This window comes from Kocuria cellulosilytica, assembly GCF_040981245.1.
GTDB lineage: Bacteria > Actinomycetota > Actinomycetes > Actinomycetales > Micrococcaceae > Kocuria > Kocuria cellulosilytica.
On sequence record NZ_JAVFWZ010000015.1, the window covers coordinates 1 to 57671 of the forward strand.

The following is a 57671-nucleotide window of genomic DNA, read 5'->3' on the forward strand; positions in this document are numbered from 1 at the left end:
CCGAGGCCCAGGAAGAGCACCACCGTGACGACCTTCACGAGGGAGAACCAGAACTCGCTCTCGCCGTAGGCGCGGGCGCTCAGCGCGTTGAGCGCGAACAGGATCGCCAGGAAGGACCCGGACCAGATCCACGAGGGCACGTCCGGGAACCAGTAGCGCATGATCAGCGCGGCGGCCACGAGCTCGGCGGCCACGGTGATCGCCCAGTTGTACCAGTAGTTCCAGCCGATGGCGAAGCCGAAGGACGGGCTCACGAAACGGGTCGAGTACTCCTCGAAGGCGCCCGAGACCGGCAGGTAGGTGGCCATCTCGCCCAGGGACTGCATCAGCAGGAAGACCATGAAGCCGATGACCACGTAGGCCAGCAGCGCCCCGCCGGGGCCGGCGGTGGCGATGGTGTTGCCCGAGGCCACGAACAGGCCGGTGCCGATGGCCCCGCCCATCGCGATCATGGTCAGGTGGCGGGGCTTGAGGCTGCGGCGCAGCCTGTCCTGGGCCGGCGGCTGCTCCTGGATCTCAGGTGCGCTCTGCTCGGCCCGAGGGCGTGCGGTGATGCTCACGCGGAATCTTCTCCTCTGGTGTGGTGGACGGACCACGGAAGGAGGAAGTGGGGGGCGCCGTCCCCCCGAACGGTCCTGGCCGATTATGGGGGAGACGTTGCGAACCCAAAAATCGGGCGCGGGACGCTTCCGGGCGCGCGCCCTAGGATGGACGGGTGAAAACACGGACGGGACCGGGCGAGGCCGCGCCGCACCGCGGTTCCCGCCGGGCCGTCGATGTGGCCATTCTCACCGGCGCCCTGGTGCTCCTGGTCGCCGCGACCCTCGCCGGCCGCTGGGCGTGGCAGCCCGCCCCGGCGCCCGCGGACCGGGTCTCCTGCGCCCCCTACGGCCTCGAGGACGTGCGCGTCGCCCCGCGCGGCGGGATCGCCCCCCTGAACGACGGCCCGGTGCGCTCCGGCGGCCTGCGCTGGCGCGAGGGCCCCTCGGACCGGATGGACGTCGCCTTCGAGCACGACGGCACGACCAGCAGCTACCACGTCTTCGCCGACGGCATCGACTGGAGCGAGCCGGTCGGCGTGGTCTTCCGGCTGCACGGGGACGGGGCCTACGAGTTCCACCACCCCCAGCACAAGGTCTCCTGCCTCGCGGAGGTCGCGCGCTCGCACAACGCGGTGCTCGTGGCGCCCCGCACCCCGGACCGGCAGGGCGAGCCCACCTGGTGGGAGGACCTCGACGGCAACGCCGAGTGGTTCCTGGCCCTGGCCGAGCAGGAGATCTTCGCCGAGTACGACCTCGACCGCTCCCGCACGTGGCTGCACGGCTACTCCGGGGGCGCCGAGTTCATCAGCTACGAGCTGTTGGCCGACCGCGCGGACTTCCTGCGGGGCGGCGGCGCGGTGCTCTCCGGCGGCGGCGGGGCGCCGTCCTCCGGGGACTCGGAGCCGACGGAGGAGCAGCTCGAGCAGCTGGTCCTGCACTGGGACGTGGGCCTCGAGGACGACGGCACCGACCCGTGGGCGCCGTTCGACGCGCTCTCCGCGGCGGCCGCCGGGCACGCCTGGTACGAGGACGCCGGCTACGAGCGCACCAGCGTGCGCTACCGGGAGGGCGTGGACCACTTCGAGCTGCCCGAGGCCCGGGTGCTGGACGCCGCGATGACCGCCGGGGAGTCCCCGGGAGAGCGCTCGGCAGTGCTCTCGCCCGACCCCTCCGCAGAGCCCCAGAAGGGGGCCGCGGCCCGCGGACGTGACTGATCTCTCGTCGTCGTCCCTGGTCAGCGCCCGATCCGCGGAACGACGGGGAACAGCGGGGGAGGCGCGGGCCCGGAACCGGCCCGCCACACCCGTTTCAGCTTGCGAACGCACATAACCGGCCGTACGGTGCAGTAAAGAAGTCGGCAGGGGAGCCGGCTCAGGGGGAAGGCCGATGCGGGGGCATCACGGCCGAACACTCACTCTCGGCACCGCGCTGATCCGGCGCGCGTGCCCCCGGGGTGCCTTCCGTCCGGTCCGTCCGGTCCCTGGGCTCGTCCTTCCTGTCGGCACCGGCCGCTGTGCAGATCCGCAGCGGCAGCGAAGTCGATGGGGGATTCAATGACAGTGCGCCCAAGCACGCGCAGCGGCTCGACCCGCCAGGGAGGCGGGCGGCACCTGCTCGAGGACCGGTACCCGGAGCAGGACCGGCCGGAGGACGGTGACGTCCTCGACCGCGCCCTGCACACGCAGCCCATGCCGCAGGTCCCGGGCCGCGCCGTCTTCCCCGTCTCCTCCGCGCCGGCGCCGCGCACGCTCGTGGACATCGTCATGGACACCGTCTCCCGCCACCCGGACGCCGTGGCCGTCGACGACGGGACCACCGTGCTCAGCTACGCCGAGTTCCTCGAGCGCGTCGAGGCCCAGGCCCAGCGCCTGTGGGACCTCGACGTCGGCCGCGGGGACCGCGTGGGCATCCGCGTGCCCTCCGGGACCGTGGACCTCTACGTGGCCGTCCTCGGCACGATCTTCGCCGGCGCCGCCTACGTCCCCGTCGACTACGACGACCCCGACGAGCGCGCGAGCACGGTCTGGGAGGAGGCCGGGGTGTGCGCCGTCTTCGGCGCGGGCCTGGCCCTCCGGCCGCGCGCCGAGGTCCGCGCCGGCGCGGACTGCCGGCAGCCCGGCACGGGCGACGACGCCTGGATCATCTTCACCTCCGGGTCCACCGGCAAGCCCAAGGGCGTGGCCATCAGCCACCGCTCGGCGGCCGCCCTCGTGGACGCCGAGGCCGAGCTCTACCTGCCCCGGCGCCCGCTGGGCCCCGGCGACCGCGTGATGGCGGGGCTCTCGGTGGCCTTCGACGCCTCGTGCGAGGAGATGTGGCTGGCCTGGCGCTCCGGCGCCGCCCTGGTCCCCGCCCCGCGCGCGGTCGTGCGCTCGGGCACCGACCTCGGCCCGTGGCTCGTCGAGCGGGACATCACCGCCGTCTCCACGGTGCCGACGCTCGCGTCGATGTGGCCGGCCGAGGCGCTGAGCCGCATCCGCCTGCTCATCTTCGGCGGGGAGGCGTGCCCCAACGAGCTCGCCGCCCGCCTGGTGCACCCCGGCCGCGAGGTCTGGAACACCTACGGCCCCACCGAGGCCACGGTCATCGCGACCGGGGCCGTGCTCACCGGCGAACCGCCCGTGCGCATCGGCCTGCCGCTGCCCGGGTGGGAGCTGGCGATCGTCGACACCGCCGGCAATCCCGTGCGCTGGGGCGAGGAGGGCGAGCTGATCATCGGCGGCGTGGGACTGGGCCGCTACCTGGACCCCGCCAAGGACGCCGAGAAGTTCGCCCCCATGGACTCCCTCGGCTGGGAGCGGGCCTACCGCTCCGGCGACCTCGTGCGCGCCGACCCCGAGGGCATCGTCTTCGTGGGCCGCGCCGACGACCAGGTCAAGATCTCCGGCCGGCGCGTGGAGATGGGCGAGATCGACGAGCAGATGACCCGGCTGCCCGGCGTGCAGGCCGGCGCCGCCGCCGTGCACACCACCCCGGCCGGCAACCAGGTCCTCGTGGGCTACCTCGTGGCCGAGGGCCCGGGCTCCGTGGACCTCGCCGAGGCCCGCCGGCTGCTCGCCGACCGCCTGCCGGGCCAGATGGTGCCCGCGCTGACGCTGATGGACGAGCTGCCCCTGAAGACCTCCGGCAAGGTGGACCGCAAGGCCCTGCCCTGGCCGCTGCCCTCCGCCGGCGCCGCCGCGGAGGCCTCGCGGGTCGACGCCGAGCTCGAGTGGCTCGCCGCCCTGTGGGCGGACCAGCTCGGCCCCCTGCCCATCGACGAGGACAGCGACTTCTTCGTCCTCGGCGGCACCTCCGTGGCGGTGGCCAAGCTCGTCTCCGAGCTCCGGCGCACCTACCCGGACGCCGAGATCGCCGAGATCTACCGCAACCCCACGCTCGCCGGGATGCACGAGTACCTGACCACGCTGGCCCGCGTCGACGTCGTCGCCCAGGACGCCGCGCGCGCCCGCACGGTGACCGACGTCCCGCGCTGGAACGGCCTGGTGCAGATCCCCTTCCTCACGGCCCTCTACGCCGTCTCCGGGCTGCGCTACGTGGTGGGCGCGGCGATCGTCGTCTGGCTGCTCGCCAACCTGCTGGGCGCGGCCTGGGTCCCGAACCCGCCGCTGCTGCCGCTGGTGGCCGGCTGGCTCGTGCTCTTCGCCCTGCCCGGACGGCTCGTGCTCACCGCGCTGTTCATCCGGCTCCTGACCTTCCGGCTGCGCCCCGGCGCGCACGCCCGCGGCTCCTGGACCCACCTGCGGGTCTGGATGGCCGAGCGGGTCCTGATCTTCAACAAGTTCGAGCCCCTCATGGGCACCCCCGTGATGGTGCTGTTCTTCCGGCTGCTCGGCAACCGGGTGGGACGCCACACCCACCTCGACACGATGCCTCCCGTCAGCGGCATGGCCCGCATCGGCGACGGCGCGGCCGTGGAGCACGAGGTGGACCTCTCCGGCTACTGGCTCGAGGGCGACGTCCTCCACCTCGGCGGCGTGACCGTCGGCGAGAACGCCCGGATCGGCACCCGCACGCTCCTGAGCCCGGGTGCGGTGATCGGGGCCGGCGCGGAGGTCGACCCCGGCTCCCACGTCACCGGCACCGTCCCCGCCGGCCGCCTGCAGGGCGGCTCCCCGCTCGTGGACCTCGGCCCCGCCGGGGAGTCCTGGCTCGAGTGGGCCCCGGTCCGCGGCAACCGGTTCCTGACCGGGCTGCTGTACGCGCTGGGCCTCGGCACCGTCGGGATCCTGCCCGTGCTGGCCGTGGTCCCCGGCGCGCTGATCGTCTACACCCAGGTCCGGGGGATCGAGCTCTACGAGCTCGTCTTCCCCGTCATGGCCCTGTGGGTGCCCGTCTTCGCCGTGCTCACCGTCCTCGTCTACCTGGCCCTGCTCGTGCTGGTCGTGCGCGCGCTCGCCCTGCTGATCCGTCCGGGCCACCACCCCGCCGACGGGACCGTGGGCTGGGCCGTGTGGCTCACCGGCGTGCTGCTGCAGAAGAGCCTCGTCTCCACCTACCCGGTCTACGCCTCCATCGCCACGCCGTTCTTCCTGCGGCTGCTCGGCGCCCGCGTGGGCGACCAGGTGGAGATCTCCACCGTGGAGACCCTCCCGCACCTCACCACCTTCGAGTCCGGCTCCTTCATGGCCGACCACTCGATGGTCAGCTCCGCCCGGGTCGGCTTCGGCTGGATCCACGTGGGCCCCTCGACCGTGGGGGAGCGCTCCTTCGTGGGCAACTCCGCGATCGTGGGACCGGACCGGGACGTCCCCGAGGACTCCCTGGTCGCCGTGCTCTCCTCCGCCCCGGCCGACGCCGGGCGCGGCACCTCCTGGCTGGGCCGGATGCCCGAGCCGATCAGCCGGGTCACCGACGCCGCCGACGAGGCCGTCACCTACCGGCCGCGCCGCCGGCTGGTCGTGGCCCGCACGCTCGTCGAGTCGCTGCGCGCCGTGCCGTTCATGGTCACCGCGTGGCTGGACCTCGCGATCGTCTTCGTCCTCACCACCATCTACATGGGGGCCGGGGGAGGCCTCGACGGGATCGTCGCGGCGCTGCTGTGGGCCACGCCCGTGGTGCTCGCCGCCGGCGTGCTGGCCGCGCTGGTCCCCGTGCTGGTCAAGTGGGCCCTGATGGGCCGCTTCCGCGAGGGCGAGCGCCCGCTGTTCAGCTCCTTCGTGTGGCGCAACGAGCTCGCCGACACCTTCGCGGAGTCCCTGGCCGTGCCCGGCCTGATCCGGCTGGCCGTCGGCTCCCCGGTGTTCAACGCCTGGGCCCGGCTCATGGGCGCGAAGATCGAGCGCGGCGTGTGGTGCGAGACCTGGTGGCTGCCCGAGTTCGACCTCGTGCACCTGGGCCGGGGCGTGTCCGTCAACCGCGGGACCGTGCTCCAGACCCACCTGTTCCACGACCGGATCATGCGGCTGCAGCCCGTGTCGATGGAGGCGGGCTCCACCCTGGGGCCCAACAGCTTCGTCCTGCCCGGCAGCACCGTGGAGGCCGGCGCCACGGTGGGCCCCGGCTCCCTGGTCATGGCCCAGGAGACCGTGCCCGCCGGCAGCACCTGGGGCGGCAACCCGATCCGCCCGCTGCACACCGACGCCGCCGGCACCACTCCCGCCGCCGGGACCGAACCCGCGACCGGGACGGCGTCCGCTGCCGGGACCGCGTCCGCCGCGGGGCTCGCGTCCGTCGTCGGGAGCGCATCCGCCCTCGGGAGCGCATCCGCCCTCGGGACGACGTCCGCTCTCGGGACGGCGCCCGACCTCGGGGCCGCGTCCGACGTCGGGCCCGAGTCCGCCGGAGGGACGACCCGTGAGCGCTGAGCACGCGGCCGCCACGCGTGGCGGGGGCACGGCGGTGCTCAACGTTCCCGGTGCCTCCGGCAAGCGCACCCGGCGGCGGCTGGTCGGTGTGGACGCGGCGCGGGGCTTCGCCCTGCTCGGGATGGTCGCCGTGCACACCCTGCCCTACTGGGACGCGGAGAACGAGCGCGCCTCCCTGAGCTGGTCCCTGTTCGCGGGGCACTCGGCGGCTCTCTTCGCGACCCTCGCCGGGGTGAGCCTCGCGTTCCTCTCCGGCGGCCGTACCCCGCACAAGGGCCGGCGCCTGGCCGGGGACCGTGCGGGGCTGGTGGGCCGCGCCGCGGTGATCGCCCTCGTCGGGTTCCTCGTGGGCTTCGTGGCCCCGCCGGTGAACAACATCCTCATCTACTACGGGATGTTCTTCCTGCTCGCCATCCCGTTCCTGGGCCTGCGCATCCGGCACCTGCTGATCAGCGCGGCGGCGTTCACCGTGCTGGCCCCGTTCCTGGTGCAGTGGTCCCTCGACGTCCTGCCCGCCCACGTGCACGACAACCCCACCCTGTGGAACCTCGTCACGGAGCCGGTCACCGTGCTCTCCCAGCTGCTGCTGACCGGCACCTACCCGGCCCTGCCGTACATGGCCTACCTGTGCGCGGGCATCGCCCTGGGACGGATGAACCTCACGAGCCGGCGGGTGCAGCTGTGGCTCGTGGGCGCCGGCGCGGCCCTGGCCCTGCTCTCCTGGACGGTGTCCATGGCAGCGCTGCTGGCCTTCGGGGTCTACGACCGGATCTGGGCGGCCACCCCGTGGCTGTCCGAGGAACAGATCGACGAGATCCTGGTCTTCGGCCCGGACCCGTCCCTGCCGACCACCACGCTGTGGTGGCTCATGGTGCCCGCCCCGCACAGCAACACGCCCGTGGCGCTGCTGCTGGGCCTCGGCATGGCCGTGTTCGCGCTGGGGGCGTTCCTGCTCCTGGCCCGGCTGATCGGCAAGGCGCTCACCCCGCTGGCGGCCGCCGGGTCCATGACGTTCACGCTCTACACCCTGCACCTGCTGTTCCTCGCCACGATGGTCCACGAGCTCCACCCGGGCTTCTGGTTCTGGATGCAGGTGGCGGTGTTCGGGCTGATCGTCGTGGCCTGGCAGCGCGCCGTGGGCCAGGGCCCGCTCGAGAAGCTGGTGGCCCGCACCTCGAAGGCCGTCGCCCGGAAGGTGATTGAGCGCTGAGGCCATGACAGGGGCCCGGGTTGTCCTGCTCCCGCCTGCCACTGCCTGCCCCTCTCTGCCCCTGCCGCCGAGTCCCCCATGAGCTCGCACATCCCCCGGATCGATCGGGGGGAACTGCGAACTCGTGGGGGACTCGGCGCATGAGGACACCGGGGACGGGGGACTCGGCGCACCCGGGTGGTGGTGCGGGCGCCGGCAATGGGGGACTCGGCGCGCAGCAGGCGTGGCGAGACCCCCTGGGTTCCCTGGTGCCCCGCCGAGCCCCCAACCCGGTGGCGTTTCCCCATGCGGATTCGTGGGGGATTGCCACCGGGGTGGGGACTCGCCGCGCGGGGGCGCTGGTGAATGGGGACTCGCCGCGCGGGGGCGCGGGTGAATGGGGATTCGCCGCGCGGAGGGCGCTGGTAGTTGGGGGCGAGGCGAGCGGCGGGCTCACGTCCGCCGTGCGGGGGCGTGAGGGGAAGTGCACCGGGGCGTTACCCCGTCCGTCGGGGACGGAAACACGGGGTTCCTAGCGTGGGAGCACCGCACGCCGCAGTCGCCGTGCTCCGCCCCGCTCGCCCAGGAGGTCCCCCGTGAGCTCAGAACTGCATCCCGACCCGGCCACCACCGCGGACCGCACTGCGGCGCCCCTGGCCCTGCGCGAGCGGCCCGGCCGCTGGCTGGACGGCTACCGCCCCGAGGACTCCGCGTTCTGGGAGTCCACCGGCCGGCCCATCGCGCGCACCAACCTCACGTGGTCGATCGTCGCGGAGTTCCTCGGCTTCGCGGTCTGGCAGCTGTGGGCCATCACCGTGATCTACCTGCCGGCGGCGGGCTTCGCCTTCAGCGACTCGCAGATCTTCTGGCTGATCTCCATCCCGTCCCTCGTGGGCGCCACGCTGCGCATCCCCTACACGTTCATGGTGGGACGGTTCGGCGGCCGGAACTGGACGGTCGTCTCCGCCCTGCTGCTGCTGGTCCCCACGGTGGGCCTGGCCCTGGCGGTCGCCGACCCGGGCACCCCGTTCGCGGTCATGCTGCTGTTGGCGGCCACGGCCGGCTTCGGCGGCGGCAACTTCGCCTCCTCGATGGCCAACATCACCTACTTCTACCCGGTGCGGGAGAAGGGGTACGCGCTCGGGCTCAACGCGGCCGGCGGCAACCTCGGCACGGCCGTGGCCCAGCTGCTCGTCCCGATCGCCGTGACGGTCCTCGCCGCCGGGGCCCTGGACCTTCCGCTCGCCGGGTGGATCTGGGTGCCGTTCATCCTGCTCGCCGCGTGGGGCGCCCGGAAGCACATGCACAACCTCTCCCACGCCAAGGGAGACGTCACCGGGTCCCTGGCCACGGTGCGGGAGCCGCACTTCTGGATCATGTCCTTCCTCTACGTGGGCACGTTCGGGTCCTTCATCGGCTTCTCCAGCGTGTTCCCCAAGCTCATCGCGGACACCTTCCCGGAGTTCTCGTCCCTCGGCGTGGGCGCCGCGTCGCTGTCCCTGGCGTTCCTCGGCCCGCTGGTGGGCTCGGTCTCCCGTCCGTGGGGCGGGCGGCTCGCGGACCGCTTCGGCGGCGCGCCGATGACGGTCGCGGTGTTCGCCGTGATGGCGCTGCTCGCGCTCGCCGTGGTGGTCACCCTGCCCCTGGCCGGCTTCTGGCTGTTCCTCAGCCTGTTCCTGCTGCTGTTCACCGCGGCCGGCATGGGCAACGGCTCCACGTACCGGATGATCCCCTCGATCTACCGGGTGCTGGGGCGGCGGCAGCAGCAGGACGCCGCGGTGTCCACCGAGCGCAAGGCCTCGGCGGCGCTGGGCCTGATCGGGGCGGTCGGCGCGTACGGCGGCTTCCTGATCCCGCAGGCCCTGAACCTCTCCAACACCACCACGGGCGCCTACAGCGCGGCGTTCTACGGCTTCGTGGCGTTCTACCTGGTGGCCCTCGTGGTGACCTGGTTCTGCTACCTGCGCCCCGGGACCGAGATGGGCGACAGCCACGTCTGAGCCCGCACCGACCCGCCCGGACGACACCAGGAGACCCCGCATGAGCACCACCGCCACCCACTGCCCGTACTGCGCCCTGCAGTGCGCCATGACCCTGGACCCGGGGTCGGAGACCGCCGCGGAGCAGGGCTTCCCCGAGGTCGCCGCCCGGCAGTTCCCCACCAACCGGGGCGGGATGTGCCGGAAGGGGTGGACGTCGGCGGAGCTGCTCGCCGACCCGGCGCGGCTCACCGCGCCGCTGCTGCGCGGGGCGGACGGGGTGTTCCGGCAGGTGTCCTGGGACGCCGCGCTGGACCGGATGGCCGCGGAAATCCGGGCGGCGCAGGAGCGGCACGGCCCGGACGCGGTGGGGATCTTCGGCGGCGGCTCGCTGACCAACGAGAAGGCCTACCAGCTGGGGAAGTTCGCGCGGGTGGCCCTGGGGACCTCGCGGATCGACTACAACGGCCGGTTCTGCATGTCCTCCGCCGCCGCCGCGGCCAACCGCTCGCTCGGGATGGACCGGGGCCTGCCGTTCCCCGTGACGGACCTCGACGACGCCCACACCGTGCTGCTGCTGGGCTCGAACCCCGCCGAGACCATGCCCCCGTTCGTCCAGCACCTGCGGCACGCGCAGGAGCACGGCGGCCTCGTCGTCGTCGACCCCCGTCGTTCGGCCACGGCCCGGATGACGGACGACGACGGCGGGGTGCACCTGCAGCCCACCCCCGGCTCCGACCTCGTGCTGCTGCTGGGCCTGGCCCACGTGGTGCTGCACGAGGACCTGGCCGACCGGGAGTACCTGCAGCGGCGCACCACCGGGCTCGAGGCCTTCCTGCCGAGCGTGAGCGCGTGGTGGCCCGAGCGGGTCGAGCAGGTCACCGGGGTCCCGGCGCAGCGGCTCCGGGCGGCCGCGCACCTGCTGGCCCGCGAGCGGCGGGGGACCTACGTGCTGACCGGGCGCGGGGTGGAGCAGCACGTGGACGGCACGGACACCGCCACGGCCGCGATCAACCTCGCCCTGCTCCTCGGGCTGCCCGGCCGGCCGGGCTCCGGCTGGGGCACCCTGACCGGGCAGGGCAACGGGCAGGGCGGGCGCGAGCACGGCCAGAAGGCCGACCAGCTGCCCGGCTACCGCAGCATCACGGACCCCGCCGCCCGCGCCCACGTGGCCGGAGTGTGGGGCGTGGACCCGGCCGACCTGCCCGGTCCCGGGATCCCGGCCGTGGAGCTGCTGACCACCCTCGGCACCGAGGGCGGGGTCCGCTGCCTGTGGGTCAACGGCTCCAACGTGGTGATCGGCGCCCCGGACACGGCCGCCGTGGTCCGCGGGCTGCAGGCCCTGGACTTCCTGGTGGTCTGCGACTTCTTCCTCTCCGAGACCGCGGAGCTCGCCGACCTCGTGCTGCCGGTGCTCCAGTGGGCCGAGGAGGAGGGCACCATGACGAACCTCGAGGGCCGGGTGCTGCGCCGCCGCCGTGCGCTCGACCCGCCGCCCGGGGCCCGGGACGAGCTGTGGATCATGGCCGCGCTGGCCCGCCGGCTCGGCGCCCCGGGGACGTTCAGCCCCGAGCCGGAGGAGGTCTTCGAGGAGCTGCGCCGGGCCTCGGCCGGGGGCAGGGCCGACTACTCGGGAATCGGCTGGGCCGCCCTGGACGCCGGCGAGGCCTGCTGGTGGCCGCAGCCGGCCGGCTCCACGGGCACGCCCCGGGTCTTCCTCGACCGCTTCGGCCACCCGGACGGGCGCGCCGTGCTCGTGCCGGTGCGCACGCGCGCCGCCGGCCGGGCCGTGGACCCGAGCCCACCGGCCCACCGCCGGGAGCCGCTGCACCGGCCGGGGACCCTGACCCTGGTCACCGGCCGGTACCTGGAGCACTACCAGTCCGGGAACCAGACCCGCCGCGTGCCCTCGCTGCAGGCGGCGCGGCCCGGGGCGCTGCTGCAGATCCACCCCGCGACCGCGGCCGCCCTCGGCATCGGCGACGGCGCCGCGGTCGAGCTGACCAGCGACCGCGGCCGCGCCGTGGCCCGCGCCGCGCTCAGCGGCGACATCCGCCCGGACACGGTGTTCCTGCCCTTCCACTACGCCGGGGAGCAGACCGCCAACCGGCTCGTGTCCGCCGCGGCCGTGGACCCGGTCTCGGCCATGCCCGAGTTCAAGGCGGCCGCCGTCACCGTCCGGGCCCTCGCCCCCGAGGAGGCCGTCCGATGACCCCGCACCGCTCCTCCCGCTCGGCCGCCGCCCCGATGCGGCCCGGCGAGCACGTGGTGGTGATCGGCTTCGGTCCCGTGGCCGCGCGGTTCGTCGACGACGTCACCGACCTCGCCGCCGAGGGCACGATCCGCCTCACCGTGATCGGCGGGGAGCAGGACCCGGCCTACAACCGCGTGCTCGTGGGCGAGCACGCGGTGGGCCGCGCCGAGCTCGCCACGATGGCCCTGGCCGACCCGGACGCCCTCGCCCGGGCGGGCGTCGACGTGCTGCTGGGCACCCGGGTGACCCGGATCGACCGCTCCCGCCGCGTCCTGCGCCTCACCGACGGGCGGAGCGGTGCCGTCCGGGAGCTCGGCTACGACCGCCTGGTCCTCGCCACCGGGGCCCGCCCCAACCTGCCCGTGCTGCGGGGGATCAACCCGGACCCGGGCGCCTACGAGCACCTGCCCGCCGGGGTCACGGCGCTGCGAGACCTGCGCGACGCCCGGACCGTGCGCGCCGTCGTCGAGCGCCGCGGCCGCGTGGTGGTGCTGGGCGGCGGCGTGCTCGGGCTCGAGGCCGCCCTCGCGGCGAGCGAGGCCGGCTGCCCGGTGACCGTGGTGCACCACGCCCCCTGGGTGCTGACCCGCTCCCTCGACGCCCCCGGCGGGGCGCTGCTGGGCCGGGCCCTCGCGGAGGCCGGCGTGGAGGTGCGCTCCGGGACCCCGGCGCGCGAGGTCCTCCTGGACGAGGACCGGGCCTTCCGCGGGCTCGTCCTCGAGGACGGCCGGACGGTGCCCGGCGAGCTGCTGCTGCTCTCGATCGGGGTCACGGCGCGCACGGAGCTCGCCGAGGGCGCCGGGCTGCGCACGGCCCGTGGCATCGTGGTCGACCACGAGCTCGAGGCGGACGTGGAGCAGCGGGTGTTCGCGATCGGGGACTGCGCCGAGGTGCTGTGCCAGGACCCGTCCTGCCGGGAGTGCCCCGGCCGGGCCGGCGCGGGCCCGTCCGGGCTCGTGGGCCCGGGCTGGCGGCAGGCGGAGTGGCTGGCCGCCCGCGTCCGCGCCGAGCTGGCCGCCGTGGCCGAGGGCGGGACCGCGGTGCTCGCGCCCCTGACCACCGGCCCCGCCGGCGCGGTGCGGCTCAAGGCCCGTCAGGTGGACCTCGCCTGCGCGGGCGAGGTCGGAGGGCCGCCCTGGGAGCCCCGCCCGGACGGCGGGAGCGTGGTGCAGTGGGCGGACGGCGCCGCCGGCAGCTACGCCCAGCTCGTGCTGCGGCCCGACCGCACCCTGGCCGGCTACGTCGTGCTCGGCCTGCCCCGCTCCGCCGCCGGGATCGGGCTGCTCCACGACCGCGGCGAGCCCGTGCCCGAGGACCCGAGCGTCCTGCTGCGCCCCGACGGCCCGGACGCCGGGGCGCAGCAGGAGCCCCGGCCGACGCCGGGGACCACGGTCTGCCACTGCGCCGGCGTCACGCGGGGCCGGATCGCCGAGGCCGTGGAGCAGGGGGCCGCCACCCTCGAGGAGGTCCGCTGCGCCACCCGCGCCGCGACCGGGTGCGGGGGCTGCGGGGACGCCGTGCGCCGGCTCGTCGAGGAGCACGCCGCCGCCGTGTGACGGGCCCGGTGCCGCCTGGGCCGGCGCGCCGCCGGCGTGCTCGCGCAGAAGGGTGGACACGGCGCCGGCCCGTTCCGGTTGGCCGGCACGGCACGGGGTGCGAAGATGGTCGCGCCCGTGGCCCGACCGCACCGTCCGGCTGCAGAGCGTGACGGCATTGCCCGACGGCACCGCCCCACTGCACCGCACCGCCCGACCGCACCGCCCGATCCCGAGGGCCGGACCCGACGAACAGGACGACCATCCATGAGGGAGCGCCCCACCGAGAACCTGCCCGCGGCGACCGGCACCGGCGGTGCCGGTCGGTGGAGGACCAGGCGCTCGGTGGGCATCGACGCCGCCCGCGGGCTGGCGCTGATCGCCATCATGTGCGTGCACATCCTGCCCATGTCCTACGCCGCGACGGGCCGGCCGACCGTCAGCTGGATCCTGTTCCCCGGCGACTCCCCGGCCCTGTTCGCCCTGCTGGCCGGCACGGGGCTGGCGTTCACCTCCGGCGGCCGCCGGCCCTACCGGGGCCGCGAGATGACGGCCGCCCGGGCGGGCATCGTGGTGCGCGCGCTGCTGCTCCTGCTCCTCGGGCTGCTCATCGGCCTGCTCATGCCGCCGGAGCCCCCGGCCTACAACATCCTGATCTACTTCGCCGCCTACTTCCTGCTCGCCCTGCCCTTCCTGGGGCTCGGGCCCCGGGCCCTGTTCATCGGCGCGGCGGTCTTCCTGGTGACCGGTCCGCTGCTGCTGCACCTCCTGGCCGACGTGCTCCCGGAGTGGTCCTCCTACAACCCGACCTTCGCCACCCTGGCCGCCGAACCGCTCGCGGTGCTCGGGCAGCTGCTCCTGACGGGCACCTACCCGGCCCTGCCGTACCTGGCCTACGTGCTGACGGGGATGGCCATCGGCCGGCTCAACCTGCGCCGGCGCGACGTCCAGGTCCGGCTGCTCGTGGTGGGCGCGGCGCTCGCGGTGACCGCGAAGCTCGTCTCACGGCAGCTGCTCTACGCCGGGGACGTCTACACGCGCCTGCTCTTCAGCGACCCGGACCTCACCGCGGCGCAGCTCGAGAGCCTGCTCGTCTACGGCCCCACGGGGACGCTGCCGACCACCACGCCGTGGTGGCTCGTGCTCACCACCCCGGACGTCAACACGCCGTTCTCCGTGGCCTGGAGCCTCGGGGTGAGCCTGGCGGTCGTCGGGACGTGCCTGCTGCTCGCCCGCCGGCACGGGGCGTGGCTGCAGCCGGTGGCCGCCCTCGGCGCGATGACGCTCACCCTGTACGCGGCGCACCTGGTCTTCCTGTCCTTCGAGCTGTTCTACACCGCTCCCGTGCTGTGGCTGATCGCGAGCCTGCTGCTCTCCGTGCTGTTCGCCCTCGCCTGGCAGCGGGCCTTCGGGGCGGGCCCGGTCGAGCGGGCGATGAACGCCGCGGTCCGGCCGGTCCGGAGGGCCGTGGCTCAGCGGTCCAGCCGGTAGCCGCGCTTGATCACGGTCGCGACCAGGGGAGCGGGCAGGACCTTCCGCAGCCGGGAGATCACCATCTCCAGGGCGTGCTCGGTCTCCAGGCCCGGCACCGCGGACAGCAGCCGCCCCCGCGGGACGACCGCCCCGGGGTGCGCCGCGAGCGCGCGCAGCACCGCGACCTGGGCGTCGGAGAGCGGGACGAACACGTCCTCCAGGGCGGCGCCGGTGCTCATCAGCCGCAGCGTCCCGTGCCGGGTGGGCACCGTCAGGGTGCGCTCCTCGACCGCGTGGGTGCACACCGCCCGGACCAGAGCTCCCAGCCGGTAGCGCTCCGGCACGAGCGGCTCCACCCCGGCCTCGCGCAGCGGCCCGGCGCACACGGGCCCCACCGCGGCCGCCGTGACGTCGGTGCGCAGGGCGTCCACGAGGTCCGCGCAGCGGCCCAGCTCCTGGGCGGTGCTGAACAGGGAGTCCACCGCGGGGGCGGCCGTGAAGGTCAGCACGTCCAGGCGCCGCTCGCACACGTCGCGGATCAAGGCGGGCAGGCGCTCGCCGTCGTCGGCGGAGAGCCACCGGTAGGGGGCCACGGTGTCCACCCGCGCCCCGGCGGCCACGAGCCGCTCCAGCTGGAGCTCGTCGGCCATCCCGTGCAGCTGGACGGCCACGCGGGCGCCGGCCACGCCGTCCGCCAGGAGCCGGTCGACCACCGAGGAGGTCCGCTCGTCCTCGGAGGCCTCCGCGTCCTCGAGCTCGAGGGCGAGCACCTGGCCCCGGGCCTTCGCCCCGCGGGTGAGGACCCGGGCGGCCCGGAAGGCGTCCCGCAGGTCCTCGCCGAGGCCCGCGGCGTCGGCGGCCTCGAACCACCGGCGCAGGCCGTAGGCCGTGGTCACCACGACGATCTCCGGCCGGTGGGCGAGCAGGGCCCGGGTGTCCTCGACCACCCGGGTGTCCTCGGCCACGGGGGAGATCCGCAGGGCGGGCGCGTGCACCACCTGCGCACCGCGGCGCTCCAGGGCGGCGATGAAGTCCGTGGCGCGCCGGTGGGCCGTCACGCCGACGCGGAAGCCGGTCAGCTCGCCGAGCGCGCCGGGCGCGCCGGGCTCACCGGTCGCGGGGCAGGTGGGGGCAGCGGTCATGCTCCGAGCGTAGGTCGGCCCTGTGACCGGCGTGTTTCGCCAGGTTTCCGGTTCCGCACCACCCGCTCCGCGCACGGGCCGGAGGACGCGGCGCTCACTGCTCCCCGGGGTGGGCCGGCTCCTCGCCGGGTGCGGCCTCGACGTGCTCGGGACCCGCGGCCACGTCCCGGACGGTGTGGCCGCCGAACTGGTTGCGCATCGCCGCGATCATCCTCATCGCCGGCGACTCGTCCTGCCGGGAGGTGAAGCGGGCGAAGAGGGCGTTGGAGATGTTGGGCACCGGCACCGCGAGGTCCAGGGCGGCCTCCACCGTCCAGCGGCCCTCGCCGGAGTCCTCGGCGTAGCCGGCGAGCCGGTCCAGGTGCTCGTCCTCGTTCAGCGCGTTCACCGCCAGGTCCAGCAGCCAGGACTTGATCACCGACCCCTCGCGCCAGGAGTTGAACGTCTCCCGCACCGAGCGGACGTGGCCGGCGGCCTCGAGCAGCTCCCAGCCCTCGGCGTAGGCCTGCATGATCGCGTACTCGATGCCGTTGTGGACCATCTTCGCGAAGTGGCCCGCACCGTGCTCACCGGCGTGCACGAAGCCGAACTCGCCCGCGGGCTTGAGCGAGTCGAAGATCGGCTGCGCCTTGGCCACGGTGCTCTCGTCCCCGCCGACCATGAGGGCATAGCCCTGGGTGATGCCCCACACGCCGCCGGAGACCCCGCAGTCCAGGTACTCGATGCCCTTCTCGGCCAGCTTCCGCGCCCGGGGGGCGTCGTGGGTCCACCGGGAGTTCCCGCCGTCGATGATCACGTCCCCCTCGCCGAGCAGCCCGGACAGCTCGTCGATCACCGGGTCCACCACCCGGTCCGGGACCATGACCCACACGACCTGCGGCTCGTGGTCGATCCGCTCCACCATCGCCCCGAGGCTCTCGGTGTCGGAGAGCTCCGGGTCGGTGTCGTAGCCGATAACGGTGTGCCCGGCCTCGCGCAGCCGCTCGCGCATGTTGCCGCCCATCTTGCCCAGCCCTACCAGTCCCATCTGCATGATCCGCTCCCTCGTCGATCGAATGCTGCCGTCCGCCGCGGCACGGCGGCACCGGTCCCGGGAGCACCGGCCGTGACCCGCCGGGGTCGTCATCGTGCCCGACGACGGCGGGTCACGGCAATGGGGGAGCGGCGGCGGACACGCTGGGCGGACCGTGGACGGACGGTGCGGGGCCGGCACGGTGCCCTCCGCGGCCGAGGATCCTGTCCGGCCCCGAGCGGCTCTCGACGGAGCGCTCGAGCTCAGGCGCCGGCGGCCGCGGCGCCCTCGCGCACGGGGATGCGCGGGCCGGTCAGCAGCACGGGGCCCTCGCCGGCCTCGGCGGCGGCGCGCTCGGCGTCGGTCGCGGGCCGGCGCTGGCCGCGCTCGAGCACGTAGTCCTGGGAGTCGTCCGGGGCGGCGTCGTTGACGAAGGAGCGGAAGCGGCGCAGCCGCTCGGGGTCCTTCAGCGTGGCGGCCCACTCGTCCTCGTAGCGGTCCACGTGCAGGGCCATCGCGGCCTCGAGCTCCCCGCCGATGCCCAGGGAGTCCTCGACGACGACGGCGCGCACGTGCTCGATCCCGCCGTCGAGCTCCTCCTGCCACCGGGCCGTGCGCTGCATCCGGTCCGCGGTGCGGATGTAGTACATGAGGTACCGGTCCACGTACCGGACCAGGGTCGCGTCGTCCAGTCCCTGGGCCAGCAGCTGGGCGTGGGCGGGGTTCGCCCCGCCGTTGCCGCCGGTGTAGAGGTTCCAGCCGTCGGTGGTGGAGATGACGCCCACGTCCTTGCCGCGGGCCTCGGCGCACTCGCGGGCGCAGCCGGAGACGCCCATCTTGAACTTGTGCGGAGAGCGCAGCCCCCGGTAGCGCAGCTCCAGCCGCACGGCCATGCCCACGGAGTCCTGCACCCCGTAGCGGCACCAGGTGGAGCCCACGCAGGACTTCACGTTGCGCAGGGCCTTGCCGTAGGCCTGCCCGGACTCGAAGCCCGCGTCCACGAGCTCCCGCCAGATCTCGGGCAGCTGCTCGAGCCGGGCCCCGAACATGTCCACCCGCAGGGCCCCGGTGATCTTCGTGTACAGCCCGTGCCGGCGGGCCACCTCGCCGAGCACGATGAGCTTCTCCGGGGTGATCTCCCCGGCCGGCACGCGCGGGACCACGGAGTACGTGCCGTCCTTCTGCATGTTGGCCAGCGCCCGGTCGTTGGTGTCCTGCAGGGCGCCGCGCCCGGCGTCGAGCACGTACTCGTCGCGCTGGGAGGCCAGCACGGAGGCGACCACGGGCTTGCAGATGTCGCAGCCCAGGCCCGTGCCGAAGCGGGCGACGACCTCGTCCCACGAGCCCAGGTCGAGGGCGCGCACGGCCTCGAAGAGCTCGGCGCGGGAGAGCGCGAAGTGCTCGCACAGCGCCTTCGAGACCTCCACGCCGGCCTTGGCCAGCTCCCGGTCCAAGGTCTTCTTGAGCATCGGCAGGCAGGACCCGCACTGCGTGCCGGCCCGCGAGCAGGTCTTGAGCTCGCCGATCTCGTGCACCCCGCAGGAGATCTGCTCCCGCACCGCCCCGGTCGTCACGCTGTTGCAGGAGCACAGGACGGCGTCGTCGGGCAGGTCCCCGGCCGGGGCGTCCCCGCCGGAGGCGGAGAGGTAGGCGCCGGGCTCGCCGGGCAGCTCCCGGCCCAGCAGCGGGCGCAGGGCGTTGTACGGCTCGGCGTCGCCCACGAACACCCCGCCCAGCAGGGTCCGCGCGTCCTGGGTGGTCACGATCTTCTGGTACATCCCGCGGGCGGGGTCCGCGTAGACGACCTCGAGGCAGTCCTCGGTCTCGCCGTAGGCGTCGCCGAAGGAGGCGACGTCCACGCCGGAGAGCTTGAGCTTCGTCGCGGTGTCGAAGCCGTCGAAGCCGGAGCGCCCGCCCGCGAGCCGGTCCGCGACGATCTCGGCCATGGTGTTCGCGGGGGCCACGAGCCCGAGGCACTCGCCGTTCCAGGAGGCGACCTCGCCGATCGCCCACACGTGCTCCGCGGAGGTGCGGCACGCCTCGTCGATCACCACGCCGCCGCGCGGAGCGGTCTCCAGGCCCGCGTTGAACGCCAGCCGGTCCCGGGCCCGGATGCCGGTGGCCACGATCACGAGGTCCGCCTCGAGGGCGGGGGAGTCCCGGAACTCCACGGCGCACACCTCGCCGTCGGACTTGCGCAGCCCCACGCCGGAGGGCCGCTCGCCGAGGTGCAGGCGCACGCCGCGCGCGGAGATGAGGGCGTTGAGGGAGCGGCCGGCGCCCTCGTCGAGCTGCGCGTTCATCAGCCACCTGCGGGAGTGCACCACCGTGGCCTCCGCGCCGAGCTCCTGCAGCCCGCCCGCGGCCTCGAGGCCCAGCAGGCCCCCGCCGATCACCACGCCGCGCGGGGTGCGCCCGTACCGGGCGCGCAGCCGTTCGACCTCGGCGCGGATCGCCGCGACGTCGTCGAGCGTGCGGAAGACGAACGCATGGTGGGCGCCGGGGACGTCCAGCCGGGCGGCGTCGGAGCCGGTGGCCAGGACGAGCTCGTCGTAGCCCGTCACGGTGCCGTCGGCCGCGGTGACCGTGCGTGCCGCGGGGTCGATCTCGCGGGCCTTCACGCCCTGGCGGAGGTCCACCCGCGGGTCCTGCCACACGGTGCCGCCGCCCAGAGTCAGGTCCACCGCGCCGTCGGGGCCGGTCAGCGCCCTGGACAGCTGGACGCGGTCGTAGGGGGCCCACGGCTCGTCGGCGAACACGGTCAGGCGCACGTGGTGGTCCTGCGCGGAGAGCACCGCCTCCGCGAAGCGGTGGGCGGCGGGCCCGCCGCCGACCACGACGACGTGCTGCGGGGACTGCGGTGAGAAGGGGGAGCGCGGCACGGGGACCTCCGGGGATCGGTGAGCGGCTGGGGCGTCGGACTCGACCCTAGGAGCGGGGGATTGCCCTGCCGTTGCCCCGCCGTTCCGGTCGCCTTACGGCTTCCTCACCGGTGCGCCCGCCCCGTGTGAGCGGGCTTTGACCGGAGTGAAACGGTCCCGGCGCGTGCGCGTCATCCGCCGCGCCTAGCGTCGAGCACGACGACCCACCGAGCCGCAGACGATCCGCCGAGCCGCAGGAGGCCCCCATGACCACGACCCTGATCCCGGACCAGGCCCGGACTCCGGCCCTGCTCGAGGCGCCCGCCCGGACCGCCGGGACCGTGTGGCACGACGTGTGCGCCCTGGACGACCTCGAACCCCTGTGGGGGGAGGCCGCCCGGGTGGCGGGCCGCCAGGTGGCCCTGTACCGGCTGGACGCAACGACGGTGCTCGCGGCCGACCACCGCGATCCGCGCACCGGGGCCTGTGTGATGGCCCGCGGCATCCTGGGCTCCCGCGGTCCGGCCGTCACGGTCGCCTCGCCGCTGCACAAGGAGGTCTACGACCTCGCGACGGGCCGGTGCCTCACCGGCGACGGCCCCGACCTGCCGGTGCACCCGGTCGAGGTGCGGGACGGCCGGGTGCACATCGGCCTGCCCGGCTGACGGCACGTCGTCGGCGTTCTCCCAGGCGCGCCTCCGTAAGATGACCGGGTGACACGACAACACCTCTGGCGCGGCCTCCGGTGGCCGCGGCACCAGCACCGCCACCGCGGCGAACGGTCGCGGCGTGCCCGGCGCCGGCTGCGCCTGCTCGCGGCGGGTGCCCTGGCACTGGTGGTCCTGCTCGTCGCGACGGTGGCCCTCCTGGTCGACCGGGGCGCCGAGGAGTCCCCGGAGGCCGAGGCCCCCGAGACCGTCTCGTGCGCCCGCTACGGCCTCGACGGCGTCCGGGTGACGGCCCGCGGGCCCGGCGGGCCCACGGACGGTGCCGTGCTGGACGCCCGGGTGTTCGGCCCCGGGCAGGATCGGCAGGACCGCTTCCAGCTCGAGTTCGAGCAGGAGGGCATCACCAGCTCCTACCACGTCTTCGCCGAGGGCCTGGACTGGGACCGGCCGGTGGGCGTCGTGTACCACTTCCACGGGGACGGGGCCTTCGAGTACGAGAGCCCCGAGTACACCTCCTCCTGCCTGGCCGAGGTCGCCCGGGAGCACAACATGCTGCTGGTGGTCCCGCGGACCCCCGACCGCTCGGGGGACACCACCTGGTGGGAGGAGCGGGACCACAACGGGCAGTGGTTCCGGGCGCTCGTCGAGGAGCGCATCGAGCCGGAGTACGACATCGACCGCTCCCGGACCTGGCTGACCGGGTACTCCGGCGGGGCCCAGTTCATCAGCCAGGAGCTGCTGGCGGACCACGTCGACCTCGTGCCCGGCGGCGGCGCGATCATGATGGGCGGCGGGCAGGCCCCGGACTGGCCCTCCGCGGAGCCCACCCGCGAGCAGCTCGAGGAGCTGCGCCTGCGCTGGGACGTGGGCACGGAGGACGACGGCACCGATCCGCAGGCCCGGTTCGACGCCCTGTCCGCGGCGTGGGACGGGCACCACTGGTACGAGGACCAGGGCTTCGAGCACGTCCGGATCCGGACCCGGGAGGGTGTGGACCACTTCGGCCTGCCGTACGCCCGCATCCTCGAGCGCATGCTCAGTGCCGCCGAGCAGCGTGCGGAGGCCCAGGGCGGTTCCTAGGGCGCGTTCCACTCGGCGTTTGCTCTAGTAAGCTGGGCGGTGCACCTGTGCACCGCGAGCCGTCGATCATGACATCCGGGCGGGCACCGGGCGCCGTGCCGGGGGGCACGGACCGATCGATCCACGGGGGAACCGACATGTCCGCAGAACGCACGCCGCCGTCCGGGGCGGCCGCCGCCACCGGGGTCCTGACCGGCGGGCCCGGGCCGGGCGCCCCCGAGGCCCGCGGGAGGTCCCGGCGCCTCACCGGTGTCGACGCCGCCCGCGGGTTCGCCCTCTTCGGCATGGTCGCCGTGCACACGCTGCCCCTGTACAGCGAGGAGACCGGGGATCCCACGCTCACCTGGACCCTGTTCGCGGGCCACTCGTCCGCCCTGTTCGCCACCCTGGCGGGCGTGAGCCTGGCCTTCACCACGGGCGGCCGCACCCCGCACACCGGCCGCCGGCGCACCGCCTCCCGCTGGGCCCAGGTCGGCCGCGCCGCGATCATCGGCCTGGTCGGATTCCTCCTCGGGTTCCTGGTGCTGCCGTGGGACAACATCCTCGTCTACTACGGGATCTTCTTCCTGCTGGCCATTCCGTTCCTCGGCCTGCGGATCCGCTACCTGCTCCTCAGCGCCGGCCTGTTCGCGCTGTTCTCACCGCTGCTGATGCAGCTGTCCCTCGACCACCTCCCCGCCCACGTCTACGACAACCCCAGCCTGCTGGACCTCGTCCAGGACCCCGGTGGCGTCGTGGCCCACCTCTTCCTCACCGGCTCCTACCCCGCGCTGCCGTGGATGACGTTCGTGTGCACCGGGATCGCCCTGGGCCGGATGGACCTGGGGAACCGCCGGGTCCAGGCCGCTCTGGCCGCCGTGGGGGCCGCACTCGCCGCCGTCACCTGGGCCGGCTCCGCGCTCGCGCTGCGGCTGGGCGGCTACGACGCCATCGCCGGCGCGACCCCGTGGATGACCGAGTCCCAGATCGACGAGGTCATCGTCTTCGGTGCCGACCCGGAGCTGCCGACCACCACGCTGTGGTGGCTGCTCGTGCCCGGCGCGCACTCGAACACCCCGTTCTCCCTGCTCCTGAGCCTGGGCGTCGCGCTGCTCACCCTGGGCGTCTTCCTGCTGCTGCCCCGCACGGTGGACCGGGTGCTCACTCCTCTGACGGCGATGGGAACCATGACCTTCACCCTCTACGTGTCCCACCTGCTCGTCATGTGGCTGGAACTGTTCTGGGACGCCCCCTACCTGTGGTTCTGGGGGCAGATCCTCGCCTTCGCGGTCGTGGCGGTCCTCTGGCAGCGCCGTCTGGGCCAGGGTCCGCTGGAGAAGGTGGTCACCCGGTCCACCCGCGCCATCTCGCGCTGCGTCCTGGCCCGCGGCGGGGACGGGGCACGGCCCCCGGCCTCCCGGTCCGCGACCGGAGGGCCGGACCGGCCCTAGAAGCCGACGACGCCGGAGGCCCGGGCCGCGGGCAACCGACCACCGGGAGGACCACCTCGAGGGAGCAATCGGGCTCCGGGTCCGTCCACTCGTCGGCGCGGCAAGAGCACCAAGGCGCAATGTGGCTCCGACCTGCGTCATCATCTGTTTGTCGGCGCCGAAGCGGGAGTAGATTGACGCCACCTGTCACTGCGTTCCCGGCTCGACCGGACCGATCCAGAACCTGAGCCCTGCAGCACAGGAGAACTCGAGCCGTCCTTCTGCGGAAGAGCCGTGGAGCCGTGCTGATGCATCGGGGGATGCGCCATGACCGAAGACCACCTGCCGCCGGACACCGCTCGTCACAGCTCACGGCCCGGACCTGCCGGCGGGCAGAGATCACCCGTGCCTGCCTTCGGCTCCACCGGAGGCAGGCACAACATCAGCCGCGGTGCGCGACGGGTGGCCGGAGTCGACGCGGCCCGAGGGTTCGCCCTTCTCGGGATGACGGCTGTGCACACGCTGGACCTGTGGAACGACGACGCAGGGCGGGCGACCCTCAACGGTCTCCTCTTCAGCGGAAAGTCCTCCGCCCTGTTCGTGACCCTAGCCGGCGTCAGCCTCGCGTTCGTCTCCGGAGGCCGTGCACCGAGCGCCGGACGCAGGATGGTCGCCGCTCGATGGTCCGTCGCCGCCCGAGCGGTGGTGATCGCCCTGGTGGGTCTGCTCACGGGACTGCTCGATCCCGAGCCGGAGAACATCCTCGTCTACTACGGGATGTTCTTCCTCCTGGCCATCCCGTTTCTGCACCTGCGCATCAGATATCTGCTGCTCGGTTCCGCGCTCTTCGCGCTCCTGGGCCCCTTGCTCGTGTGGTGGGCCAGGACGTCGTTGCCCAGTGCGGACGCGTACGAGGACCCCACGATCGTGGATCTCGTGACGCACCCGTTGGCCGTGGGCTCCAACGTGCTGCTGACCGGTGCCTACCCCGCTCTGGCATGGATGACGTACCTGTGCGCAGGACTCGCGCTGGGGCGGATGGACCTGAGGAGTGTCCGGGTGCAGGTCCGACTCGTGCTCGCAGGCGGCGCGCTGAGCTGTCTGGCGTGGGGATCGTCCCTTCTCGCGCTGCACGTGCTGGGCGGCTACGACGCGATCCGGCGGGCCACTCCGTGGATCTCGGAGCGGACCATCGACCAGATCGTCGTGGTCGAGCCGGACTCGCAGATGCCGACCACCACCCTCTGGTGGCTCGTGGTGCCGGGGCCGCACACGAACACGCCTCCGGCCCTTCTCCTCTGCCTGGGAACAGCCGTGGCGACGCTCGGACTGTTCCTCCTGGTGCCCCGAACGGTGTCCACATGGCTCCTGCCCCTTGCCGCGATGGGCTCGATGACATTCACCCTCTACACCGCACACCTGGCGTTCATGTCGTTCGACGTGTACGAGAACGCGCCCTCGCTGTGGTTCTGGGCCCAGATCGCCTGCTTCGCGCTCTTCGCCGTGCTGTGGCAGCGCACGGTCGGGCAGGGCCCACTGGAAAAGGTCGTCTCAGCGGTGACCCACGACGTTCGCCGGCGCGTGCTCGCCCGGGACACGGCACCCGACACCCCCGCCTGAGGCGGCGCCCGCCGTGGCTGTCCCCGCGGCACACGAGGTGTCCGCGGACCGGGCGTGCTGCCGAGCCGGTGGCTCAGAGCCCCAGCGCGGCCTCGAGCTCGCCGCGGATCCGGCCGAGCCGCTCCTGCGCCTCCGCCCGGGCCGCAGGCAGCCCGGACCGGCCGACCACGGGGGAGACCACCTCGAGGTAGCACTTGAGCTTCGGCTCCGTCCCGGACGGGCGCACGACGACCCGGGCGCCGTCCGCGGTGAGCAGGCGCAGCCCCTCGGTGGGCGGCAGCCCGGTGCCCGGGGAGGCGAGGTCCACGACCTCCACGACGTCGGAGCCGCCCAGCGCGGCCGGCGGGGCGTCCCGCAGGGCGGCCGTCATGGCCGGGATGCGGGCCAGGTCCGCGACCCGGACGCTCAGCTGGTCGGTCGCGTGCACCCCGTGGGCCAGGGCGAGGTCGTCCAGCACGTCCAGCAGGGTCCGGCCCTGCCCGCGCAGCTCGTCGGCGAGCACCGCCACGGCCACGGCCGCGCTGATCCCGTCCTTGTCCCGGACCACGTCCGGGGCCACACAGTAGCCGAGCGCCTCCTCGTAGCCGTACACCAGCCCCGGGACGCGGGCGATCCACTTGAACCCGGTGAGCGTCTCCCGGTGCTCGATCCCGGCCGCCGCCGCGATCCGGCCCAGCAGCCGGGAGGACACGATCGAGTTGGCGAGCACGGCGCCGGCGCGGTCCGCGCACCGCGCCGCGGCGGCCTGGCCGAGCAGCACGCCGACCTCGTCGCCGCGCAGCATCCGCCAGTCCTGCCCCGGGCCGCCGGGCACCGGGACGGCCACGGCCACCCGGTCCGCGTCGGGGTCGTTGGCGAGCACCAGGTCCGCACCCACGGAGCGGGCGGTGGCCAGGGCCAGGTCGAGGGCGCCGGGCTCCTCGGGATTGGGGAAGGCCACGGTGGGGAAGTCCGGGTCCGGCTCGGCCTGTTCGGGGACCAGGTGGACGTCGGCGAGACCGGCCCGCCGCAGGGCCTCCGTCGTCGTGCGCCCGCCCACCCCGTGCATCGGGGTCAGCACGATCCGCAGGGGCCGCCCGGTGCCCGGGTCCCCGGGGACGACGGCGGGGAGCACGGCGTCGAGGTAGTCCCGCTCGACGGCGTCCGGCAGGACGGTCCAGCCGTCCTGCGCCCGGGGGATCTCCGCGACGGGGCCCACGGCCTCGATCCGCTGGGCGATCATCCGGTCGTGCGGGGCCACGATCTGGCAGCCGCGCGCCTCGGGCTCCACGGCCCGGCCGCCGAGGTAGACCTTGTAGCCGTTGTCGGCCGGCGGGTTGTGGCTGGCCGTGACCATCACGCCGACCTCGGCATCGAGGGCCCGCACCGCCCACGCGAGCACGGGGGTGGGCAGCGCCGAGGGCATCAGCAGCGTCTCGATCCCGGCGGCCGTGAACACCGCGGCGGTGTCCCGGGCGAAGACGTCGGAGGAGTGCCGGGCGTCGTAGCCGACCACCGCGCGGGGGCGCCGGGCGGAGCCCGCCACGGCGTCCACGGCCAGCACGTGGGCGGCCAGCCCCGCGGCGGCGCGCAGCACCACCACCCGGTTCATCCGCATCGGCCCGGCGCCCATGGCCGCCCGCAGGCCCGCGGTGCCGAACTGGAGGGTGCCCGAGAAGCGGTCCGCGAGCTCCGCCCGCGCCGCGGCGTCACCGGTCGCGGCGGCCTCGACGAGGCCCGCCAGCTCGGCGCGGGTGACTGGGTCCGGGTCGGCGGCGGCCCACGCGCGCGCGGCGTCGAGGAGCTGCGGCTCGGGGCGGGGATCGGTGGTCATGGCGCGGCCTCCTGGGGACGTCCGGTGCGCCGGGCCGGGATCCCGTCCCGGCCCGGGCCGGTTCAGAGCTGGGCGACGATGCGGGCGAGCAGCCCGGAGATCCGGGCGCCCGCGGCCCGTCCGGCCTCGAGGACCTCCTCGTGGGAGAGCGGGGACGCGGAGATCCCGGCGGCCTGGTTGGTCACCAGGGAGATGCCGAAGACCTCCATCCCCGCGTGCCGGGCGGCGATGGCCTCCAGGGCGGTGGACATCCCGACGAGGTCGGCGCCCAGCACCCCGGCCATCCGGACCTCGGCCGGGGTCTCGTAGTGCGGGCCGGGGAACTGCGCGTAGACCCCTTCGTCGAGGGTGGGGTCGACCCCGCGGGCCAGCTCCCGCAGCCGCGGGGAGTACAGGTCGGTGAGGTCCACGAACGTGGCGCCCTCGAGCGGGGACCGGCCGGTGAGGTTGAGGTGGTCGCTGATGAGCACCGGGGTGCCGGGGCCCCAGGACGGGTTCAGCCCGCCGCAGCCGTTGGTCAGGATCATGGTGCGCGCCCCGGCGGCGGCCGCGGTGCGCACGCCGTGGACCACCGGGCGCACGCCCCGGCCCTCGTAGAAGTGGGTGCGGGCGCCGATCACCAGCGCGTGCCGGCCGGCCGCGGTGCGCACGGAGCGCAGCGTGCCCACGTGGCCCTCGAGGGCGGGCGGGGTGAACCCGGGGATCTCCGCGGCCGGGACCTCCGCGACGGTCTCGCCGATCAGCTCGGCGGCCTGCCCCCAGCCGGAGCCGAGGGTCAGGGCGATCTCGTGCGTGCCGACGCCGGTGGCCCGGCGGAGAGCCTCCGCGGCCTCCTGGGCGAGCTCGAAGGGGTCGGCCGGGTCGGCGCTGTGCTTGGTGTCCACGCGGCCCAAACTACCGCATGGTCGCGGGCCGGCCAGGCGCGGCGGGGCCGGTTCCCGCGGGAGAGCAGCACCTGCAAGAATGGCCGGGTGACTGCACACAGCGAATTCTCCATCCAGAAGCTCGTCATCATCGGAGGCGGTCCCGGCGGCTACGAGGCCGCTCTCGTCGCGGCCAGCCTCGGCGCGGACGTGACCATCGTCGAGCAGCAGGGCCTGGGCGGCTCCGCGGTGCTGACGGACGTGGTGCCCTCCAAGACGCTCATCGCCTCCGCCGACGCGATGACCCGCTTCGCCGAGGCCGCGGACCTGGGGGTGCACGTGCGCGGCGGCAGCATGGACGGCGACGAGATCAACCACCTCGGCGTGGACCTGGAGAAGGTCAACACCCGCCTGCTGCGCCTGGCGGCGTCCCAGTCCCGGGACATCAAGCGCGGGCTCGAACGGGTGGGGGTGAAGGTGATCGCGGGCACCGGCCGGCTGCTCAGCCCCACCAGCGTGCAGGTCACCACCGAGGACGGGCTGGAGTACGCCCTCGACGCACAGGCCGTGCTGCTGGCCGTCGGGTCCCTGCCGCGCGAGCTGCCCTCCGCGAAGCCGGACGGGGAGCGGATCTTCAACTGGAAGCAGGTCTACCACCTCACCGAGGTCCCCGAGCACATGATCGTGGTCGGCTCCGGCGTGACCGGCGCGGAGTTCGCCTCGGCCTACCGGGGCCTCGGGGCCGAGGTCACCCTCGTGTCCTCCCGGGACCAGGTGCTGCCCGGGGAGGACCAGGACGCGGCGGCCGTGCTCGAGAACGTGTTCGAGCGCCGCGGCATGAACGTGCTGAGCCGCACCCGCGCCGACTCCGTGGAGCGCACCGAGAACGGGGTGGTCGCGACCCTCTCCGACGGGCGCAAGGTCGCCGGCTCGCACTGCCTGCTCGCGGTGGGCGCGATCCCCGCGACCGACGACCTCGGCCTGGAGGAGGTCGGCGTGGCCCGCGCTGACTCCGGGCACATCAAGGTGGACGGCGTCTCCCGCACCACCGTGCCGGGCGTCTACGCCGTGGGCGACTGCACGGGCGTGCTCCCGCTCGCCTCCGTGGCGGCCATGCAGGGCCGGATCGCCGTGGCGCACCTCATGGGCGACGCCGTGAAGCCGCTGCGCACGCACCTGGTGGCCTCCAACATCTTCACCTCGCCGGAGATCGCCTCCGTGGGCGTGAGCGAGAAGTCCATCGAGGACGGCACCTACCAGGCGGACACCATCATGCTGAAGCTGTCCACCAACCCCCGCGCCAAGATGATGGCGGTCGAGGACGGCTTCGTGAAGATCTTCTCCCGCAAGGGCTCCGGCACGGTGATCGGCGGCGTGGTGGTGGGCCCCCGCGCCTCCGAGCTGATCTTCCCGATCTCGCTGGCCGTCACCCACAAGCTGCACGTCGACGACCTCGCCGACACCTTCACGATCTACCCGTCCCTCACGGGCTCGATCTCGGAGGCCGCCCGGCGCCTGCACGTGCACGTCTGAGTCCTGCACCGCACGAGAACGGCCGCATCCCCGTCGGGGATGCGGCCGTTCTCGTGCTGCCCTCGGGTCAGCGGCGGGTGACGACGTGCGCCATGTCGACGTCCTTGGTCTCGGGGGAGAACCAGAGCGCCACGAGGGTCAGCACGGCGCCGAACGCGAGGTAGAGGCCGACGGAGCCCACGCCGTAGCTGGCGTTGAGGGAGACGGCGACGTACGGGGTGATGGCCGCGCCGAGGATGGAGGCCACGTTGTACGCGACGCCGGAGCCGGTGTAGCGCACGTTCGTGGGGAACAGCTCGGGCAGGATCGCGGACATCGAGCCGAAGGTCAGGCCCATCAGGGTCATGCCGACCGTGAGGAAGAACAGCACGCGGGCCATGCTGACGTCCTCGCCGGTGCCGACCGCGGCCGGGTTCATGAGCATCCCGAAGCTGAGCCCGAAGAGCAGGATCGCCGAGGTGATGACCAGCTGCGAGCTTCGCCGGCCGAAGCGGTCGGCCACCCACCCGGAGACGGGCACCATCGCGGCGAACAGGAGCACGGAGAGCAGCTGCAGCACGAGGAAGTCCCGGTAGGGGATGCCCAGGCCGCCGTTGTCGGGGCTGCCGATGCCGTAGGAGAGGATCCAGGCGGTCATCAGGTAGAAGAGCATGTAGGTGGCCAGCATGATGAACGTGCCCTGCACGATCTGCAGCCAGGAGCTGCGGAAGGCCTCGACGATCGGGGCCTGCACCTTCTCGCCCTGGTCCAGGGCCTTCTGGAAGACCGGGGTCTCCTCGAGCTTGAACCGCACCCACAGGCCGAGGACCACCATGACCACGGAGGCCAGGAACGGGATGCGCCAGCCCCAGGTGAGGAACGGGTGGTCCGTGCCCTGGTCGGCGACCGAGACGAAGCCCATCACGAGGGTGAGCACCAGGAAGAAACCGTTGGCCAGGATGAAGCCGAACGGGGCGCCGAGCTGCGGCCACATGGCGGCGCGCGCCCGCTTGCCCTCCTCGGCGTACTCGGTGGCCAGCAGGGCCGCACCGGACCACTCGCCGCCCAGGCCCAGGCCCTGGCAGAAGCGCAGGATCGTCAGGATGAGCGGGGCCCAGATGCCGATTGAGTAGTAGGTGGGCAGGAGGCCGATGAGGAAGGTCGCGATGCCCATGGTGAGCAGGGCGCCGATCAGGGTGGCCTTGCGGCCGATCCGGTCGCCGAAGTGCCCGAAGATCACGGAGCCGATCGGGCGGGCCACGAAGGCCGCGGCGAAGGTGGCCATGGAGGCGAGCAGCTTGGCCGTCTCGTCCTCGCCCGCGAAGAACAGGGCGGGGAACACGGCCACGGCCGCGGTGGCGTAGACGTAGAAATCGTAGAACTCGATCGTCGTGCCCACGAGGGACGCGAGGATCACCCGGCTGCGGGGCACGCGGTCGGACAGGGGGAGCGAGGGGGCGGACGCGCCGGTGGCGTCCTGCCCGGTCACCGAAGAGGACATGGGGAAACCTCGGTCGTAGCGGTGGGCGGGGACAAGACCACGATGCTACGCGGCGACGTCCGCATGCCGGAGACTCTGTCTCACATCCTGGTACGCCGGTCGGTCCACGGCTCGTGGACGGTGAGGGCCGCCCTGGCTTCCTCGCCGCCGGGCGCCAGCGGGACGTCGAGGATCCGCCAGCCCGGCAGCGGGTGGCCGGGGAACCGGCCGGCACCCACCCGGTCCACGGAGGGGTCGCGGGAGAGACCGGCGCCCAGGGCCTTGAGCAGGGACTCCTTGCGGGCCCACACCCGCGCGACGGCGGCGGGCCGGCGCCGCCGCCGGGTCCAGGCGAGGCGGCGCCGCTCGGCCGGGTGCAGCACCAGGGACATCTGCTCGGCCCCGGCGGGGTCGGGGACGCGCTCCACGTCCACCCCGAGCTCCCGCGGGCCCGTGGCCAGCAGGACGTGCCCGCCGCTGGAGGACAGGGAGAAGTGCAGTCCGGGCACGGCGGGCTTGCCGTTGCGACCGGCGGCCCCGGGCGCGGGTCCCAGGGGCACCGCGGCTGGGGCGGTCCCCAGCCGCTCGGCCAGCACGGCCCGCAGCAGACAGCGCCGGGCAAGGAACGCCTCGCGGTCCTCCTCGCGCAGGTACCTGTCCCGGCGGGCCCGCTCCGCGGGATCCAGCCAGGAGGCCTGCACGGTGCGCGCCCACGGCATGAGGTCGGGCACGCTCGCCCGGACCAGGACCACGTCGCCCGCCCGGCGTGGCGCGGGGACCGGCACCCAGGGCGGTCCCGGGGGAGCCGTCACGGCGGGGCGCTCACAGGCCGGCCCTCACCGGGACCGGCCGGGCGCGGCGCACGCCTCGAGGTCCGCGAGCAGCCGGTCCCGGTTTCCCGCGAGCGGGTGGTGGCCCCCGGGGTATTCCCGCCGCTGCACGGGCCCGGTGGCGACCGGCGGCCAGGCGTCCATGCCGGCGGCGTCCACGGTGTCGTCCTCCGTGCCGCGCAGCAGCAGCAGGGGCGCCCGGACCGGGGCGGGGAGCCGGTCGTGGGCCATCGAGAGCCGCAGGTCCGCGCGCAGGGCGGGCAGCTGCAGGGCCAGCAGCTCGGGGTTCGCCAGCACCGCCTCGGGAGTGCCGCCCAGCCGCCGCAGCCACCGGGCGAGCGCGTCGTCCGCGACCGGGTCGCTCGGGTCGAGCCCGGCCCGCAGGTCCTCGTCCTCGACGTCCACGGCGCCGGGGGCGGTCTTGGCGGACAGCGCGAGCAGCGCCACCCGGACGCCCTCGCGGTGCTCGAGCCGCGAGGCGAGCTCTGCCGCCACGGAGGCGCCCATGCTGTGGCCCAGGACCACGAGCGGGACGTCCGGGGACGCCGCGGTGGAGGCCCAGGGGGCGGCGGCCACGGCCTCGGCCGCCTCCGCGGCGAGGTCGGCCACCGAGCCGGCCGGCGGCTCCCGGAAGCGGTTCTCCCGGCCGGGGTACTGGACGCCCAGCACGTGCACGTCGTCGCGGACCAGGAACCGCCAGTAGCCGGCGGGCGCGCCGGAGGGCGGGCAGCAGAGCACCCGCAGCCGGGGGGGCCGGGCGGGGGCGCCGCTGCGCAGCCGGTCCTGCGCGGAGAGGTCCACGAGGCAGCGCACGGGGGAGCCGGTCGGTCGGGTGCTCATCGGGGCCGGGCTCGGGCGCGTCAGGAGATGGTGGCCAGGACGGCGCCGGCGGAGACGGTGTCCCCGGGGCTCACGGACAGCCCCGAGACCGTGCCGGACTTGTGGGCCGTGAGCGGCTGCTCCATCTTCATGGCCTCCAGCACCAGCACGAGGTCGCCCTCGGCCACCTCGTCGCCGTTGTCCACCGCGATCTTCACGATGGTGCCCTGCATCGGGGAGCTCAGGCTGTCGCCGCTCGCCGCCGCGGCGCCGCCGCCGCGCGCCGCGCGGGACTTGCGGGGCTTGGCCGCGGTCCCGTTGGGCTTGGCCGCCCCGGGCAGGGCGGGCAGCACGACCTCGAGGCGCTTGCCGGAGACCTCGACGACGATCGACTGGCGCTCCTCGGCCTCCGGCGCGGCCTGCGGGACCCCGTCGAAGGGCGGGATGGTGTTGTCGAACCCGGTCTCGATCCACCGCGTGTGCACCGCGAACGGGGCGCCGTCGGCGGGGGCGAACGCGGGGTCGGCGACCACCGCGCGGTGGAAGGGGACCACGGTGGGCATGCCCTCGATGCGCAGCTCGTCCAGGGCCCGGCGGGAGCGCTCGAGCGCCTGCTGCCGGGTGGCCCCGGTGACGATCAGCTTGGCGAGCATGGAGTCGAAGTTCCCGCCCACGGTCTCGCCGGCCTGGACGCCGGAGTCCACGCGCACGCCGGGCCCGGCGGGCAGCTCGAGGGCGGAGATGGTGCCGGGGGAGGGCATGAAGTGCCGTCCGGGGTCCTCGCCGTTGATCCGGAACTCGATCGAGTGGCCGCGGACCTCCGGGTCGTCGTAGCCGAGGACCTCGCCGCGGGCCAGCCGGAACTGCTCGCGCACCAGGTCGATGCCCGTGACCTCCTCGGAGACGGGGTGCTCGACCTGCAGGCGGGTGTTGACCTCGAGGAACGTGATGGTGCCGTCCTGGCCCACCAGGAACTCGCACGTGCCCGCGCCCTGGTAGCCGGCCTCCCGCAGGATCGCCTTCGAGGACGCGTAGAGCAGCCGGTTCTGCGCCTCGGACAGGAACGGCGCCGGCGCCTCCTCCACGAGCTTCTGGTTGCGCCGCTGCAGGGAGCAGTCGCGGGTGGAGACGACCACCACGTTGCCGTGGGCGTCGGCCAGGCACTGGGTCTCGACGTGCCGCGGGGCGTCCAGGAAGCGCTCGACGAAGCACTCGCCGCGGCCGAACGCCGCGGTGGCCTCGCGGACCGCGGACTCGTAGAGCTCCGGGATGTCCTCGCGGTCGCGGACCACCTTGATGCCGCGGCCGCCGCCGCCGAACGCGGCCTTGATGGCCAGGGGCAGCCCGTGCTCGTCGGCGAACGCCAGGACCTCCTCGGCGGAGCCGACGGGGTCGGTGGTGCCGGGCACCTGTGGGGCGTCGACCTTCTCCGCGATGTGCCGGGCGGCCACCTTGTCGCCGAGCTTCGCGATGGCCGCGGGCGGGGGCCCGATCCAGGTCAGGCCGGCCTCGAGCACGGCCAGCGCGAACTCCGCGTTCTCGGACAGGAAGCCGTAGCCGGGGTGCACGGCGTCGGCGCCCGAGCGGGCGGCGACGTCGAGGATCTTCTCGGCCACCAGGTACGAGTCCGCGGCGGTGGACCCGCCGAGCCCGTACGCCTCGTCCGCCATGCGCGCGTGCAGGGCGTCCCGGTCGGGGTCGGCGTACACGGCCACGGAGGTGATGCCCTCGTCGCGGGCGGCGCGGATCACCCGCACCGCGATCTCTCCGCGGTTGGCGACGAGCACCTTGGTGATGGGGCGGATGGCGCCGTCCGCGGGGTTCTTACCGGTCACGTCTCACTCCTTGTCGAATCCTCCGATGCACTGTATTCCCCGCCGCGAGCAATCGCCCAACCACCCGGCGGCCGACCGGAAATGCGACGCCGTTTCTGTAGGAGTCCTACAACTCCGCACGGGGTCTCCGGGCGGTCCCGGCGGCGCGGAGCCCTCAGCGGCGGGCCGTCCACAGCTGGGGCACGCCCACGCCCGCCCGGGCGAGCAGCGTCCGCAGGGTGCTCAGGCTCAGGCCGACGACGGCGTGCACGTCTCCCTCGACCCGCTCCACGAACGCCGCGCCGAGGGAGTCGATGGTGAAGGACCCGGCCACCTCCAGGGGCTCGCCGGTGGCCACGTAGGCGGCGACCTCGGCGTCGGACATCTGCGCGAAGAACACCTCGGCGCTCGCGGGGGCGCCGCCGCTCCAGCCGGTGCCGCCGTCCGCCGGGCTGCGGGTGTCCACGAGCCAGTGGCCCGTGTGGAGCACGCCCGAGCGCCCGCGCATGGCCTGGATCCGGGCGGTGGCCGTCGCGGCGTCCCGGGGCTTGCCGTGCACCTCGCCGTCGAGCTCGAAGACCGAGTCGCAGCCCACCACGAGGGCGCCGGCCGCCTCGGGCAGCGCGGCCACGGCCTCCGCCTTGGCGCGGGCCAGGACCATCGCGGTCTCCTCGGCGCCGGTCACCCCGCGCTCGCGGACCACGGCGTCCTCGTCCACGTCCGAGACGAGCCGGTCGTGGCCGATCCCGGCGTCGGTCAGCAGCTTGGTGCGGGCGGGGGAGCGGGAGGCGAGGACGAGGCGGGGAGTCACCGTCCCAGGATACGCAGGCGGCACGCGCGCGGGGCCGCGTCCGGCCGGGAGGACGCTCGTCCACCGGCAGGGCGCGGCCCCTCGCGGTCGCCCGGGCCCGGGAAGGGCCGCGGCGGCCTAGAAGAAGCCCTGGGCGTCCTCGGAGTAGGAGACCAGCAGGTTCTTGGTCTGCTGGTAGTGGTCCAGCATCATCAGGTGGTTCTCGCGCCCGATCCCGGAGGACTTGTAGCCGCCGAACGCCGAGTGGGCGGGGTAGTTGTGGTACTGGTTCACCCACACGCGCCCGGCCTGGATGTCCCGGCCGGCGCGGTAGGCGAGGTTGCCGTTGCGCGCCCACACCCCCGCACCCAGGCCGTAGAGGGTGTCGTTGGCGGTGGCCATGGCGTCGGCGTAGTCGGTGAAGCGGGTCACCGACAGGACGGGCCCGAAGATCTCCTCCTGGAAGATCCGCATCGAGTTCTCGCCCTCGAACACGGTGGGGGAGACGTAGAAGCCCTCGGCGAGGTCCCCGTCCAGGACGTTGCGCTCCCCGCCCACGAGCACCTTCGCGCCCTCCTGCCGGCCGATGTCGATGTAGGAGAGGATCTTCTGCAGCTGGTCGTTGGAGGCCTGCGCGCCGACCTGGGTGTCGAGGTCCAGCGGGTTGCCCTGGACCATGCCCTTGACGCGCTCGACGCCGTCCGCGAGCAGCCGGTCGTAGATCGAGCCCTGGATCAGGGCGCGCGAGGGGCAGGTGCAGACCTCGCCCTGGTTGAGGGCGAAGAACGCGAAGCCCTCCAGCGCCTTGTCGTAGAAGGAGTCCTGAGCGGCGGCGACGTCCTCGAAGAAGATGTTCGGGGACTTCCCGCCCAGCTCCAGGGTCACCGGGATGATGTTCTGCGAGGCGTACTGCATGATGAGCCGGCCGGTGGTGGTCTCGCCGGTGAAGGCGATCTTGCGGATCCGCGGGCTCGAGGCCAGCGGCTTGCCGGCCTCCACGCCGAAGCCGTTGACCACGTTGACCACGCCCGGGGGCAGGATGTCCGCGAGCAGCTCCATGAGCACCATGATCGAGGCCGGGGTCTGCTCGGCCGGCTTGAGGACGACGGCGTTGCCCGCGGCGAGGGCCGGCGCCAGCTTCCACACGCCCATGAGGATCGGGAAGTTCCAGGGGATGATCTGGCCGACCACGCCCAGGGGCTCGTGGAAGTGGTAGGACGTGGTGTTGTCGTCGAGCTGGGAGAGGGTGCCCTCCTGGGCGCGGATGGCCCCGGCGAAGTAGCGGAAGTGGTCGATGGCCAGGGCGATGTCCGCGTTGATGGACTCGCGCACGGGCTTGCCGTTGTCCCAGGTCTCGGCCACGGCGAGCATCTCGAGGTTCTGCTCCATCCGGTCCGCGATCCGGTGCAGCACGAGCGCCCGCTCCGCCACGGGGGTCCTGCCCCAGGCCGGGGCGGCGGCCCACGCGGCGTCCAGGGCGGCGTCGATGTCCTCGGCAGTGCCCCGGGCCACCTCGGTGAAGGGCTTGCCGTTGACCGGGGAGATGTTCTCGAAGTACCGGCCCTGCACGGGCGGCACCCACTGCCCGCCGATCCAGTGCTCGTAGCGGGGCTTGAAGCTGACCTTGGAACCCTCGGTGCCGGGCTGGGCGTAGACGGTGGTGAGGGACTGGGTTTCGACGCTCATGGTGACCTGCTCCTTGTGCGGGACGGTGCTGCCGGCACGGGCGCGGACCCCTCGGGTCCGGACCGGCCTGTGATGCAGCTCACGCTACGCAGGGCCACGTTGCACGCACGTTGCACCGGGCGCCGGGGCAGGTCAGCGGCGCAGCCGCTCCAGCTCGAGCACCGCCCGGGCGCGGGCGGGGGAGCGGGCCGGCAGGAGGCGCAGCAGCAGCGCCCACGCCTCGGCGTCGTCGGCGGCCTCCGGCAGCGTCAGGTACTCGCGCACGGCCTCGGCCGAGCCGTCGGCCAGGACGGCCTCGCGCAGCAGCCCGGTGACGCGGTGGCGCAGCGCCACGACGGACGGCGCCTCGGAGTGCGGCAGCAGCGCCCCGGTGTACTCCCGCAGCGCCCGCCGGTGGGAGCCCCGGGCCAGCAGCTCGAGCACCCGGCCCGCGTCCGAGGCCAGCGGCGCCTCGAGCCGGTAGGGCCGCGAGGCGATCGCCGGGCCGCCCCGGGGCTCCAGCAGGCGGCGCAGCCGCAGCACCTCGGCCCGGACCGTGGTCTCCTGCGCCCGGCCGGCCCACAGCTGCACCGACAGCTCCGCGGTGCTCAGCCCGGCCGCGGCGCAGGAGAGCGCGAGGAGGATCTCGGCGTGGCGCTCGGTCAGCTCCAGGGCCCGCCCGTCCAGGAGCAGCGCCGGCGGGGCGTCGCCGAGCACGCGCAGGAACGCGCCGGCGGCCGGGACCGCGGCGCGGCCCGCCGCGGGGGACGGCCCCCGGTCCGGCGCCGCGGAGCGCAGGGCCAGGGCCAGCTCGGCCCGGGCGGCGCGCACCGCCGCGCCGACCAGCGCCCGCGTGGCGGGGTCCGCGGCGGCGTCCCCGCCGGTGAGGTCCACCGCCCCGAGCAGCGCCCCCGTCCCGGGGTGCAGCAGCGGGGCCGCCGTGCAGGACCACGGCCGGGCCTCGGGGTAGAAGTGCTGGTCGCGGTGCACGGTCACCGGCCGGCGCAGGACCAGGGCCGTGCCGGGGGCGTTGGTGCCCACCGCCGGCTCGGACCAGTCGGCGCCCTCGACGAAGCCCATCGCCTCGGCGCGCCGCCGGGTCGCGGCGCTGCCCCGGACCTGCAGGAGCACCCCGCGGGGGTCCGTCACGGCCACGACCAGCCCGGTGTCCTCGGCCAGGGGGGTGAGGAGCTCGTCGAGCACGGGCATCAGCAGCCGCAGCGGGGCCCGGGCCTCCCGGACGTCGGTGCGGTCCAGCACCACCTGCGGGGTGCAGTGCTCGGGCGCCGCGAGATGGCTCAGCGAGCGGGCCCAGGACAGGCGCAGCTGCGGGTCCGCCGTCGTCGGTCCGTCCGTCCTCACGCCCTCGCGCCCTCCCCTGCTCGCTCCTGTGACGCAGCTCTCACGCCGCTCCTCAGGGTAGCCCGGGTCGCGCCCGGGAACGGCGCGGGGCGGGGAACCGCCGGAATGCGTCGGGCACTCCTCCGGTTCCCCGCCCCGTGCGGTGGGGACGCCTGCGGTGCCGGGCGTCAGCGGGCGGCGGCCGGGGCCGCCTCGGGGCGCGGCTCCGCGGCCCCCGCCGCGGGGGCGGTGCCGGCCGTGGTGCTGCCGGGGAGGGCCTCCGCGGACGCGGGAGCGCCGTGCCCGGCGCCGGTGTCCGCGGCGCCGGCGTCCCGGGGCTCGGCGTCCTCGGGCACGAACGGGTCGCCGGAGCGCGGGGCGTCGTAGAGTCCGCGGTCCAGCAGCCCCTCGCGGTGGGCGACGATGGTGGGCACCAGGGCCTGGCCGGCCACGTTGAGCGCGGTGCGGCCCATGTCGATGATCGGGTCCACGGCCAGCAGGAGCCCCACGCCGTCGAGCGGCAGGCCCAGCGTGGACAGCGTCAGGGTGAGCATCACGGTGGCGCCGGTGGTGCCGGCGGTCGCGGCGGAGCCCAGCACGGACACGAGCGCGATGAGCACGTAGTGGGTGACGTCCAGGTCGATCCCGTAGAACTGCGCGACGAACAGGGCGGCGACCGCGGGGTAGACCGCGGCGCAGCCGTCCATCTTGGTGGTCGCGCCGAGCGGCACGGCGAAGGACGCGTAGGCGCGGGGCACGCCGAGGCTGCGCTCGGCGACGCGCTGGGTCAGGGGCATGGTGCCCACCGAGGACCGGGAGACGAAGCCCAGCTGCACGGCCGGCCACACGCCGGAGAAGTACTGCTTGACGGAGAGCCCGTGCGCCTTCACGAGCACCGGGTAGACCACGAGGGCCACGACCAGCAGGCCGGCGTAGACGGTCGCGACGAATGCCACGAGCCCGCCCATCGAGGTCCAGCCGTACTCGAACACGGCCCGGCCGATGAGCCCGAGCGTGCCGAGCGGGGCGAGCCGGATGATCCACCAGACGACCTTCTGCACCACGGCCAGCGCGGAGCGCACCACGGCCAGGAACGGTTCGGCGGGGGTGCCGACCTTGAGCGCCGCGATGCCGACGGCGGCCGAGACCACGAGCACCTGCAGCACGTTGAAGCCGAGGGAGGTCTGCACGGTCTCCGGGTCCACCACGGAGGAGGAGACCTGCAGGCCCAGGAAGTTGGCGGGGACGATGCCGGTGAGGAAGCCCAGCCACGAGCCCTGCGTGCCGGTGTACGCCTCGGCGGGCGCGGAGGCGCCGCTGCCCGCCCCGGGCTGGACGACCAGCCCGAGCACGAGCCCGACCGTCACCGCGACCAGCGCGGTGATCCCGAACCACAGCAGCGTCTTCCACGCCAGCCGGGCCGCGTCGGAGACCTCCCGCAGGTTGGCGATCGAGGAGATCACCGCGGTCACGACGAGCGGGACCACGGCGGCCTTGAGCAGGCTGACGTAGCTGGTGCCGATGGTGTCCAGCGCCGTCATCAGCCAGTTGGGGTCCGTGTCGGGGTCGCCGCCGAGGGTGTCGGCGACGGTGCCCAGGGCCACGCCCAGGAGGAGGGCGAGCACGATCTGCGGGCCGAAGGAGGTCATCCACCGGGGCAGACGTCGATTGCTTTCTGCGGAAATCATGTGCTCACGATAGGGCGCGGAAATATACATCACCGAATGACGGTGACGAAATGTGACGCTTACATGACGCAGATCACAGGGCCAGTGCGTACTTCAGCGTGTCCAGGCCCACCGAGCCCAGGCGCAGCGCGCGCGTGTGGAAGTCCCTGAGCAGGAAGTCCGGGCCCGCCGCGGCGCGGGCGGCCTCCCGCGCCTGCTCCCACAGCTGCTGGCCCACCTTGTAGGACGGCGCCTGCCCGGGCCAGCCCATGTAGCGCATCCACTCGAAGCGCAGCATCGGGTCCGACATCACGATGTTCGAGCGCAGGAACCGCCACCCGTCCTCGGGCGTCCAGACCTCGCCGGGGCGGGCCCCGCCCAGGGCGTCCCCGAGCTCCGCCGGGATGCGGTAGCCGCAGTGGAAGCCGACGTCGAAGACCACCCGTGCCGCCCGCAGCCGCTGGGAGTCCAGCATCCCCATCCGGTCCCCGGGGTCCTGCAGGTGGCCCAGCTCGTCCATGAGCCGCTCGGCGTACAGCGCCCAGCCCTCCCCGTGGCCCGAGACCCACACGCCCATCCGCCGCCACCGGTTGAGCTCGCCCGAGTTGGCGAGCGCCGTGGAGAACTGCAGGTGGTGGCCGGGAACGCCCTCGTGGTAGACGGTGGTGGTCTCCTCCCAGGTGGTGAAGGTCGCGGTGCCCTCGGGCACGGACCACCACATCCGCCCGGGGCGGGAGAAGTCGGCGCTGGGCATCGAGTACCAGATCCCGCCGTCGTGGGTCGGGGCGATGCGGCACTCGAGCCGGCGCATGGGCTCCGTCAGCTCGAAGTGCGTGTCCGCCAGGGCGTCCACGGCGGCGTCGGAGAGGTCCTGCATCCACGCCTGCAGCGCGTCGGTGCCGTGCAGCTGCCGCGCCGGGTCCGCGTCCAGGGCCGCCATGGCCTGGGCGACCGTGGCGCCGGGGGCGATGCGGTGGGCGAGCTGCTCCTGCTCCGCCACGATGGTGCGCAGCTGCTCCACGCCCCAGGCGTAGACCGTGGCCGGGTCCAGGACGGCGCCCAGGAACTCCTGCAGGCGCAGCGGATACACGTCCGGGCCCACCGCGTCCCGGCGGGGCGCGTCCGCGGCGAGCTCCTGGCCCAGCACGGCGGCGAGGCCCCGGTAGGCGCGCCGCGCCGTCCCGGCGGCCTCCGCGACCTCCTGCCGCAGCCCGTCCGGGACGTGCGGGCTGCGCGCCAGCCGGTCGAAGAAACCGTGCCGTGCCGCGTAGCCGGTGCACTGGCGGGCCGCGTTGCGCAGCTGCGCCGCCGAGGCCGAGCGGCCGAGGGAGCGGGCGTGCCGCAGGCCCAGGACCCAGGAGTCCACGGCGGCGGGCACGGCGCGCAGCTGCCCGGCGAGGTGCGCCCAGTCCTCGGCGGTGCGCCGCGGCAGGTGGTCGAAGACCTCCCGGATCTCCTGCACCGGGGAGGAGATGTTGTTGACCTCCCAGCCCCGCAGCCCCTCCTCGTGCAGCAGCAGCTCCAGGCCGAGGCGCTCGCGCAGGGCGTGGCCGGTGATCCGGTCGACGTCGTCGGCCGGGGCCGCGCGCCCGAGCTCCGCGAGCGTCCGGCGGGCGGCCTCGGCCCGCGCCTCGAGGCCCTCGGGCCCGAAGTCGCGGTACCCGCTCTCGTGCCCGGGGAAGCCGTGCACGGTCGCCTGGGCCGGGTCCAGCTCCAGGGTGCGCTCGAACCAGCGCTCGGCCACGGCGTCGACGGCGGTGGGCTCGCGCCGCCCGGTGCCGAGGGGCGCCGGCCCGGGACCGGCGGTGGACGGATGGTCGGGCCGTTCATCGGTCATGCACGTCACCCTAGCGCCGGGCGCTCCCTAGAATGCGGAGCATGCCAGCCCCTGCGCCGCGCGCGAGCTCCGCGCCTTCCGCCACCGTTCCGGACGGTCCCTCGGGCACCGCCGGGACCGGGCCCGCCCTGCTCGTGGTGCTCGCGGGCGTGGTGGGCGCCCTGCACGTCTGGAAGCTCGCCCCGGCCCTGCCCGTGCTCTCCGCCGAGCTCGGCCTGAGCCTGGTGCAGGGCGGGTTCCTGCTCTCCACCGTCCAGGTGGCGGGGATGCTGCTCGGCGTGGTGGTGGGTTTCTTCGGGGACCGGATCGGGTTGCGCCGGGGCCTGCTGCTCGGGCTGGGCCTGCTCACCGCGGGCTCCCTGACCGGGCTGCTCTCCACGGGGTACGCCCCGCTGCTGGGCTCCCGCGTGCTGGAGGGCGTGGGGTTCATGCTCGTGTCGATCTGCGCCCCGGCCCTGATCCGGCGCACCGTGGCCCCGGCCCGGGTGTCGCTGCTGGTGGGGCTGTGGGGCTGCCACATCCCGGTGGCCGCGGCGCTGTCCCTGCTGCTCGGCGGGCTGCTCAGCGAGGCCCTCGGCTGGCGCACCTGGTGGGCGGCCGCCGCGGCCGGCTCCGCCCTGCTGGGCCTGCTGGTGCTCGCCGTGCTCCCGCCGGACCCGGCCCACGTGGTGGTGCACGGGGTGCGGCAGCGCCTCGGACTGACCCTGCGCGCCCCCGGGCCGTGGCTGGTCGCCGCGATCTTCGGGCTCTACACCGCCCAGTGGAACGGGGTGGTGCAGTTCCTGCCCTCCATGTACGCCGAGGCCGGGATCGCGGCGGGCGCCGCGGCGGGGCTCAGCGCGCTCGCCGCGGGCGTCAACGTGCTGGGCAACCTCGGCGCGGGCCGGGCCCTGCACCGCGGGGTGCGTCCCGTGGTGCTGTGGTGCACGGGCTTCACCGTGCTGGGCCTGGCCGCCGTGGTCGCGTTCGGGCTCGCCCCGCTGCTGGACGAGGGTGCGCGCTTCGGAGCCCGGTACGGCGCGGTCCTGGTCTTCTCCGCCGTGGGGGGAGTGGTGCCGACCACGGCGATCGCGAGCCTCATGCGGCTGGCCCCCACGCCGACCACGGTGGCCACCTCACTGGGGCTGGGCCAGCAGTTCAACGCCCTGGGCCAGTTCGCCGGCCCGCCCGCGGTCGCGTCGGTCGCACAGGCCGCGGGCACCTGGGACCTGACGTGGGCCGTGACGGCGGTGCTCGCGCTCACGGGCATCGCGGTGGCGCTCGTCGTGTCCCGCTGGATCCCCCGGGGGCCGTGAGCACCGGCCCGTCGCACCCGCCCGTGCGAGCCGAGCCCCGCGGGCTCACCGCCGCGGGCTCACTCCTCCGGCCGGCTCCGCCGCCACGCGCCGCGGCCCGGGCGCAGCCGCAGGCCCAGCCGCATCCTGCGGAACTGGTCGCGGCGCCCCGGGGTGCCCTGCGCGTCGGCGTCGCCCCCGCCCGGGCGCGCGAGCAGGACGGCGGTGACGGCGGCGATCTCCTCCGGCGTGGGACTGCCGGCCGTGAAGCGCAGGGACGGGACGCCCTCGACGGGCTCGCGGGCCGTCACAGCGGGATGTTCCCGTGCTTCTTGGCGGGCGTCGTGGCGCGCTTGTCGCGCAGGGCGCGCAGGGCCTTGAGCACCTGCACCCGGGTCTCGGACGGGGAGATCACCGCGTCCACGTAGCCCAGCTCCGCGGCCTGGTACGGGTTGAGCAGGCTCTCCTCGTACTTGCGCACCAGCTCGGCGCGCAGCGCGTCCACGTCCTCGTCGTTGTCGGCGGCGGCCTTGAGGTCCCGGCGGTAGAGGATCTCCACGGCGCCCTGGGCGCCCATCACGCCGATCTGCGCGGTGGGCCAGGCCAGGTTGATGTCCGCGCCGAGCTTCTTCGAGCCCATCACGATGTAGGCCCCGCCGTAGGCCTTGCGGGTGATCAGGGTGACCAGCGGGACGGTCGCCTCGGCGTAGGCGTAGAGCAGCTTGGCGCCGCGCCGGATGATGCCGTTGAACTCCTGGTCGGTGCCGGGCAGGAACCCGGGCACGTCCACGAGGGTCAGGATCGGGACGTTGAACGCGTCGCAGTGGCGGACGAACCGGGCCGCCTTCTCGGAGGCCGCGATGTCCAGCGTGCCGGCGAACTGCAGGGGCTGGTTCGCCACGATGCCCACGGTGTGCCCCTCGACCCGGGCGTAGCCGATCATCACGTTGGGGGCGTAGAGGGCCTGCATCTCCAGGAAGTGCCCGTCGTCGACGATCGCCTCGACCACCGCGCGCATGTCGTAGGGCTGGTTGGCGGAGTCCGGGACCAGCGTGTCGAGGGCGAGGTCCACGTCCGTGACCTCGTCCTCCTGGTCGTGGTCCAGCAGGGGCGCCTCCTGCAGGTTGTTGGCCGGGAGGAACTCGAGCAGCTCGTGCACGAAGTCGAACGCGTCCTGCTCGTCCTCGGCGAGGTACGTGGCCGTGCCCGTGGTCGCGTTGTGCTGGCGCGCCCCGCCCAGGGTCTCCATGTCCACCGACTCGCCCGTGACCGTCTTGATGACGTCCGGGCCGGTGATGAACATGTGCGAGGTCTTGTCGACCATCACGATGTAGTCGGTCAGGGCCGGGGAGTAGGCCGCCCCGCCCGCGCACGGGCCCATGATCAGCGAGATCTGCGGGACCACCCCGGAGGAGCGCACGTTCATGTTGAAGATGTCCGCGAACATGGCCAGCGAGGCCACGCCCTCCTGGATCCGCGCCCCGCCGCCGTCGTTGATCCCGACCACGGGGCAGCCGTTGCGCAGGGCGAACTTCTGCACCTTGACGATCTTCTCGCCGTTGACCTGGGACAGGGACCCGCCGAACACCGCGAAGTCCTGGGAGTAGACCGCCACCAGGCGCCCGTCCACCGTGCCGTAGCCGCTGACCACGCCGTCGCCGGGCAGCTTCTTCGCGGCCATCCCGAAGGCGGTCGAGCGGTGGGTCGCGAGGGCGTCGAACTCCACGAACGAGTCCTCGTCCAGGAGCATCTCCACGCGCTCGCGGGCGGTGTTCTTCCCGCGGGCGTGCTGCTTCTCGATCGCGGCCTGCCCCGCGGGCGCCTCGGAGCGGGCCCTGCGGTCGTGGAAGTCGGCGATCTTGCCGGCGGTGGTCGTCAGGTCGTGGGTCACAAGCACCTCGTGGTCTGGTACGCGGCCGGCCCGGCGGGCCGAGCGGTCCGGTCCGGGGTGGTCTGGGGACCTGCTCACTCTAGTCCGCGGCCGCGGGGGCCTCCGTTGTAGAACTCCTACAAATTCCGGGTCCGGGGCCGGGGGCGCCCGGAGGGCGCTCAGCCGACGCGGCCGAGGACCACCTTCCAGGGCCGGACGGTCCGCTCGGTGACCACCCCGTGGCGCACGAGCGGGTCCTCGTCGGTGAGCCGCTCGACCGCCGCGGCGTCCTCGGCGGCGAAGACCAGCAGCGCGCCCGGCGCGCCGTCGTCGTCGAACGGCCCGGACGCGAGCAGGCGGCCCTGCGCCACGAGGCCGCCGAGGTACTCCCGGTGCTCGGGGCGGCGGGCGGCCAGGACGTCGGCGGGGCCCCCGTAGACGTAGGTGACGGCGAACGTCGTGGGGTGCTCGGCTGCGCTCACGATGGCTCCTTCGGTCTCGAGCCGCGGTCCCGGCGGCCGGACGGGACCGTCCAGCCGGTTCCCGGGGAACCGGGCTACTACTGTGGATGTGGTCCGAAGACTACGCGGACGGCGCCCGGCACCGCGACGCCTGCCCCGCGCCGACCGTCCCCCGACCACCGCCTCGAGGAGAACCGTGCCCGACCCCCGCGCCGCCGACCTGCGCGCCCCCGCCGTGCTCGCCGCCCTGGCGGACCTCGGCCTGGGACGGATCGACGTCCTCGACGAGGTCGGCTCCACGAACGAGCACCTGACGGCCGCCGTCACCCGGCAGGTGCGCGGGCCCCGCCCGGACCGTCCGTGGACCGACCTGTCCCTCGTGGTCACCGGGCACCAGAGCGCGGGGCGCGGCCGGCTGGACCGGGTGTGGACCACCGAGCCCGGCACCGCCCTGACGTTCAGCGTCCTGCTGCGCCCGGCCGACGGCGGCGGTCGGTCGCTGCCCACCCAGCACTTCCCCTGGCTGACCCTGCTGATGGCCTCCGCCGTCGTGGACGCCCTGGAGGAGCTCGCGGCGGCGGGCGCCCGGATCAAGTGGCCCAACGACGTCCTGGTGGACGGGCGCAAGGTCGCCGGCCTGCTCGCGGGCCTCGTCCTGGACGAGCAGCGCCCGCCGGCGGTGGTGCTGGGCACGGGCGTCAACGTGGCCCAGGAGGAGCTGCCCGTGGCCACGGCCACGTCCGTCCGGCGCGCCACCGGCCGCGAGCTCGAGCGCGCCGCCGTGCTGCGGGCCGTGCTGGGTGGGTTCGTGCCCCTCTACCGGCAGTTCTGCGCGGACCCGGCCGCCGCCGTGCGGCCCGGCGGGCCGCTGCGCGCCCGGATCGGCGAGCGGATGGAGACCCTCGGGCGCACGGTGCGCGCCGAGCTGCCCGGCGGCGCCGCCCCCGTCACGGGCACCGCGACGGGCCTCGGCGAGCACGGGGGGCTGCTGGTGCTCGAGGCCGGCGGCGCCCGGCGCGAGGTGACGGCCGGCGACGTGGTGCACCTGCGCCCGGCCCCGGACGCCCCCGGGACGGAGTGAGCGTGCCCGCCCGTCCCGCCCTGCAGCCGGGGGAGCGCGTGCTCGTGTCCACCCGCGCGCACGGCGCACGGCTGACCCGGCCCTTCCTGGTGCTGCTGCTCACGGTCTTCGTGCTCTCCACCGCCCAGCGGGCCCTCGAGCTGCGCTGGCGCCCCGTGGCGGAGCCGTGGACCACGGTGCACGCCGGGGTGGAGCTCACCCTGCTCGTGGCCGCCGCCTGGGTGGTGCTCCGCAGCTGCCTGCGCCCGCTCCTGCGCTGGTGGCGCACCCGCTACGTGCTCACCACCCGGCACCTCGTGCTGCTGCGCCCCGGCGGGGCCCGGCGGACCGTGTCGCTGCCCCTGCACCAGCTGCGCCGGGTCTCCGTGGAGCGCCGGCGCAGCCCCGCCCTCGGCCGCCGCGACGGGCGCGTGGTGGCCGACTTCGGGCCGCTCGGCGGGCTGCGGCTCGAGCACGCCCCGGAGGCGCAGCGCCTGGCCGGGCTGATCCGCCGGGCCGCCGAGGACCTGTGGGCGGCGGGCGACGGCTCCCGCGGGGGTGCGCCGGGGCTCCCGACCACTAGAGTGGACCGCGACGCGGTCGTGGCACCACGCCCGGGCCCGTCCGTCGCCCCGCGCCGAGCGTGGAGCCGGCGGGCCGTCCACCAGGAAGAGGAGTGACGTGTGGCGAGTGAGGACTCGGAGACCCAGGGCGAGCCCGCGCTCGGCCCCCAGACGGCACAGCTGAACCTGAACCTGCACAACCCCGTCCAGGCGAACCTCTACCGATCGGACGAGTCCAAGGCCGCCGTGCAGGCCCTCGAGCAGACCCTCCTGGGCTCGGAGCGCGACCTGCGCCGCCGGGAGGCCGCGCGCCGGGGCGGGCTGTCCCTGCTGTCCGCGCGCAAGGTCTGGCGCGCCCTGGGCTTCCCGAACCTCACCGACGACGACCTGTGGTTCACCGAGCAGGACTCCGAGGCCCTGCGGGTGCTCTCCACGATGGTCCTCGAGGAGAAGGTCACCGAGGAGGCGGCCCTGTCCCTGGTGCGCTCGATCGGGCAGATGACCGACCGCATGGTGGTGTGGCAGGTCGAGGCGCTCGTCGAGGACATGGTCGTCCACCGGGGCATGACCGACGCCGCCGCGCGCCGGCAGCTGCTGCACCTGCTGCCGGACCTCATCGACGCGATCGAGAACCTCCTGGTCTACTCGTGGCGGCGCCAGATGAACGCCGCCGTGCAGCGGCTGGCGATGCGCGTGGAGCGCCCGGACGGCTCGACCGCCACCGGCCCCACGGCCGACGACGGGGCGTCCTCCATCCTCCCGCTCGCGCGCGGGGTGGGCTTCGCCGACCTGGTCTCCTACACCTCGCTCTCCCGGCAGATGAACGAGCGGACCCTGGCGAACCTCGTGCAGCGCTTCGAGAACCGCTGCGCCGAGGTGATCGCCGTGGGCGGCGGCCGGCTCATCAAGACCATCGGGGACGAGGTCATGTTCCTCGCCGAGACCCCCGAGGGCGGGGCCCAGATCTCCCTGGCCCTGGCCCGCGCAATCCGCGACGACCCCGAGCTCCCGCAGGCCCGCGTGGCCTTCGTGTGGGGGCGGGTGCTGCCGCGGCTCGGGGACATCTACGGGCCCACGGTGAACCTCGCCTCCCGGCTCGTGTCGCTGACCGACCCGGGCTCCGTGCTCGTGGACGCCTCGACCGCGGCGGTGCTCTCCGGCGACGACCGCTTCATCCTCCTGCCGCAGCCCACCCGCAACGTGCGGGGCTTCGGCGACGTCCAGCCCGTCGCGCTCTCCCAGGGCGCCGGTCCCGGGCTGGAGGTCGACTTCGAATGAGCGCACCCCTCGTCATCCGCGCCGGTGCGGCCACGGACCGCGGCCTGCGCCGGGAGTCCAACGAGGACGCCCTGGTGGTCACGGCCACGATGTGCGCCGTGGCGGACGGCATGGGCGGGCACGAGGCCGGCGAGGTGGCCAGCGCCCTGTGCGTGCGCACGCTCGGGGCGTCCCCCCTGTTCCAGCTGGAGGACTTCCGGTCCTTCGAGGTCCTCGAGCCGGAGCCGCCCCGGGACATCGCCCGGTTCCGCGCCACCGTGGAGCGCGAGCTGCGCCTGGACCCGGAGATCCCCGACGACGCGATCGAGGCGGTCCGCCGCGTCCGCTCGGTGCTGTGGCAGGCGGACCAGCACATCCAGGACGCCGTCGAGGGCCGGGCGGGCACCACCGTCACGGGCGTGTGGCTGCACCGGATCGACGGGCGCATGCTGTGGATCGTGTTCAACACGGGCGACTCCCGGACCTACCGGCTGGCCGGTCCCGAGGCCGGGGCGGGCGCGGACGGCGGCGGGCCGGTGATCGAGCAGCTGACGGTGGACCACTCCGAGGTGCAGTACCTCGTGTCGATCGGGCAGCTCACCTCGGCGCAGGCGCTCGTGCACCCGCGCCGCAACGTGATCACCCGGGCCCTGGGCACCGGCCAGGTCTGGGAGCCGGACGTGTGGGTGCTCCCGGCCCGGCACGGGGACCGGCTGATGCTGTGCTCGGACGGGCTGACCAACGAGCTGAGCCCCGCCCACATGGCGCGGGTGCTCGCATCGGTGCCCCACCCCAAGGAGGCGGCCGACGTGCTGCTGCAGGCGGCGCTGCGCACCGGCGGGCGGGACAACGTCACCGTGATCGTGGCCGACGCCGTGCGGCCGGGGGAGTACGCCCCCGGCTTCTGAGCCCGTGCCCCGCGGGGCCGCGGCGTCCCCCGAAGTGGGGGCCATCATCGGCCGTCACATCGGGACCGCCCCCGGCGACGCTGTTTACCTTTGAGAACATGGTCGTCTCGCGCCGCTCCTTCGTCCTCTCCGGCCTCGTGCTCGCCGTGTCGGGGGCCCTCGGCGGAACCCTGCCGGAGCCGTCCGGCGGGCGGCGCCCGTTCGTGCTGTGGGGCTCCTCCTCGGCGGCCAGCGCGCTCCACCGGGACCGCCCGCGGGGCTTCCCCGCGGTGCGCATCGAGGACCTGCTGTCGCAGCTGCTGGAGGCGCCGGGGGCCTCGCGCGCGGTCAGCGGCGACCGGTCGTGGCAGACCCTGGCGATGCGCAGCCGCGCCCACCCCTACCTGCCCCGGCTGGGCTCCGGCTACGGGGTCGGCCGGATCCCCGCCCACGGGGAGCTGGTGGTGCCCACCGTGGACGGCCGGGTGCCGGGCGTGCTCGTGCCGGTCCCGGGCACCGTCTCGGGGGTCCCGTGCACGATCCGGGCCGTGGCGCGGGACGGGGACACGGTCGTGCTGCGCCGCGAGGTGCCCGGGGCCGAGGTCGACGTGGCGCCCGCGTCGGCGGCGCGGTGGCGCACCGCGCTGGAAGAGCGGCACCGGGGCCACGTGCACCTGCTGTGGACGGGCAAGAACAACATCGAGGACCCGGACCAGGTCGTCGCCGACACCCGCGCGGCCTGGCAGGTCGAGCCCGGCACGTCCGTGGTGATGGGCCAGTGGCACACCGTGGCCGACCGGCGCGGCACGGCGGGGTGGGAGCAGGTGCGCGGCGTGAACGCGGTCCACCGGCGGGAGTACGGCGACCGGTTCTACGACACGATGGCCGACCTGCGCGATCCCGGGCTGTGGTCCCTGCCCGGCCTGCGGCCCCACCGGATCGGCGCCTCGGCCGCGGACCGCCGCTGGCTGGCCCTGGGGCTGCCGCCGCGATCGGTCGTCGCCGGCGACCGCCGGCACCTCAACGCCCTGGGCAACACGATCGTGGCGCACGGCCTGCACCGCCACCTGACCGGCCCGGCCGGGCTCTACTGAGCGGCTCGCCGCGCGGGCCCCGGGACATCCCGCAGCCCCGGGGCGCGGACCCCTTGTGTGCGGCGCCGGGGCGGCCTAACATACAACCAAATGGTTGTAGAAAATGAGCTGACGGACGACGAGGTCGACCGCATCTTCCGGGCCCTGGCGGACACGACCCGACGGGACATCGTGACGCGGGTGCTGCGGCAGGAGCAGTCGGTCTCCGCGCTGGCGGGGCACTACCGGATGAGCTTCGCGGCCGTGCAGAAGCACGTGGCCGTGCTCGAGCGGGCCGCGCTGGTCACCAAGCGGCGGCGCGGGCGGGAGCAGGTGGTGCACGGCAACGCGGCCACGCTGCGCCGGGCGGCCGGGCTGCTGGCGGACTACGAGCAGATCTGGCGCGGGCGGGCCCGCGCCATCGAGGATCTCCTCGCCGAGGAGACGCCCCCCGGGGGCCGGGGGGACCAGTAGGAAGGGAGCGAGACATGCCGGTCATCGACGTGCACAAGGACACGGAGGCGCTGACCCTGACGTTCGTCGCGGAGTTCGCCGCGGACGTCGAGCGGGTCTGGCAGGTCTGGGCGGACCCGCGCCAGCTCGAGCGCTGGTGGGGCCCGCCCGGCTGGCCCGCCACCTTCGAGGAGCACGAGCTCGCCGAGGGCGGGCGGTGCCGCTACCACATGACCGGCCCGGACGGGGAGAAGGCCCGGGGCTGGTGGACGGTCACCGCGGTGGACCCGCCGCACCGACTGGAGTTCGACGACGGCTTCGCGGGGGAGGACGGCGAGCCGGACCCGGCCCTGGGCGCCACCCACGGCGTGGTCACCTTCGAGGCCGTCGACGGCCGGACGCGGATGACCACGGTCTCGACCTTCGAGAGCGCGGAGCAGCTCGAGCAGATGTCCGCGATGGGCATGGAGGAGGGCATGCGCCAGGCCATGGGCCAGATCGACGACGTCCTGGCCGGGGCCGTCTCCCGCTGACCGCGCCCGCTCCCGCCCGCGGACGCGGGACGGACGACGACGCCGCCCCGGGACTCCCGGGGCGGCGTCGCCGGGGCGCCCGGCCGGTGTGGTCGGGCCGGGGCGGTGCGGTCGGGCCGGTGCGGTCCGGACGGGGCGCGCGGGTCAGGCGTCCTGGCGAACGGCGGTGTCCGCGGCGGACCCGGTGTCCGCGGGCCGGGCCGCGGTCCCGGCACGGCCCTCGGCCGGCTCCGCGGCGGTGTCCGCGGCCGGCTCCCCGGAGGCCGCGGCCCGCTGCGCCGCCAGCTTCCGCGGTTTGAGCTCGAGCCGGCGCTCGTGCTTGCGCTCCGCCCGGCGCTCCGTGCGCTGCTCCGCCTGCTTCTCGGCCCGGCGCTCCTTCCGCTTCTCCTCCTTCTTCTCCTCCGGGGCCTGCTCGCCCGGGGCGCCGGCGGCCCGGGTGGCGGACTCCCGGCGGGGGGCCTTCTCCTTGACCGGGGCGCCGCCCGAGGCGCGCAGCCGCCGGTAGTGCTCGGCGGCCTCCTCCTGGCGCCGCGCCTCGATCCCCGTGGCGATCTCGGCCCGCAGGTGCTCCGGCTCGAGCTCGAACGCGGCCACGAGGTCGAGCGCGTGCGGGCGCAGGCGGGCGAGCAGCCGGTCGATGTACTCGTCGAGGCTGCGCCCGCGCCGCATCGACAGCCGGCCGTAGGAGAGGTACCACGCGAGGTTCTTCTCGATGAGCCGCAGCCCGAACACGTCGCGCAGCCAGGTGAGCACCCTGCGGGTCCCCGGGTCCTCGACCTGCTCCAGGCCCCGCGTGAAGGCCTCCCACTGCAGCAGCTCCGCGTGGGCGCGGGCCGCCGCGATGAGCTTGTGCTGGTTCTCGTTGAACAGCGCCGCGGCCTCCGCGCGCGGGAGCTTGGCGCTGGGCCGCAGGTTCTCCGCGACCTCGGCGACCATGGTCTGCACCCGGTCCGTGAGCAGCGAGCGCTGCGCGGACTCCTCGCGCAGGGCGTTGACGGAGCGGCGCACGTCCCCGGTGTCCCGGAACGCCTGGCCGAGCTTGCGCAGCCCGGACCGGTGGTACGTGGCCTCGGTGGCCCGGCCCGCCACGTAGCGGGCCATCACCCCCATGTCGACCTGCTTGAACTCCTCCGCCCAGTCGGACAGCAGCCGCTTGGCCACGAGCTGCAGCAGCACCGTGTTGTCGCCCTCGAAGGTCGCGTAGACGTCCAGGTCGTGGCGCAGGGACGTGAGCCGGTTCTTCGTCAGGAAGCCCGCGCCGCCGCAGGCCTCGCGGCACTCCTGGACCGTGTCGAGGGCGCTCCAGGTGGACAGCGCCTTGAGCGCGGCGGCGAGGGTCTCGAGGTCCTGCCGGTTCTCGTCGGTGTCCTCGCGGCCCGAGAAGACGTCGTCGTACTTGTGCAGCAGCTCCTGGTGGGCGAAGTGCATGGCGTAGGTCTCGGCCAGCCGGGGCAGCAGCCGCCGCTGGTGCTGCTGGTAGTCCATCAGCACCTCCTCCTGGATGTCGGAGGACGCGTTGAACTGGCGGCGCTCGCTGCCGTAGCGGATCGCGATGGTCAGGGCGGCCTTGTTCGCCAGGACGGCCGCGCCGTCGAGGGAGACCCGGCCCTGCACCAGGGTGCCGATCATCGTGAAGAAGCGGCGGCCCGGGCTCGCGATGGGCGAGCTGTAGGTGCCGTCCGCGGCCACGGACCCGTACTTGTCCAGCAGGTGCGTGCGCGGGACCCGCACCCGGGTGAAGTGCAGGCGCCCGTTGTCGATGCCGTTGAGCCCGCCCTTGTGGCCGTCGTCCTCCCCGCCCACGCCGGGCAGGAAGTTCCCGTCCTCGTCCCGCAGGTCCACCCAGAAGGCGTGCACCCCGTGGTTCACGCCGAGGGTGACGAGCTGGGCGAAGACCACCGCCGCGCGCCCGTGCACGGCGGCGTTGCCGAGGTAGTCCTTCCACGCCGCCCGGAAGGGGGTGTGGATCTCGAACTCCTCCGCGGCGGGGTCGTACGTCGCGGTGGTGCCGATCGAGGCGACGTCGGAGCCGTGGCCGATCTCGGTCATCGCGAACACGCCCGGGATCCGCAGGTCCCGGATGTCGGCGAGCCAGCGGCGGTGGTGCTCCTCGGTGCCGAGGTTGAGCACGGCCGAGCCGAACAGGCCCCACTGCACGCCGGCCTTGATCTGCATCGACGGGTCCCCGAGCAGCAGCTCCTCGAACCCGGAGACGTTGCCGCCCGGGTCGTCGTGCCCGCCGTACTCCTCGGGCAGCCCCCGGCTCATCGCCCCGTGCTCCACCAGCAGGTGCAGCTGGCCCAGCACGCGCTCGCGGTGCTCGTGGTGGCCGAGCTCCGGCTGCTGGTGCAGCCGCTCGTCGAGCAGCATCCGGCGGGTCTCGCGCCGGACCTCGGCCCAGCGCCCGAGCAGCACCTCGCCGAGGGCGGCGACGTCCACGGCGGGCGCCGGGATCGCGGCGTCGTCCGCGGCGGTGGACCCGGTGGTGGATCCGCCGGTGGTCCGGGCGGTGGTCGGTCGGTCGACGGTGGTGGTCATGTTCGCTCCTGTCGTGGGTGACCGGCGGTGGCCGGTGCGGTCACGGGGTGGTCGGGGCCGGCGGCGGTCCGCGCCGGCCCGGGTGGTGGTCAGGTGGACGGCCGGTCCGGCACGGGCGCGCCGGGCGGGCGCAGGCCGTCGACGGCCCAGCCCACGATCAGCTCCGTCATCCGGGCGCGGGACGGGCGCCGGGTGCCGTCCGGGGTGTTCATCCAGGCCTCGCCGGCACCGCGGACCATGCCGATCGTGGACGCGGCCCAGTAGCTGAGCACCGGCTCCTCCAACCGGCGCTCGGCGGGGGTGTGGCGCACGTGCGCCTCCGCGAGCAGCCCGCTGACGGACTCGGTGAACTCCTGGATCAGCCAGCGCTCGCCGGCGTCCGGGGCCGGGGCGTCCTCCTTGCCGGAGCGCTCCCCGCGGGTGCGCTCGGCCCGGTGCCGCTCGTGCCGGGAGCGCCCGGGGTCGGGGGAGAGGGCGACGACGAAGCGGTACACCGACGCCGAGCGCTCGATGCTGAGCAGGTACTCCGCGACCATCGCCTCGACCGAGTCCTCGAAGGAGCCGGCCGCGCGGGCCGCCTCCTCGAGCCGGTCGCGCATCCGCGTCACGGTGTACTCGCCGACCGCGCGCTGCAGTCCCGCCTTGTCCCCGAAGTACCGGTAGTAGACGGACTTGGACGTCCGGCACGCGGTGGCGATCTCCTCCATGGAGGCCTGCGCGCCGAGCTCGTCCACGGCGCTGCGCGCCGTGCGGATGAGCTCGATCCGCCGCTGGGCGCGGTGCCGGGCCCAGCGGGAGGAGCGGCCGTCCGGGGCGGACGGGCCGTCCTGGGCGGCGGAGTCTGTGTCGTCGACCTGTTTCACGATACCCACGGTATCAGGTATTGTCGTTCGTGACGTGAGCAGCATCACAACACCACCGAGGAGTTTCCTGTGAGCGAGTCCACCCCCGAGCAGACCGTCGAGCCCACCGCGGAGCACACGACCCCCAGCGGCGCCGGGCGCACCGGCGTGGCCCGCCGCGCCGTCGTGGTCGGCGCCAACCGCATCCCCTTCGCCCGCGCGCACGGCGCCTACGCCAACGCCGGCAACCAGGACATGCTGACCGCCGCCCTCGACGGCCTGGCCGCCCGCTACGGCCTCGCCGGGGAGCGGATCGGCGAGGTCGCCGCCGGCGCCGTGCTCAAGCACCCCAAGGACTTCAACCTCACGCGCGAGTCCGTGCTCGGCTCGGTCCTCGACCCCCGCACCCCCGCCTTCGACGTGCAGCAGGCCTGCGCCACGGGCATGGAGGCCGTCTCCACGCTGGTCAACAAGATCCGGCTCGGCCAGATCGACTCGGCCGTGGCCGGCGGCGTGGACTCCGCCTCGGACGCGCCCGTGGTGGTGAGCGAGCGGCTGCGCCGCGGCCTGCTCGAGCTCAACCGGGCCAGGAGCACCCCGCAGAAGCTCAAGGCCCTCGCGCGCCTGCGCCCGGCCGACCTCAAGCCGGTGGCCCCCGGCACGGGGGAGCCGCGCACGGGACTGTCCATGGGCGAGCACCAGGCCCTCACCACCGCCCGCTGGGGCATCTCCCGCGAGGCCCAGGACGAGTTCGCCGCCGCGAGCCACCAGAACCTGGCCGCCGCCTACGAGCGCGGCTTCTTCGACGACCTCGTCACCCCCTTCCGCGGGCTGTCCCGGGACAACAACCTCCGCCCGGACAGCTCCGTGGAGAAGCTCGCCGGGCTCAAGCCGGTGTTCGGGAAGTCCCTCGACGCCGAGGCCACGATGACGGCGGGCAACTCCACGCCCCTCACCGACGGCGCCTCGACCGTGCTGCTCGCCTCCGAGGACTGGGCCGCGGAGCACTCCCTGCCCGTGCTCGCCGACGTCGTGGACGTCGAGGCGGCCGCCGTCGACTTCGTGCACGGCGACGAGGGCCTGCTGATGGCCGGCGCCTACGCCGTGCCCCGCCTGCTGGCGCGCCAGGGCCTGGCCCTCGACGACTTCGACTTCGTCGAGATCCACGAGGCCTTCGCCGCGACCGTGCTCTCGACCCTCGCCGCGTGGGAGGACGAGCAGTTCGGCCGCGAGCGGCTGGGCCTGGACGGCGCCTTCGGCACCGTGGACCGGAGCCGGCTCAACGTCACGGGCTCCTCGCTCGCGGCCGGGCACCCCTTCGCCGCGACCGGCGGGCGCATCGTCGGCACCCTCGCCAAGCTGCTGCGCGAGCGCGCCGACGAGACCGGGCGCCCGGCCCGCGGACTCATCTCGGTCTGCGCCGCCGGCGGCCTGGGCGTCACCGCCGTCCTCGAGGCCCGCTGAGCCCCCCGCCCGCCGACGTCCCCGCCGACCCCCACAGCAAGGACCTCTTCCATGGCAGACACCTATCTCGACCTCGTCAGCTCCGGCCCCGGCGGCAGGCTCGCCCGGCAGCTCGGGCTGCCCGCCCCCGCCCGGCTGCGCCGCCACCGCCCCGGGGACCCGCTCGTGCCCGGCCCCGTCCTCGTGCTGGGCCGGGGGGAGGAGGCCGACCGGATCGCCACGGCCCTGCTCGGCTGGGACCTTGACGTCCGGCGCCATCCCGACGACGTCCACCGGTTCGGGGCCGTGGTGCTCGCCCTGACCGAGCTCACCCGGCCCGCGGACCTGGCCGAGCCCGCGCTCGGCCTGGGCGGGGTGCTGCGCTCGCTGGCCCCCGGCGGCCGGGTGGTCACCGTGTCCCGGCCCGCGCCCGGCATCGGCACGGGCGCGGCCTCGGCGACGCCCGCGGCGGCGGAGCCGCTCGACCCGGCCGTCGCCGCGGCCCGCCAGGCGGTCGTCGGCCTCCTGCGCTCCACCGCCCAGGAGATGCGCGGCGGGGCCACCGCCAACGGCGTCCTGCTCGCCGAGGGCGTCGACCCCGGGGCCCCGAGCGTGCTGGGCGCCCTGCGGTTCCTGCTCTCCGGGCGCAGCACCTTCGTCTCGGGACAGTTCGTGACGGTCGGCGACGACGCCGGGGCCCTGCCCGCCGACTGGGAGGCCCCCCTGCGGGGCAGGGTCGCCGCCGTCACCGGCGCGGCCCGCGGCATCGGCGCGCAGATCGCCCGCACGCTCGCCGACGCCGGCGCCCACGTCGTCGTCGTCGACGTCCCCGCCGCGGGCGAGCCGCTGGCCGCGCTCGCCAACGGGATCCGTGCCGTGGCCCTGCAGCTCGACGTCACGGACGAGCACGCCGGGGAGCGGATCCTCGGGCTCGCCCGGGAGCGCTTCGGCCGCCTGGACGTGGTGGTGCACAACGCCGGGATCACCCGGGACAAGCTGCTGGCCAACATGGACGAGTCCCGCTGGTCCTCGGTGCTCGCCGTGAACCTCGAGTCGCAGCTGCGGATGAACGAGCAGCTCCTGGCCGGGGAGGGCCTGGGCCCGGCCCCGCGGATCGTCTCCCTGGCCTCCACGAGCGGCGTGGCGGGCAACCGCGGGCAGACCAACTACGCCGCCTCCAAGGCCGGGGTGATCGGGATGGTCGCCGCCGCCGCGCCCCGGCTGGCGCGGCGCGGCGGCAGCATCAACGCCGTGGCCCCCGGGTTCATCGAGACGGAGATGACCGCCCGGATCCCGGCGGCCCGCCGCCAGGTCGCCCGCCGGCTGAACTCCCTGCAGCAGGGCGGGCTGCCGGAGGACGTGGCCCAGGCCGTGCTCTTCCTGGCCACGGACGCCGCGGGCGGCATCAACGGGCAGACGCTGCGCGTGTGCGGCCAGAACCTGGTGGGGGCGTGAGCATGGCCGGCGACCGGTACGATACCGTGGTCCTCGACGAGGTCCCCTCCCTCGGGGGGCTCTACGCCCGCGCCGCGGCGGCCGCGGCGGGCGGCCTGCTGCCGCGCGGGCTCACCGGCCGGCTGCCGGGCCGGCGGCCCGCACGCCCCGGCGGTGCCGCCCCGGGCGCCCTGCCCGCGGTGGCGCACGTGGTCGAGGCCGTGGTGGTGGACGCGGCCGGGCACGAGGCGTTCTGCCGCACGGTCGGCGCGCCGCCGCGCGAGGGCCCCGGCGGGACGCAGGCTTTCTCCGGGTACCTGCACGCCCTGGCGTTCCCCGTGGCGATGAGCGTGCTGACCCGCCCCGACTTCCCGCTGCCGGTCCTCGGCATGGTGCACCTGGCCAACGAGGTCGAGCACCGCGGGGCCGTGACGGTGGGGGAGGACCTCACGGTCACCGCCTCCGCCGAGCGGCTGCGTCCGCACCGCTCCGGCGCACAGGTCGACGTCGTCGCCCGTCTGGCGCGGGCGGACGGCGAGCCCGTGTGGACGGGCCGCTCGAGCTACCTCGCCAAGGGCGTGCACGTGCCCGGGACGGCCGGCGACGCCCCGCGCGAGGAGTTCGTGCCGCCGGCCCCGACCGGGCACTGGCGGCTGACGGCCGGCACCGGGCGGGACTACGCCGCGGTGAGCGGGGACTGGAACCCGATCCACCTCTCCGGGCCCACCGCCCGGGCGCTGGGCCTGAAGGGGACCATCGCCCACGGCATGTACTCGGCCTCGCGCGCCCTGGCGGAGGTCGGGGTGCCGCCGGGGACGCCCTTCCGCTGGACGGTGGAGTTCGCGGCCCCGGTCCTGCTCCCCGGGACGGTCGCGGTCGCGATCACCGACGACGGGCGGGGCGCCGGCTGGCGGGGCTCGCGCTACGCCGGCTGGGACCCGCGGCGCCGGCGCCCGCACTTCACGGGCACGGTGGTCCGGC

43 protein-coding genes (1 of these 43 running past the window's edge) are annotated in these 57671 nt (G+C 74.7%); 23 read left to right on the forward strand and 20 right to left on the reverse strand.

Features of this window, described 5'->3' with window-relative positions:
• Positions 1-515 (reverse strand): amino acid permease (locus tag RCG67_RS16200; RefSeq protein WP_438612685.1); only part of this gene is annotated, 515 nt, incomplete at its 3' end.
• A 200-nt stretch (positions 516-715) separates the two neighbouring features.
• Between RCG67_RS16200 and RCG67_RS16205 the strand changes: the two genes are divergently transcribed.
• The 7 genes from RCG67_RS16205 (at position 716) to RCG67_RS16235 (ending at position 14797) form a co-directional block, all read left to right on the forward strand.
• A complete protein-coding gene (locus RCG67_RS16205; RefSeq protein WP_368827758.1) occupies positions 716-1756 on the forward strand; it encodes an alpha/beta hydrolase family protein in 1041 nt (346 codons plus the stop codon).
• Positions 1757-2230: 474 nt separating this feature from the next.
• Entirely contained in the window at positions 2231-6349 is a 4119-nt protein-coding gene (locus RCG67_RS16210; RefSeq protein WP_438612686.1) for a Pls/PosA family non-ribosomal peptide synthetase, read from the forward strand.
• The gene (locus RCG67_RS16215; RefSeq protein ID WP_368827761.1) at positions 6339-7559 is read left to right on the forward strand and encodes a heparan-alpha-glucosaminide N-acetyltransferase domain-containing protein; all 1221 of its coding nucleotides are present in this window, start codon (positions 6339-6341) and stop codon (positions 7557-7559) included. Before RCG67_RS16210 ends, RCG67_RS16215 begins: the two co-directional genes overlap by 11 nt.
• 575 nt (positions 7560-8134) lie before the next feature.
• The gene (locus RCG67_RS16220; protein WP_368827762.1) at positions 8135-9538 is read left to right on the forward strand and encodes an MFS transporter; all 1404 of its coding nucleotides are present in this window, start codon (positions 8135-8137) and stop codon (positions 9536-9538) included.
• Positions 9539-9578: 40 nt separating this feature from the next.
• Positions 9579-11729, forward strand: a complete 2151-nt coding sequence (locus RCG67_RS16225; RefSeq protein WP_368827763.1) for a molybdopterin oxidoreductase family protein — start codon at positions 9579-9581, stop codon at positions 11727-11729.
• Positions 11726-13327, forward strand: a complete 1602-nt coding sequence (locus RCG67_RS16230) for an FAD-dependent oxidoreductase (protein ID WP_368827765.1) — start codon at positions 11726-11728, stop codon at positions 13325-13327. The genes RCG67_RS16225 and RCG67_RS16230 overlap by 4 nt, the downstream gene beginning before the upstream one ends.
• 246 nt (positions 13328-13573) lie before the next feature.
• Positions 13574-14797 carry a heparan-alpha-glucosaminide N-acetyltransferase domain-containing protein gene (locus RCG67_RS16235; RefSeq protein WP_368827767.1) on the forward strand — a complete coding sequence of 408 codons (1224 nt, stop codon included), beginning with the start codon at positions 13574-13576 and terminating at the stop codon, positions 14795-14797.
• Here RCG67_RS16235 and RCG67_RS16240 read toward each other — a convergent pair.
• The 3 genes from RCG67_RS16240 to nirB all read right to left on the reverse strand — a co-directional run bounded on the left by RCG67_RS16240 (position 14779) and on the right by nirB (position 19815).
• Entirely contained in the window at positions 14779-15921 is a 1143-nt protein-coding gene (locus RCG67_RS16240) for a uroporphyrinogen-III synthase (RefSeq protein WP_368827769.1), read from the reverse strand. The genes RCG67_RS16235 and RCG67_RS16240 overlap by 19 nt on opposite strands.
• A 94-nt stretch (positions 15922-16015) precedes the next feature.
• Complete coding sequence (gene gnd / locus RCG67_RS16245; protein ID WP_368827770.1) at positions 16016-16954, reverse strand: phosphogluconate dehydrogenase (NAD(+)-dependent, decarboxylating); 939 nt, start codon at positions 16952-16954, stop codon at positions 16016-16018.
• 242 nt (positions 16955-17196) lie between these two features.
• Complete coding sequence (nirB, locus tag RCG67_RS16250; protein ID WP_368827771.1) at positions 17197-19815, reverse strand: nitrite reductase large subunit NirB; 2619 nt, start codon at positions 19813-19815, stop codon at positions 17197-17199.
• A 245-nt stretch (positions 19816-20060) separates the two neighbouring features.
• Between nirB and nirD the strand changes: the two genes are divergently transcribed.
• From nirD to RCG67_RS16270, 4 genes are all read left to right on the forward strand, one after another.
• The gene (gene nirD / locus RCG67_RS16255; RefSeq protein WP_368827773.1) at positions 20061-20459 is read left to right on the forward strand and encodes a nitrite reductase small subunit NirD; all 399 of its coding nucleotides are present in this window, start codon (positions 20061-20063) and stop codon (positions 20457-20459) included.
• A 48-nt stretch (positions 20460-20507) separates the two neighbouring features.
• Positions 20508-21542: an alpha/beta hydrolase family protein gene (locus RCG67_RS16260; protein WP_368827775.1), complete on the forward strand. Its 1035-nt coding sequence runs from the start codon at positions 20508-20510 to the stop codon at positions 21540-21542.
• A gap of 137 nt (positions 21543-21679) precedes the next feature.
• The gene (locus RCG67_RS16265; protein ID WP_368827777.1) at positions 21680-22972 is read left to right on the forward strand and encodes a heparan-alpha-glucosaminide N-acetyltransferase domain-containing protein; all 1293 of its coding nucleotides are present in this window, start codon (positions 21680-21682) and stop codon (positions 22970-22972) included.
• A gap of 306 nt (positions 22973-23278) precedes the next feature.
• Positions 23279-24571, forward strand: coding sequence for a heparan-alpha-glucosaminide N-acetyltransferase domain-containing protein (locus tag RCG67_RS16270; protein ID WP_368827779.1), 1293 nt, complete (start codon positions 23279-23281; stop codon positions 24569-24571).
• Between the two features lie 73 nt (positions 24572-24644).
• Here RCG67_RS16270 and RCG67_RS16275 read toward each other — a convergent pair whose 3' ends face one another.
• Together RCG67_RS16275 and RCG67_RS16280 are read right to left on the reverse strand one after the other, a co-directional pair.
• On the reverse strand, positions 24645-26384 hold the full coding sequence (locus RCG67_RS16275) for a phospho-sugar mutase (protein WP_368827780.1): 1740 nt from the start codon (positions 26382-26384) through the stop codon (positions 24645-24647).
• Between the two features lie 62 nt (positions 26385-26446).
• Entirely contained in the window at positions 26447-27268 is an 822-nt protein-coding gene (locus RCG67_RS16280) for a purine-nucleoside phosphorylase (protein WP_368827782.1), read from the reverse strand.
• 87 nt (positions 27269-27355) lie between these two features.
• On the opposite strand from RCG67_RS16280, the gene RCG67_RS16285 reads away from it, so the two are divergent.
• Positions 27356-28780, forward strand: coding sequence for an NAD(P)H-quinone dehydrogenase (locus RCG67_RS16285; protein ID WP_368827784.1), 1425 nt, complete (start codon positions 27356-27358; stop codon positions 28778-28780).
• Positions 28781-28847: 67 nt separating this feature from the next.
• On the opposite strand, the gene RCG67_RS16290 is transcribed toward RCG67_RS16285, so the two are convergent.
• The 9 genes from RCG67_RS16290 to RCG67_RS16330 all read right to left on the reverse strand — a co-directional run bounded on the left by RCG67_RS16290 (position 28848) and on the right by RCG67_RS16330 (position 41002).
• The gene (locus RCG67_RS16290; RefSeq protein WP_368827786.1) at positions 28848-30260 is read right to left on the reverse strand and encodes an MFS transporter; all 1413 of its coding nucleotides are present in this window, start codon (positions 30258-30260) and stop codon (positions 28848-28850) included.
• A gap of 80 nt (positions 30261-30340) precedes the next feature.
• Positions 30341-31051 carry a 4'-phosphopantetheinyl transferase family protein gene (locus RCG67_RS16295; protein ID WP_368827788.1) on the reverse strand — a complete coding sequence of 237 codons (711 nt, stop codon included), beginning with the start codon at positions 31049-31051 and terminating at the stop codon, positions 30341-30343.
• Between the two features lie 24 nt (positions 31052-31075).
• Positions 31076-31909, reverse strand: a complete 834-nt coding sequence (locus RCG67_RS16300; RefSeq protein ID WP_368827790.1) for a thioesterase II family protein — start codon at positions 31907-31909, stop codon at positions 31076-31078.
• Between the two features lie 20 nt (positions 31910-31929).
• Complete coding sequence (locus RCG67_RS16305; protein WP_368827792.1) at positions 31930-33723, reverse strand: acetyl/propionyl/methylcrotonyl-CoA carboxylase subunit alpha; 1794 nt, start codon at positions 33721-33723, stop codon at positions 31930-31932.
• A gap of 154 nt (positions 33724-33877) precedes the next feature.
• The gene (locus RCG67_RS16310) at positions 33878-34513 is read right to left on the reverse strand and encodes a Maf family protein (RefSeq protein WP_368827794.1); all 636 of its coding nucleotides are present in this window, start codon (positions 34511-34513) and stop codon (positions 33878-33880) included.
• 117 nt (positions 34514-34630) lie between these two features.
• Positions 34631-36178, reverse strand: a complete 1548-nt coding sequence (gene exaC / locus RCG67_RS16315; RefSeq protein WP_368827796.1) for an acetaldehyde dehydrogenase ExaC — start codon at positions 36176-36178, stop codon at positions 34631-34633.
• Between the two features lie 132 nt (positions 36179-36310).
• A complete protein-coding gene (locus RCG67_RS16320; RefSeq protein ID WP_368827797.1) occupies positions 36311-37519 on the reverse strand; it encodes a transcriptional regulator in 1209 nt (402 codons plus the stop codon).
• Between the two features lie 167 nt (positions 37520-37686).
• Complete coding sequence (locus RCG67_RS16325; RefSeq protein ID WP_368827799.1) at positions 37687-39186, reverse strand: dicarboxylate/amino acid:cation symporter; 1500 nt, start codon at positions 39184-39186, stop codon at positions 37687-37689.
• 73 nt (positions 39187-39259) lie between these two features.
• Entirely contained in the window at positions 39260-41002 is a 1743-nt protein-coding gene (locus RCG67_RS16330; protein WP_082696999.1) for a DUF885 domain-containing protein, read from the reverse strand.
• A 41-nt stretch (positions 41003-41043) separates the two neighbouring features.
• Here RCG67_RS16330 and RCG67_RS16335 point away from each other — a divergent pair, with 41 nt between their 5' ends.
• Positions 41044-42297 carry an MFS transporter gene (locus tag RCG67_RS16335; protein WP_082697000.1) on the forward strand — a complete coding sequence of 418 codons (1254 nt, stop codon included), beginning with the start codon at positions 41044-41046 and terminating at the stop codon, positions 42295-42297.
• A gap of 59 nt (positions 42298-42356) precedes the next feature.
• Here the strand turns inward: RCG67_RS16335 and RCG67_RS16340 are convergent, their stop codons facing one another.
• From RCG67_RS16340 to RCG67_RS16350, 3 genes are all read right to left on the reverse strand, one after another.
• Positions 42357-42587, reverse strand: coding sequence for an acyl-CoA carboxylase subunit epsilon (locus tag RCG67_RS16340; protein ID WP_368827801.1), 231 nt, complete (start codon positions 42585-42587; stop codon positions 42357-42359).
• On the reverse strand, positions 42584-44167 hold the full coding sequence (locus RCG67_RS16345) for an acyl-CoA carboxylase subunit beta (protein ID WP_368827803.1): 1584 nt from the start codon (positions 44165-44167) through the stop codon (positions 42584-42586). Before RCG67_RS16345 ends, RCG67_RS16340 begins: the two co-directional genes overlap by 4 nt.
• A gap of 158 nt (positions 44168-44325) precedes the next feature.
• Positions 44326-44628: a YciI family protein gene (locus RCG67_RS16350; RefSeq protein WP_058873437.1), complete on the reverse strand. Its 303-nt coding sequence runs from the start codon at positions 44626-44628 to the stop codon at positions 44326-44328.
• Positions 44629-44803: 175 nt separating this feature from the next.
• Between RCG67_RS16350 and RCG67_RS16355 the strand changes: the two genes are divergently transcribed.
• The 7 genes from RCG67_RS16355 (at position 44804) to RCG67_RS16385 (ending at position 50433) form a co-directional block, all read left to right on the forward strand.
• On the forward strand, positions 44804-45688 hold the full coding sequence (locus RCG67_RS16355) for a biotin--[acetyl-CoA-carboxylase] ligase (protein WP_368827805.1): 885 nt from the start codon (positions 44804-44806) through the stop codon (positions 45686-45688).
• 2 nt (positions 45689-45690) lie between these two features.
• Positions 45691-46347: a hypothetical protein gene (locus RCG67_RS16360; protein WP_368827806.1), complete on the forward strand. Its 657-nt coding sequence runs from the start codon at positions 45691-45693 to the stop codon at positions 46345-46347.
• A gap of 3 nt (positions 46348-46350) precedes the next feature.
• Complete coding sequence (locus tag RCG67_RS16365) at positions 46351-47508, forward strand: adenylate/guanylate cyclase domain-containing protein (protein ID WP_368827807.1); 1158 nt, start codon at positions 46351-46353, stop codon at positions 47506-47508.
• Positions 47505-48395, forward strand: coding sequence for a PP2C family protein-serine/threonine phosphatase (locus tag RCG67_RS16370; protein WP_368827809.1), 891 nt, complete (start codon positions 47505-47507; stop codon positions 48393-48395). The genes RCG67_RS16365 and RCG67_RS16370 overlap by 4 nt, the downstream gene beginning before the upstream one ends.
• A 98-nt stretch (positions 48396-48493) precedes the next feature.
• Positions 48494-49468 carry a hypothetical protein gene (locus RCG67_RS16375; protein ID WP_368827811.1) on the forward strand — a complete coding sequence of 325 codons (975 nt, stop codon included), beginning with the start codon at positions 48494-48496 and terminating at the stop codon, positions 49466-49468.
• 90 nt (positions 49469-49558) lie between these two features.
• Positions 49559-49921: an ArsR/SmtB family transcription factor gene (locus RCG67_RS16380; protein WP_368827812.1), complete on the forward strand. Its 363-nt coding sequence runs from the start codon at positions 49559-49561 to the stop codon at positions 49919-49921.
• 14 nt (positions 49922-49935) lie between these two features.
• Positions 49936-50433: an SRPBCC family protein gene (locus RCG67_RS16385; protein WP_058873444.1), complete on the forward strand. Its 498-nt coding sequence runs from the start codon at positions 49936-49938 to the stop codon at positions 50431-50433.
• 144 nt (positions 50434-50577) lie between these two features.
• Here the strand turns inward: RCG67_RS16385 and RCG67_RS16390 are convergent, their stop codons facing one another.
• Positions 50578-52971, reverse strand: coding sequence for an acyl-CoA dehydrogenase family protein (locus tag RCG67_RS16390; protein WP_368827814.1), 2394 nt, complete (start codon positions 52969-52971; stop codon positions 50578-50580).
• Between the two features lie 89 nt (positions 52972-53060).
• Entirely contained in the window at positions 53061-53834 is a 774-nt protein-coding gene (locus tag RCG67_RS16395; protein WP_368827816.1) for a TetR/AcrR family transcriptional regulator, read from the reverse strand.
• A gap of 69 nt (positions 53835-53903) precedes the next feature.
• On the opposite strand from RCG67_RS16395, the gene RCG67_RS16400 reads away from it, so the two are divergent.
• The 3 genes in view from RCG67_RS16400 to RCG67_RS16410 are tightly spaced (at most 51 nt apart) and all read left to right on the forward strand, a layout consistent with a single transcriptional unit that may run on beyond the window.
• Positions 53904-55277 carry an acetyl-CoA C-acetyltransferase gene (locus RCG67_RS16400; protein ID WP_438612684.1) on the forward strand — a complete coding sequence of 458 codons (1374 nt, stop codon included), beginning with the start codon at positions 53904-53906 and terminating at the stop codon, positions 55275-55277.
• Positions 55278-55328: 51 nt separating this feature from the next.
• Positions 55329-56711: a 3-oxoacyl-ACP reductase gene (locus RCG67_RS16405; protein ID WP_368827818.1), complete on the forward strand. Its 1383-nt coding sequence runs from the start codon at positions 55329-55331 to the stop codon at positions 56709-56711.
• A 2-nt stretch (positions 56712-56713) separates the two neighbouring features.
• Positions 56714-57671 carry the 5' portion of a MaoC/PaaZ C-terminal domain-containing protein gene (locus RCG67_RS16410; protein WP_368827824.1) on the forward strand. Its footprint extends 11 nt past the window's final position, so 958 of the gene's 969 nt are visible here — the first part of the coding sequence; it begins with the start codon at positions 56714-56716; its stop codon lies off the right edge, out of view.

What these genes read in the sequence shown, in the direction of transcription:
- RCG67_RS16210 (WP_438612686.1), top strand. Translation starts at nt 2,231, where the DNA reads ATGCCGCAGGTCCCGGGCCGCGCCGTCTTCCCCGTCTCCTCCGCGCCG.
- RCG67_RS16225 (WP_368827763.1), top strand. Translation starts at nt 9,579, where the DNA reads ATGAGCACCACCGCCACCCACTGCCCGTACTGCGCCCTGCAGTGCGCC.
- RCG67_RS16230 (WP_368827765.1), top strand. Translation starts at nt 11,726, where the DNA reads ATGACCCCGCACCGCTCCTCCCGCTCGGCCGCCGCCCCGATGCGGCCC.
- RCG67_RS16235 (WP_368827767.1), top strand. Translation starts at nt 13,574, where the DNA reads ATGAGGGAGCGCCCCACCGAGAACCTGCCCGCGGCGACCGGCACCGGC.
- RCG67_RS16240 (WP_368827769.1), bottom strand. Translation starts at nt 15,921, where the DNA reads ATGACCGCTGCCCCCACCTGCCCCGCGACCGGTGAGCCCGGCGCGCCC.
- gnd (WP_368827770.1), bottom strand. Translation starts at nt 16,954, where the DNA reads ATGCAGATGGGACTGGTAGGGCTGGGCAAGATGGGCGGCAACATGCGC.
- nirD (WP_368827773.1), top strand. Translation starts at nt 20,061, where the DNA reads ATGACCACGACCCTGATCCCGGACCAGGCCCGGACTCCGGCCCTGCTC.
- RCG67_RS16265 (WP_368827777.1), top strand. Translation starts at nt 21,680, where the DNA reads ATGTCCGCAGAACGCACGCCGCCGTCCGGGGCGGCCGCCGCCACCGGG.
- RCG67_RS16270 (WP_368827779.1), top strand. Translation starts at nt 23,279, where the DNA reads ATGACCGAAGACCACCTGCCGCCGGACACCGCTCGTCACAGCTCACGG.
- RCG67_RS16275 (WP_368827780.1), bottom strand. Translation starts at nt 26,384, where the DNA reads ATGACCACCGATCCCCGCCCCGAGCCGCAGCTCCTCGACGCCGCGCGC.
- RCG67_RS16290 (WP_368827786.1), bottom strand. Translation starts at nt 30,260, where the DNA reads ATGTCCTCTTCGGTGACCGGGCAGGACGCCACCGGCGCGTCCGCCCCC.
- RCG67_RS16300 (WP_368827790.1), bottom strand. Translation starts at nt 31,909, where the DNA reads ATGAGCACCCGACCGACCGGCTCCCCCGTGCGCTGCCTCGTGGACCTC.
- exaC (WP_368827796.1), bottom strand. Translation starts at nt 36,178, where the DNA reads ATGAGCGTCGAAACCCAGTCCCTCACCACCGTCTACGCCCAGCCCGGC.
- RCG67_RS16325 (WP_368827799.1), bottom strand. Translation starts at nt 39,186, where the DNA reads ATGATTTCCGCAGAAAGCAATCGACGTCTGCCCCGGTGGATGACCTCC.
- RCG67_RS16330 (WP_082696999.1), bottom strand. Translation starts at nt 41,002, where the DNA reads ATGACCGATGAACGGCCCGACCATCCGTCCACCGCCGGTCCCGGGCCG.
- RCG67_RS16335 (WP_082697000.1), top strand. Translation starts at nt 41,044, where the DNA reads ATGCCAGCCCCTGCGCCGCGCGCGAGCTCCGCGCCTTCCGCCACCGTT.
- RCG67_RS16370 (WP_368827809.1), top strand. Translation starts at nt 47,505, where the DNA reads ATGAGCGCACCCCTCGTCATCCGCGCCGGTGCGGCCACGGACCGCGGC.
- RCG67_RS16375 (WP_368827811.1), top strand. Translation starts at nt 48,494, where the DNA reads ATGGTCGTCTCGCGCCGCTCCTTCGTCCTCTCCGGCCTCGTGCTCGCC.
- RCG67_RS16380 (WP_368827812.1), top strand. Translation starts at nt 49,559, where the DNA reads ATGGTTGTAGAAAATGAGCTGACGGACGACGAGGTCGACCGCATCTTC.
- RCG67_RS16385 (WP_058873444.1), top strand. Translation starts at nt 49,936, where the DNA reads ATGCCGGTCATCGACGTGCACAAGGACACGGAGGCGCTGACCCTGACG.
- RCG67_RS16390 (WP_368827814.1), bottom strand. Translation starts at nt 52,971, where the DNA reads ATGACCACCACCGTCGACCGACCGACCACCGCCCGGACCACCGGCGGA.
- RCG67_RS16405 (WP_368827818.1), top strand. Translation starts at nt 55,329, where the DNA reads ATGGCAGACACCTATCTCGACCTCGTCAGCTCCGGCCCCGGCGGCAGG.